The sequence below is a fragment of the Falsigemmobacter intermedius genome (genome assembly GCF_004054105.1).
Taxonomy (GTDB): Bacteria; Pseudomonadota; Alphaproteobacteria; order Rhodobacterales; family Rhodobacteraceae; genus Wagnerdoeblera; species Wagnerdoeblera intermedia.
This window is the reverse complement of the sequence record NZ_SBLC01000004.1, coordinates 556-55,424: the sequence shown is the minus strand read 5'-3', so window position 1 is coordinate 55,424 and position 54,869 is coordinate 556. Positions and strand designations below refer to the sequence as shown.

Below are 54,869 nucleotides of genomic sequence, written 5' to 3'. Positions count from 1 at the left end.
CTGCTGAGGATGTGCGCGCGGCGGCGCAGGTGGTTTTGCTGAACGATGACGCCGTAAATACGTTCTTTCCTGACGGCGGTCAGGTCATCGGTGAAACGGTGATGCTGGACCGGATGCCGGCTGTGGTGATCGGCATCATCGATTCCAGCAGCGCGCGCGGGCCGTCAGGGACGCGTTTCTATGTGCCCTATACGACTGTCACCAAACGGATAAACGGGCAAAAGCACCTTCAGGAGATTCTGGTCCGCTTTCGTGATGACCTGACGGTGACGGAGGCTGAGGCAAAGATCGAAGAGCTTTTGACCCGCCGCCACGGACGAAAAGACTTCTTCCTGACGAATTCGGTGGCGATCCGCGAGAGCATTGATGCCACAACACGCACGATGACCCTGCTGATCTCTTCGATCGCTTTGATTTCGCTGGTGGTGGGCGGCATCGGGGTGATGAACATCATGCTGGCCTCGGTGACCGAACGGACCCGCGAGATCGGCGTGCGGATGGCGGTCGGCGCACGCCGGTCAGACATCATTGCGCAGTTTCTGACCGAAGCGGTGGTGGTCTGTCTGCTTGGCGGTGCGATCGGTGTCTCGCTGGCGCTGGCCGGGGGCTTTGCCATGGGGCAGTTCCAGGACCAGATCAGGCTGACCTTTTCACCGCTGACCATTCTGCTGGCCTTTTTGTCCTCAACGGTGGTGGGAATCACTTTCGGATACCTGCCGGCCCGGTCGGCCTCGCGCCTTGATCCGGTGGTGGCCCTGGCGCGCGAGTGAAGCTGATTCGTTTCGCATCGACGTCATATTTTCGGGAGAATTAAAAATTATATTTAAACTTCAGGTTTAAATATGAGCGAAAGCAGGATTTTGTGAGTGGGGACGAAATCGGGGGCTTCCATCTCCTCAGGTTTTCGCTACCACAATCCCCCGATTGAAATGTTAAAGAGTGGTCAACCGATCGTGCCATCTGCCCGATTTTAACCACAATTCTACACTCCAAATGTCTAAAGATGGATGGAGTGCCCGGCCCTGGCCCCAAGGGTGCGCGGAAGAGCAAGGAGGACTGTCATGGGAGCCTTGATTATTGTCATCGGCGGAGTGGTGGGCTTCTTCATTGCTGCCGTCAGTTACTTCTCGGGTGTCAGCCTGCTGTGGTCGCTGGTTATCTATGCGGCCACGGGCAATGCGATCGCCGGATGGCTGCTGATGCGCTTCCACCGCGACAGCGAACGCGACCGTGCCTATATGCGCCGCGAGATCGACGCCGAAATGGAAGCTCTGAGTGAGCTGCGGGCAGCGGAAGCCGCCGGGGGCACCACGGCAGAGCGCTCTCCGATTCTGTTCCGCGCCCTGCGCCTGCAGGAGCAGCTGAACAATCGCTACGACAGCCGCGGCGCCTGAGACCGGCTCTGTTGAATTGAAAACACCGCTCCTGAGGGCGGTGTTTTTTATTGTCGTGACGGAACGAGAAGAGTTGCCGGACCGCCCTGTCTCAGGTCGCGGGCGGCGCGGGCGGTTGCTGGCTGCGCAGGGCCGAAGTGATGGCGTTAAAGGCAACTTTGACATCCATGGCGAAGGTCACCCGGGTCGCATAGGCAATCGCAACCGCCTTGCGGTCTTTGCCCGAGAGATGCGCATAGGCAGGCAGTTCCGAGGGGCAGAAAATCCCCGGCGCCACACGGCGCAAGGTGGCATTCCGCTCAATCTGCCGATCAACGCGCACCGGCTCAGGCAGCGGGCCGATCAGCGACATCTCTCCCGTCAGTACGTTCCAGACCTGGGGCAGGGCGTTCAGGCGGGTCCGGATCAGGAAATCACCCACCGTGGTCAGCCGCGGATCGCGCCCGTTGGAATCAAGCGCTGCCTCGCCCTGAACGGGGGGCATCTCAAGGGCGCGCATATCGACGCAGCGGAAGCGAAGCTGCCGGAAAATGGCCCCATCGCGCCCCTTGCGGCTGACACGCAGCAGCACCGGACCACTGCTGGTCGCCAGGATGCAGATGGAAATTCCAATCATCGCGGGGGCGATCACCGGCAGTGCGGTCAGGACCATCAGCACATCAAGCGGGCGCTTGAAAAAGCGGGCATAAACCGACTGCCGCCCCCCCCTCGCTTGACGCGCGGTTTCGCCGGAGGCTGACGGGCGTAGATTCATTGTACCTTTGATCATCACGCTACCAGCAAAAACGCCAGGAATTGAAATTGATATAAGTCGGAAACAGTTCCCTAACTACAGTAAAATTTTTAAAAATATAACACTTTCCGCTGTGATTGTTCACAACAGTCGCGCTTTTAAGGAATTTTTGTAACAGCTTATCCGCCCAATCAGAAATCGGTGATCGGACAAGTTATTCTTACGTATAGGGACGCCGGGAGCCTGGCCTGGCCCTCCGGCGTCGCGTGACGCGAAGCGAATCAGCGTGCAGCCATGGAAACCCGGGTCTGCGGCTGCGGCGAATCCCCTTTGCGCAGTTCTGCGAGCAACTCCTCGCGGCGCAGCGCGGCGCGGCGGGCGGCCGCTTCTTTGACCGGGCCAAAACCCCGGATGCTGAGCGGAAGCTCTGCCAGCTCACGTGCGAGGCCGAGTTTGCCGGGGGTGAGATTTTCCAGAACCTCACTCATATCGCGCTCATATTGCGTGATCAGATTGCGCTCCATTTTACGCTCAGCGGTATAGCCAAAGACATCAAAGGCTCCGCCCCGCAGGCCTTTCAGTCCGGCCAGAAGGCGAAAGACCGGCAGGATCCAGGGGCCGAATTCGCGTTTCTTTGGCCGCCCCTGGCTGTCCTTTCCGCCCATCAGGATCGGTGGTGCCAGATGGAATGAGGGCTTCAGATCGCCGTCAAAGCCCGCCCGCACTTTCTCCATGGTCGCAAGATGGAGGCGTGCCACCTCATATTCATCCTTATAGGCCAGAAGCTTGTGATAGCCCTTCGCGATGGACAGCCGCAGGGCAGGGTCTTCGGCGCGGGTCAGGAAGGCGCGGTATTTCTGCGCAAGCCCCTCGTCCTGATAGGCGGCCAGATGGGCGGCACGAAACTCAATCGGGTCGCTCTCGGTTGGTTTGGCAGGGGCGGCGGGCGTCAGGGCAGCGCGGACCTCGCCGGGGAAAGCCATGGCCCAGCGGCCCAGATCAAAGGCCCGCAGATTGGCCTCTACGCCTGCGCCGTTCAGTTCAATCGCGCGGCGGATCGCAGCCAGCGAGACCGGCACCAGGCCCTGCTGCCAGGCGGCGCCAAAGACCATCATATTCGAGAAAATCGAATCCCCCAGCATCACCCGAGCCACTTCTGAGGCGTCAAAGAAGCTGAGTTTTGCGCCAAGACGGGCCTCAAGGGCGACCCGAAGCTGATCGGCGGGCAGGCGGAAATCAGGCAGCCGGGTGAAATCGCCGGTGACGATCTCATGGCTGTTGACCACGGCACCAGAGCGCCCGGTGGTCATCAGCCCAAGGGTTTTCGCCCCCGCAGTCACAACCAGATCGCCGCCGATCACGGCATCTGCCTCGCCGGTTGCGACGCGGACGGCACTGATGTCGCCAGCCTTTTTCGCGATGCGGCAATGGATGTGAACGGCGCCGCCTTTTTGGGCAAGCCCCGCCATTTCCATCATCCCGGTCCCCAGGCCGTCGATATGCGCGGCCATCGAAAGCACCGCGCCGATGGTGACCACGCCGGTCCCGCCCACGCCGGTGATGACGATATTCCAGGTGCCGTTGATCGCCGGCAATTGCGGCTCCGGCAGCGCGGGCAGCGTAAAGCTGCGTGCACCGGCCTTTTTCACCTTCGCGCCCTGAAGGGTCACGAAGGAGGGGCAAAAGCCGTTTACGCAGCTGAAATCCTTGTTGCAGGAGGATTGATCGACCGCGCGTTTGCGGCCCAGTTCGGTCTCAACCGGCACCAGCGAGACGCAGTTGGACTGCACACCGCAATCGCCGCAGCCCTCGCAGACGTCCGTGTTGATAAACACGCGCTTATCGGGGTCCGGAAATTCGCCGCGTTTGCGGCGGCGGCGCTTTTCTGCGGCGCAGGTCTGGATATAGAGGATGGCTGAGGTGCCGGGCTCAGTGGCCATGCGGCGCTGCACTTCCATCAGCTTATCGCGGGTCGCAAATTCAAGACCCGGGGGAAAGCTTTTCAGATCAACATCTTCCTTCGGATCATAAACCACCACGATGGGGCTGACGCCGATGGCCTGGATCTCACGAGCGATCTGCGGCGCGGTCAGATCCCCCTCATTGGGCTGGCCGCCGGTCATGGCGACGGCGTCATTGAAAAGGATTTTATAGGTTATCCGCGTCCCTGCGGCGACCGCGGCACGAATGGCCAGAACGCCTGAGTGGTTATAGGTGCCGTCGCCGATGTTCTGGAAGACATGCTCCCGCGTTGAGAAAAGCGACTCCCCCATCCAGTTTGCGCCTTCCCCACCCATCTGGGTGAAGCCCAGGGTTTCCCGGTCCATCCATTGCGACATGTAATGGCAGCCGATCCCCGCATAGGCGCGGGAGCCTTCGGGCACTTTGGTTGAGGAATTATGTGGACAGCCCGAGCAGAACCAGGGCGTGCGCGCCGCGATATCCGTGGCGTTATCGGCGCGGCGGGTCTCACCCAGGCGCTTGCGGGCAGCGAGGATCTGATCGGTGCCGCAGCCCTCTTCTTCCAGGATCTCGCCCAGGGCTTCTGCGATGATGATGGGATCCAGCGCGAAAGCGGCGGTGAACAGCTCACGCCGCCCCCCCTCGCGGGTGAAATCCGCGCGGGTGCCGCCATAGATGCGGCAGTGGTTTTCCTCATCGAAAAGCGCTTCTTTGATCTGCACTTCCAGAAGCTTGCGCTTTTCTTCCACCACCACGATCAGATCCAGCCCTGCCGCCCATTCCCGGAAGCTGGTCATATCGAGCGGCCAGACCTGGCCCACTTTATAGGTGGTGATGCCTAGTCGTTCCGCCTCTGCCGCATCAATGCCCAGAAGCGACAGCGCATGGCTGAGGTCGAGCCAGTTTTTCCCGGCGGCGACAAAGCCGATCTTTGCGCCCTCACGCCCCATCATGCGTTTGTCGATGCGATTGGCACGGGCAAAGGCTTCGGCGGCGTGGCGTTTGTGGCGGATCATCCGCGCTTCCTGCGCGACCGGGGTATCCTGCAGCCGGATGTTGAGCCCCCCTTCCGGCATCGGGAAGTCGGGGGTGACAAACGCCATCCGCTCAGGGCGGCCATCGACGACGGCCGTGGCCTCGATGGTGTCTTTCATGGTCTTGAGACCCACCCAGACCCCGGCAAAGCGGCTCAGCGCCCAGCCGTAGAGCCCGTAGTCCAGAACCTCCTGGACCCCTGCGGGGCTGACGATGGGCATATAGGCATCCACCAGCGCCCAGTCTGACTGATGCAGAACGGTTGAGCTTTCGCCGGTGTGGTCATCGCCCATGGCCATCAGCACGCCGCCTTTGGGCGAAGTGCCCGCCATATTGGCGTGGCGCATCACATCGCCCGAACGATCAACCCCCGGCCCTTTGCCATACCAAAGCGCAAAGACCCCGTCATAACGACCCTCGCCGCGCAACTCAGCCTGCTGGCTGCCCCAGATGGCGGTCGCGGCCAGATCTTCATTGGTGCCGGGCTGGAATTTGATGTCGCGGGGCGCGAGGATCTTTTCGGCCCGGGTCATCTGCTGATCGACCGCGCCAAGCGGGGATCCGCGATAACCGGTGCAATATCCGGCCGTCTTCAGGCCCGCCGCTTCATCGCGGGCCTTTTGCATCAGCATCAGTCGCACAAGCGCCTGGGTTCCGTTCAATAACACGGTGGACTTGCTGAGATCGAAACGATCATTCAGCGAAACATCCTGCTGGCTCATAGGTCTCCTCCCCCAGGTCGCGTGCAGTCCCGGAAGCGTAGGTCAATTATCCTGACCTACAAAGAGGAATTTCAGTTGATTCATTTGCAAACCCTCGTGATGCTGCCTATCTGAGGCCGATCAAGAAATAGTTATGACAGGGCAACCCCACACCATGGATTGGGATAAGTTACGGATATTCCACGCGGTCGCCGATGCCGGAAGCCTGACCCATGCCGGGGACACTCTGCACCTGTCCCAATCTGCCGTCAGCCGGCAGATCCGCGCGCTTGAGGAGGCCCTGGCGACGACGCTGTTTCACCGCCACGCCCGTGGCCTGATCCTGACCGAGCAGGGGGAGCTTCTGTTTGAGGCGACCTCTTCGATGGTCAAACGGCTTGAGACCGCCTCGGCCCGCATCCGCGACAGCGAGGATGAGGTTTTTGGCGAACTGCGTGTGACCACGACCATGGGCTTTGGCACCATGTGGCTGGCACCGCGTCTGTCGTCGCTTTACCGCAAATACCCCGATGTCCGCATCGATCTGCTGCTCGAAGAGCGGGTGCTCGATCTGCCCATGCGCGAAGCCGATGTCGCCATCCGCATGAAAGAGCCCAGCCAGGCCGATCTGATCCGTCGTCGCCTGATGAACATTCGCATCATGCTCTTTGCGACGAAGGAATATCTCGAAGAATACGGCGTGCCGCAGAAGCCCGAAGATCTGCGCAATCACCGTCTGATCTGCCAGCAGGACGGGGCGCCCCAGGTGGCCGCAGGCGCCCGGCTGGCGCGCGATATGCTGGCTTTTGAGCCGCGCTCAACCTTGAAGGTAAACAACTACTTCGGTGTTCTGCAGGGCGTGCAGAATCATCTCGGGATCGGCGTTCTGCCGGAATATCTCAATGCCGATTTCGGCACGCTTGAGCGGGTTTTGCCGGGGGTGGAATCCGACGAGGTTCCGGTCTTTCTGGCCTATCCTGAAGAGCTGCGCCATTCGCGCCGCGTGGCCGCTTTCCGCGATTTCATCACCGAAGAGATCCAGGAACACCGCCGCATCAGCCGCGATTGACGTTAAGTCATGCGTTGATTGCATATCTGCTTTGCCCAAAGGGCTGTCGCCCGGGGCTTGAATGCCAGGGGGGCGGGGCCTAAATCCTGCCGTAAGGGCGGTGCCTCGCATCGTTCTTACCTCCCTGTTGGACTTCGGCCGAGCTTATGCTCGGCCTTTTTTTTGTCCCTTCGCGGGGTTGCCCGGAAATCGTGCAGAAAATCCTGCCTCTGCCTTTGAAGGCAGCGGGCTTTGCGGCTGGCGAAGGCCGGGGGGCTTCGGCCCCGGCCTCTCGGGCAGGCTTCGCGCTGTCCTGCCTTGCAGCCCTGCTGAATTGCGCCTGCCCCCCTGTTCGGGGCTTTCCTTCGCGCCTGCCCCGGCCTAAAAGCGCGGCAAATTCCTTTGGGGGCCGCCATGACCGATCCGCAGATCACGCCTGACCTCATCGCCTCGCACGGCCTCAAGCCGGAGGAGTATCAGCGCATCCTGGAAATCATCGGCCGTGAGCCCACTTTCACGGAGCTGGGGATCTTCTCGGCGATGTGGAATGAGCATTGCTCGTATAAGTCGTCGAAGAAATGGCTGCGTACCCTGCCGACCACCGGTCCGCAGGTCATCTGCGGCCCCGGCGAAAACGCCGGTGTGGTCGATATCGGCGATGGTCAGGCCGTCATCTTCAAGATGGAAAGCCACAACCACCCCTCCTATATCGAGCCCCATCAGGGCGCGGCGACCGGCGTGGGCGGCATTCTGCGGGACGTCTTCACCATGGGCGCCCGTCCGATTGCTGCGATGAACGCGCTCTCCTTCGGTGAGCCCTCGCACCATAAAACCGCGCAGCTCGTGCAGGGTGTGGTTGAGGGCGTGGGCGCTTACGGCAACGCATTTGGCGTGCCGACCGTCGGCGGTGAAGTGCGCTTCCACAAAAGCTACAACGGCAACTGCCTTGTGAACGCTTTTGCGGCAGGTCTGGCTGACACCGACAGCATCTTCTATTCCGCCGCTTCGGGCGTTGGCATGCCGGTGGTTTACCTCGGTGCCAAGACCGGCCGTGACGGGGTGGGCGGTGCGACCATGGCTTCGGCTGAGTTTGACGACACCATCGAAGAGAAGCGCCCCACCGTTCAGGTTGGCGACCCCTTCACCGAAAAGCGTCTGCTGGAAGCCTGCCTTGAGCTGATGGCTTCGGGCGCGGTGATTTCGATCCAGGACATGGGGGCGGCGGGTCTGACCTGCTCGGCTGTGGAAATGGGCGACAAGGGTGGTCTGGGCATCAAACTGCAGCTCGACAACGTGCCGCAGCGTGAGCGCAATATGACCGCTTACGAGATGATGCTCTCGGAAAGCCAGGAGCGCATGCTCATGGTGCTCAAGCCCGAGATGGAAGAGGAAGCCCGCGCGATCTTCGTGAAATGGGACCTCGACTTCGCCATCGTCGGTGAGACCATCCCGGAAGACCGCTTCCTCATCCTGCACGGCGATGAGGTGAAAGCCGATCTGCCGCTCTCGAAGCTGTCGTCCTCGGCCCCGGAATATGACCGCCCCTGGGTTCCGACCCCGAAAGCGGCTCCGGTTGGTGAGATCCCGGCAGCCGATCCGATCGATGCGCTCAAAGCGCTGATCGGCTCGCCCTCCTATGCCCATAAAGCCTGGGTCTGGGAGCAGTATGACAGCCAGGTTGGTGCTGACACCATGGTCACCCCCGGCCTTCCGGCTGGTGTGGTGCGCGTGCATGGCACGGAAAAGGCTCTGGCTTTCACCTCGGATGTGACGCCGCGCTATGTGAAGGCGAACCCGGTTGAGGGTGGCAAACAGGCTGTGGCCGAAGCCTACCGCAACCTGACCGCCATGGGCGCTCTGCCGCTGGCCACCACCGACAACATGAACTTCGGCAACCCGGAAAAGCCGGAAATCATGGGCCAGTTCGTCGGCGCCATTCAGGGCATCGGTGAAGCCTGCATCGCGCTGGACATGCCGATCGTCTCGGGCAACGTCTCGCTTTACAACGAGACCGACGGCCAGCCGATCCTGCCGACCCCGACCATCGGTGCGGTGGGCATCCTGAAATCGCTCGATGAGCTGATCGCCGGTCGCGCTCAGGATGGCGATCTGGCCGTGGTGATCGGTGAGACCAAAGGCCACCTCGGCCAGTCGGCTGTTCTGGCTGAGCTTTTTGGCCGTGAAGAGGGCGATGCCCCGGCGGTCGATCTGGCAGAAGAGAAGAAAAACGGCGAGTTCCTGCGCGCAAACCGTGCGCTGGTGCGCTGCGCAACCGACCTTTCGGACGGTGGTCTGGCGCTGGCCGCCTTCGAGATGGCCGAAGGCGCGGGCCTTGGTCTGACCCTTGAGGCCGGTGATCTCTCGACCCTCTTTGGCGAAGATCAGGCGCGCTATCTGGTGGCGGTTGATGCGGGCGCACTGGCTGATCTGCAGGCGGCGGCTGCCGCTGCGGGCGTCACACTGACCGTTGCGGGCCGCTTTGGCGGTGAAACCGTGACGCTGGGCAGCGCCACGGCTTCGGCGGCGGAGCTGTCGAAGCTTTACCGCTCGGCCTTTGAGGCTGGCGTCGGCCTGTAATCGGGTTCAAATTCCAAAGGGCCGGCGGTGACGCCGGCCCTTTTTCGTTGCGAAGGTGTCCAATGACCTCGACCCCCGGTCTGAAATTTCTGGAAAAGCAGGGCGTGGCCGTCACGCTGCACCCCTATGACTACGATCCTTCGGCTGATGCCGTGGGGCTTCAGGCGGCCGAAGCGCTTGGGACAGATCCGGCCCTGACGCTGAAAACCCTGATGGTGGAGGTGGACGGCAAACCCGCCTGTGTGGTGCTGCCCTCAGACCGGCAGCTTTCGATGAAGAAAGTCGCGGCGGCCTTTGGCGGCAAATCCGCGGCCATGATGCTGCCTGCGAAGGCCGAGAAGCTGACCGGATACCGTGTGGGCGGCATCTCGCCCTTTGGTCAGAAGAAGCCGGTCCCCACGGTGATGGAGGAAAGCCCGCTCGCCGCGCCGAAGGTCTGGATCAATGCAGGCGCGCGCGGACTTCTGCTGGGCATCGCGCCGGGCGATGCGCTGCGGGTGCTGGGTGCGAAGGCGGCTTCTGTCCTGGCGTAATTTCGGGCAGAATGCCCCCAAGGCCCCGAGAGAAGGAAAGAACAGATGCCAGATACCCGCGCCCCGCGCCTTTGCGTGCTGATCGACGCCGACAACGTCCCGGCGCATTACGCCGATGTTCTTTTTGAAGAAATCGCCTCTCTGGGTGAGGCTTCGGTGCGCCGGATCTATGGCGACTGGTCCGCGCAGCGGCTGAATCGCTGGGCCGAGCGGGTGAATACTCTCGGTCTGGTGGCCGATCAGCAGTTCTCGAACACCAAGGGCAAGAACGCCTCGGACATCGGTCTGGTGATCGCGGCGATGGACTTCCTGCACTCAGGGCTTTTTGACGGCTTTGTACTGGTGTCGTCGGACAGTGATTTCACCCGGCTTGCCGCGCGTATCCGCGAGCAGGGGCTGGACGTCTATGGCATCGGTGAGAAGAAAACGCCCGAAGCCTTCCGCATGGCCTGTAAGCGCTTCATCTATCTGGAAAACCTGACGCCCGAGGATAAGCCCGACACCACCCCCCGCCGTCCTTCGGCGCAGGTCAGATCCGGCGATGAGCCGCGCAGCGCGCAGGAGAAGCTGCCGCCCGCGCAGGCCGTTCCGCTGATCACGGCGGCGATGTGGGCGATTGACCCGGAAGGGGAGTGGTATTCTCTGGGCCAGATCGGGCAGTTCATTACCCAAGCCAATCCGGACTTCGACACCCGCACCTATGGCTCGGCGAAACTCTCGGATCTGATGCGCGGCCTGCCGCGCTTTGAGGTGCGCCCCGGCCCGCAGGGGCAGTTGCAGGCGCGCGACATTACCTGACGCGCGCCCGGCAGGTCTTTAGCGCAACAGCGCCTGCAGCAGGACCAGAGTGGCTTCCATGGTGTTCATGCCGTAGCCGCCGTTGTTGCCGGCCCAGGCATTCATGCCGTTCCAGGTGCCCGGACCCCAGGCCCCGTCAATCGGGCCGCGATAATAGCCCTGGCGCGCCAGCTGGCGCTGAATGCGCAGACGGTCTTCGCGGCTCATGCGGTAGAAAGCCTCGCGCGGATGGGGCTGCTGCCAGCCCGGAGCCCGTGCCGGGACCGGAACGGGCACATAGCGCACTTCCGGACGGCTCGGGCCGCGATGCACATGGCGCGGCGGCGGATCATGGCGGGCATGGCCTTTGCCCTTGCCTTTGTTGTGATGCTTCGCATGGCCCGGCGGGCCGTGGTGGCGCTGTTCCCAGCGGCGGTCATCGCGGGGGCCGGCCTCAGCCATCGGGGCGAGTGCGCCCAGCGAAACGGCGGCGGCCAGCAGGGCCGCGCAGGTTTTATTCAGTAGCGTGACGGACATCGAAAATCCCTCCGTTGCCTGTCCCCGGGCTGGGGACACAGAGATACAACGGAGAAACCCGCCGCTTCCGTCGGAGTTCCTGACAGCGCTGAGAGGGCCAGGCAGGAAGCCGCACAGCGGGTGGCGGCGAACCGGCAAAGAGATGCCGGTTCACGGAAGTTTCAGGCAAAAGCGCCGCTCAGACCGAAAGGCAGATGTATTTCATCTCGAGGAAATCCTCGATCCCGTGGTGAGATCCCTCACGCCCCAGGCCAGACTGCTTCACCCCGCCGAAGGGCGCCACTTCGGTTGAGATGATGCCGGTATTCACCCCGATGATGCCATATTCCAGCGCCTCCTGGACGCGGGTGATGCGGCCGATGTCGCGGGCATAGAAATAAGACGCAAGGCCGTAGATCGTGGCATTGGCGTAAGTCACCGCCTCCTCCTCGGTCTCAAACTTAAAGAGCGGGGCCAGGGGGCCAAAGGTCTCTTCGCTCGCCACAGCCATCTCCTGGGTGACGCCGGTGACGATGGTCGGCTGGAAGAAATTGCCGCCCTTTTCATGGCGTGCGCCGCCGAGAATGACCTCACCGCCTTTGGAGAGGGCGTCTGCGATATGCTCTTCCACCTTTTTGACGGCATCGCCATTGATGAGGGGGCCAAACTCCACCGTCTCAGTCAGCCCGTCTCCGACGCGCATCTTTGCGACCGCCGCTTTCAGCTTTTCGGCGAAGGCGTCATAGACCCCGGCCTGGACGTAGATCCGGTTGGCGCAGACGCAGGTCTGGCCGTTGTTGCGGTATTTCGACATCAGTGCGCCCTGCACGGCGGCATCAAGATCGGCGTCGTCAAAGACGATGAAGGGCGCATTGCCGCCCAGCTCCATCGAGCATTTGAGCACCTGATCAGCCGCCTGACGCAGCAGGATCCGCCCGACCTCGGTCGAGCCGGTAAAGGTGAGTTTGCGCACGCGCGGGTTCTCGCAGAACTCTTTGCCGATCTCGCTGGAGCGTTTGGAGGTGACCACATTGAACAGCCCGCCCGGAATGCCGGCGCGTTCGGCCAGAACCGCGATGGCGAGCGCCGAAAGCGGCGTCTCGGCGGCGGGGCGGACCACAAAGCCGCAGCCCGCAGCGAGAGCGGGGCCGCATTTGCGGGTGATCATCGCATTGGGGAAGTTCCAGGGCGTGATCGCCGCCACCACCCCGATCGGCTGTTTCAGCACGGTGATGCGTTTGTCGGGCTGATGGCCGGGAATGGTCTCGCCATAAATGCGTTTGCCCTCTTCCGCGAACCACTCGATGAAGCTCGCGCCATAAGCGATTTCACCCTTCGCCTCTGCCAGGGGCTTGCCCATTTCGGCGGTCAGAATGGCCCCCAGATCGTCCTGATTTTCCATCATCAGATCAAACCAGCGCCGCAGCACCTGAGCGCGGTCTTTGGCGGTGCGTTTCTGCCAGTCTTTCTGCGCGGCCTCAGCGGCGGCAATGGCCCCGGCCGCTTCTTCGCGGCTCAGGTCCGCCACCTCGCAGATCACATCGCCCCGCGCGGGGTTGAGGACCGGAAAGGTCTTTCCATCCGCCGCCGCCACCCAGCTTCCGCCGACATAGGCGCGGGTCTCCAGCAGGGACGGGTCTTTCAGCAGGGACTTCAGATCAGTTGCAGTATCGAGCATGGCGGGCCTCCCATTTCCTTGAGGGGCATGCAAGCATGTGCGCCTTGCGCCGTCCAGCTAAAGGAGTGGGAAATGGATCTGGATCGAATTTATGCCAATGGTGACGTCATTCCGGGCGGTGCGGACTATCCGGCAAGATGGGCAGCCGAGGCGGCAGCCTTTCGGGCGCAGATGGGCGCGCGGGCGCGGCTCGATCTGCCCTATGGCGCCGGGGAGCGGCAGCGGTTCGACCTCTTTTTACCCGAAGGCACGCCGAAGGGGCTGATGGTCTTTGTCCATGGCGGCTGGTGGCTGGCCTTTGACAAAAGCACCTGGTCGCATCTGGCCGCCGGCGCGGTTGCGCGGGGCTGGGCGGTGGCCATGCCGTCTTACACCCTGGCCCCTGAGGCGCGGATCAGCGCCATCACCCGCGAGATTGCGGCCGCCGTGGTCGCCGCCGCCGCAGAAGTTGCGGGGCCGATCGTGGTGACGGGCCATTCGGCGGGGGGGCATCTGAGCGCGCGGATGGCCTGCGCCGATGTGGCGCTGACGGCGGAGGTGGCCGCCCGCATCACCCGTGTGGTGCCGATCTCACCGCTCGCTGAGCTGGAACTGCTGATGCCGCTGGCTGCCAATCAGAAACTGCAGATCGATGCCGAAGAAGCGCGCCGCGAAAGCCCGACGCGGCATCTCCCCCGCGCAGGGATCGCGCTGCATGTGACGGTCGGCGCGGATGAGCGGGCGGCCTTCATCTTCCACGCCCGCCATCTGTCTGAGGAATGGTCCTGCGACTGGAGCCTGGTGCCCGATACCCACCATTTTAACGTGCTCGACGGTCTGTGCCGGGCCGATGATCCGCTCACCAGGCTGGTGCTGGGGGAATAACCCCCGGCCTATCCGTGATGGCTGCGGTAGCAGGGCTGGCGATCCCCGGGCGCGGGGGCGGCCTCATAGACCGCGCGGGCGATGGCGCGGGCCAGCACCGTGGCTGCGGCATGGCCTAAGGTGAAGGGATCGGCAATCGGGTCAGGCAGGGGCTTCGCCCCGGTCGAAACTGCAAAGACCAGATCGCCGTCAAAGGGGGTGTGGCTGGGCACGATGGCGCGGGCCATGCCGTCATGGGCGGCGGTGGCGAGGCGCTGGCACTGACCTTTGGTCAGGTTTGCATCGGTGGCGATGATGGCGATGGTCGTGGCCTCACCCTGCTGTTTGCCGGGGCGGGGTTCTTCGTCGCCGTAGCGGGTGGCAACGCCTTTGCCGCCAAATTCCCCCGCCTGCTCAAAAGGTGCGGCCCAGAAATGCGGCCCGCCCTCCACAGTGACCGAGCCGAGGGGGTTCACCACCACCAGAGCGCCCACGGTGATCCCGTTGGAAAGCACCAGCGATGCCGAGCCGAGCCCCCCTTTCCAGTTCTTCGTCGTGGCACCCGTTCCCGCTCCGGCCGTGCCGATGGCGAAGTCTTCCCGGGCCGCGGCCACTGCCGCCTTGCCAAGCGCGAAATAGGGCGAGGTTTTCCACGCCTTATCGCCGCCATTGGCCAGATCAAAGATGATGGCACCGGGCACGATCGGCACCCGCAGCCCCGCGACTTCAAAGCCGCGCCCCATCTCGCGAAGCGCCTCCATCACGCCGCCCGCGGCATCCAGACCAAAGGCCGAGCCGCCGGAGAGGCAGATCGCTTCGACCTGCTGCACCAGTTTGTCGGGGGCCAGAAGTTCCGTCTCCCGGGTGCCGGGCGCACCGCCCATAACATGAACGGCCGCCGTCATCGGAGCCTCGCCCAGAAGCACCGTGGTGCCGGTTTTGATCTGGTGATCTTCGGTATTGCCGACCCGCAGGCCGGGAACATCGGTGATCAGATTGCGTGGTCCCGGTTTCATGATGGCCCCCCTGACTTTGCGCCAGTGAACCCCGCAGGCGCTGATTTCGCAACGAAAAAGGGCGGCCCCCGCCCGGGGCCGCCCGCATGCCGGGGAGGCAGGCTTTATTTGCCCGGATGCGCCGCGCGGCTGGCTTCCAGGGTGTCTTCAAAGGTGCGCAGACCGGTGTGCGGGGCCTGGACCAGCACCGCCATATTGCCGGGCTTGTGCTTATTGGCGCGCATCAGGGCATGGGCCTCGGGGATCTGATCCCAGGGGAAAACCTCTGACATGCAGGGGTCGATGCGGCGCTCGACCATCAGCTTATTGGCGGCTGCGGCCTGCTTCAGGTGGGCGAAGTGACTGCCCTGCAGACGCTTCTGGTGCATCCACATGTAGCGGACGTCAAAGGTGCAGTTGAAGCCGGAGGTGCCTGCACAGATCACCACCATGCCGCCCTTTTTGCACACGAGTGATGAGACCGGGAAGGTCGCTTCGCCCGGATGTTCAAAGACCATATCAACGCTGACGCCCTTGCCGGTGATGTCCCAGATCGCCTTGCCGAACTTCCGGGCCTCTTTCAGCCAGTCGTTATATTCGGGGCTGTTGACGGTGGGCAGCTGCCCCCAGCATTTGAATTCATTGCGGTTAATCACGCCCTTGGCGCCCAGACCCATGACAAACTCACGTTTGCTCTCGTCTGAGATCACGCCGATCGCATTGGCGCCGGCGGTATTGATCAGCTGGATCGCAAAAGAGCCAAGCCCGCCCGAGGCGCCCCAGACCAGAACGTTCTGACCAGGCTTCAGGTCATGGGGCTCATGGCCAAAGAGCATCCGGTAGGCGGTGGCCAGCGTCAGCGTGTAGCAGGCCGATTCCTCCCAGGTCAGATGCTTCGGGCGCGGCATCAGCTGCTGGGCCTGAACGCGGGTGAACTGCGCAAATGAGCCGTCCGGCGTCTCATAGCCCCAGATCCGCTGGCTGGGCGAGAACATCGGATCGCCGCCGTTGCATTCTTCATCATCGCCGTCGTCCTGGTTGCAATGCACCACGACTTCGTCGCCGACCTTCCAGCGTTTCACCTTATCGCCGACAGCCCAGACGATGCCCGCCGCATCCGAGCCTGCGACGTGGAAGGGCTGCTTGTGACCATCAAAGGGCGAGACCGGCACGCCAAGCGCGGCCCAGACGCCGTTGTAGTTCACACCCGCCGCCATCACGAGGACCAGCACCTCGTTGCTGTCGAGCTTCCAGGTATCGACCACTTCGACCTGCATGGCCGTTTCCGGCTCGCCGTGGCGTTCTTTGCGGATCGACCAGGCGTACATCTTTGCCGGAACATGGCCGAGAGGCGGCATTTCACCGACCTCATAGAGGTCTTTGACGGGGGCGTCATAGGGGACGATTGCGGTATTCGTATCCAGGGCCACGGCGCTCTCCTCAGGTCCGTTCAGCGATGCAATGCCGCACCGCAGAATCGGGTGCGCCTCCTTGGGATACAAATGGCCACGCAACAAAGCAACAAGATTTATACCGCTCACGAAATAATCTGACGCGACGAAATTTTGTTACCCGGAAATCGCCTGCGACTACCGGGGGTCCCCAAGGATCTGCCAGACCGATGCGGCGTAATAGTCCAGAAGGCCGGCTTTGACTGCCAGGAAACCTTCCGGCCGCTCTTCCAGAATTCTGCGCTGCAGCAGATGCGTCAATCCCTGTTCCAGGATCACCTCGGCAGAGGCCTCAGGCAGAACAAGGCGGGTTCCCCGCGCCTCAAGGCGGGCGCGCAGCCCGGCAAAGGCGGCGGGAAGGGCGGCCCTTGTCATCGCCCCGCTGCTCAGCGCTGCGGCAATCAGGGGCAGGGGGGTAACCGGAAGCGCCTCGCCCACACGCGCCATCAGCAGATGGCCCATGGCCTCAGCGCTCAGATCCGGCTCATCCTTCAGCAGGGCGGACAGATCCACCGGCTCGCCATAACGCACGGCGGCCTGACCAAAGCCGTCCCATTTGCCCCAGAGCCTGCGCCAGAACATCCGCGCCACATAGATCATGATACCGCCGAGACCCGCGCGGAACCGCCGCTCTCCGGTTTCCCCGGCTTTGACCAGCAGACGGTCCTCAAGCACGCGGTCGTAGTTCAGACCCACGGGCACAAAGACCACCGGCCGCCCGCCGGATTTTGCCGCCGACAGGATATAGCTCAACAACCCCAGGCGCGCCGGGGCGATGCGGCCATCAAGGCTCAGGCGGCCTTCGGGGAAAATCGCCTGGGCCACCCCCTCCTGCGTGGCGGTCTGGACATAACGCTCCAGCACCTTGCGATAGAGCGGGTTCAGGTTTCTGCGCCGGATGAAATAGGCCCCCATCGCCCGGATCAGCCCCGAAAGCGGCCAGACCCGCGCCCATTCCCCCACTGCATAAGAGAGCGTCATCTGGCTGGAGGCGACCCAGGTCAGCAGCACATAGTCCATATTCGAGCGGTGGTTCATCACGAAGATCACCGTCGCATCCTGCGGGATATGCTGCAGGGCCGATTCGTCACGCGCCGAAACATCGACGCGGTACATCAGCAGCGACAGCCATTTCGCCACACGCCCCGCCACGTTGAAATAGGTCCGGGCCGAGAAGGCCGGCACGATTTCGCGGGCATAGCGGCGCGCCCGCTCAAAGGCGACGTTGCGCGGCAGCCCATCTTCGCGGGCATGGTACAGCACCGCATCCAGCACCTGGGGGTCATAGGAGAGCTGCTGAATCAGATCCTGCCGCTCCAGCAGCTTGAAAGGCTCAATCGGGCGCTTCAGCCGCTGGTTCATGCGCAGAACCAGCCGCTCCATGCGGCGCCGCACGAACCATCGCACGGAGGGGAAAAGGAAATGCGAGGCAAAGGTCACCGAGGCAAATCCTAAGATCAGCACCAGCAGCCAGACCGGCAGTTCAACAGTTCCCATAAGGCCTCCGCTCGGGCGATCGCTGCGAAAGCTGTCAGATAAGGGCCGGCCCCGGCTTTGACCACGGCAAAGCCTGCGATTTTGCCGCGACAAAGCGGGCAGCGGGGTGCATTTGTGACGTAACGGGAAATTGCCGCAGCGCAGAAAAATCACCCTTGCCGAATGTTTCCCGACCTGCAATCAATGCGAAAGATTCTTGCGCGTCGGATTTCGGAGGGGATGATGACCCGGACAGAGAAACCCTGGCTGTTCCGCACCTATGCCGGGCATTCCACGGCCATGGCCTCAAATGAGCTTTACCGGACCAATCTGTCGAAGGGGCAGACAGGGCTTTCGGTGGCTTTCGATCTGCCGACCCAGACCGGCTATGACAGCGATCACGTGCTCTCGCGCGGCGAGGTCGGGAAGGTGGGGGTTCCGGTCTGTCACTTAGGCGACATGCGGATGCTCTTTGACCAGATCCCGCTGGAGCAGATGAACACCTCGATGACCATCAATGCCACCGCGCCCTGGCTGCTGGCGCTTTATGTGGCGGTGGCGGAAGAGCAGGGGGCGGATATCTCGCGCCTCCAGGGCACGGTTCAGAACGATTTGGTGAAGGAATATCTCTCGCGCGGCACCTATATCTGCCCGCCGAAGCCCAGCCTTCGGATGATCACGGATGTCGCGGCCTGGACGCGGGAGCATCTGCCGAAGTGGAACCCGATGAACGTCTGCTCCTACCATCTGCAGGAAGCCGGCGCGACGCCGGAGCAGGAGCTGGCCTTCGCGCTGGCGACCGCGATTGCGGTGCTCGATGATCTGAAAGCCAAGGTTCCGGCGGAGAACTTCCCCGAGATGGTGGGGCGGATTTCCTTCTTCGTGAACGCAGGCATCCGGTTTGTGACCGAGATGTGCAAGATGCGGGCCTTTGTGGCGCTCTGGGATGAGATCTGTGAGATGCGCTATGGCGTGACGGACCCGAAGTTCCGCCGCTTCCGCTATGGCGTGCAGGTCAACTCGTTGGGGCTGACTGAGCCGCAGCCGGAAAATAACGTCTATCGTATCCTGCTGGAAATGCTGGCGGTCACGCTGTCGAAAGACGCCCGCGCCCGCGCCGTGCAGCTTCCGGCCTGGAATGAGGCACTTGGCCTGCCGCGTCCCTGGGATCAGCAATGGTCCCTCCGGATGCAGCAGATCCTGGCCTATGAAACCGACCTTCTGGAGTATGATGACCTCTTTGAGGGCAACCCCGCTGTGGAGCGCAAGGTTGCCGCCCTGATGGAAGGCGCACGGGCCGAGCTTGCGCAGATCGACGCCATGGGCGGCGCGATTGAGGCGATTCCTTACATGAAGGGCCGCCTGGTTGAGGCCAATGCCGAGCGCATCGCCCGGATCGAGCGGGGGGAGACGGTTGTGGTGGGCGTGAACCGCTTTACCACCACCGAGCCTTCGCCCCTGACCACCGGCGAAGGCGCGATCATGGTGGTTGACCCTGAAGCAGAGGCCGACCAGCTTGCGCGGCTGAAAGCCTGGCGCGCGGCCCGCGATGAGGGCGCGGTGCGTGCCGCCCTTGAGCGTCTGCGCGCGGATGCGGCTTCGGGCGTCAATATCATGCCCGCCTCGATCGCCGCTGCCAAGGCCGGGGCGACGACGGGCGAATGGGGCGAAGCCGTCCGCGCGGTCTTTGGCCTTTATCGCGGCCCGACCGGGGTGTCGAAAGCGATCTCGAACCGCACCGAGGGGCTGGAGCCGATCCGGGAGGCGGTGGATGCCGTCTCTGCCCGTCTGGGGCGGCGGCTGAAGTTCCTGGTCGGCAAGCCCGGCCTTGATGGCCATTCCAACGGGGCCGAGCAGATCGCCGCCCGTGCCCGCGACTGCGGTATGGATATCACCTATGAGGGCATACGCCTGACCCCGGCTGAGATCGTGGCCGCGGCTGAGGCCGAGGGCGCCCATGTGGTGGGCCTCTCGATCCTCTCAGGCAGCCATCTCCCGCTGATCGGCGAGGTGGTCGAGCGGATGAAGGCGGCAGGGCTTTCTGATGTTCCGCTGGTCGTGGGCGGTATCATTCCCGAAGAGGATGCAAAGGCGCTGCGCGCCATGGGCGTCTCCCGGGTCTATACGCCCAAGGATTTTGAGTTGAACCGCATCATGATGGATATCGTCGGTCTGCTCGAAGCGGCCTGAGCGAGAGTCTGACAGAGGACAGGGGGGCGTGTCCGCTGCGGGCGCGCCCCTTTTGCGTGCTCAGCCCTGTACGTCCGCAAGGGGGAGCAGGCAGGCCCCGCTCAGATCAAAAACCACCAGATGCCACAGATGCGGGGCATTGCGCACGGTCCAGATCAGCCCGTCACAACCCGCCGCCCGCGCCGCATCCGAGGCGCGCCAGGAGCTTGCGGGGCGACCCGCAATCCGCTCGCTTCGCCAGGGGCGGCTGGCCTCGTGGCCGGTAAGGCCCAGGGCTTCACAAACCTCTGCCCGGCGCAGATCGGCCAGGTGGTGCAGGGTCACACTGTAGCTCTGCAGGAGCAGGTCCGCGCCCCCGGCTTTGCGGGCCGTCGCGCGTCGGGCGGCCTGAGGCGAGGGCGAGAGATAAATCGCCCTCTGGCCGGAGTGGTGAAAGCGCCCCTCCGGAGAGGGCGCGGGGCTGAGCGGGTCGGCCCCTTTGGGCAGCGCGCGCCACAGACGCGCGCTGAAAGGTATAAAGGGCTCAGTGCCCGGCAAGGAAACGCTCAGCATCGAGCGCGGCCATGCAGCCCATACCGGCCGAGGTGATCGCCTGACGGTAAACGTGATCGGTCAGATCGCCCGCGGCAAAGACGCCCGGGATCGAGGTGCGGGTCGAACCCGGCTCAACCTTCACATAGCCGCCGTTGTGCAGTTCCAGCTGGTCTTTCACCAGTTCCGACGCGGGGCTGTGGCCGATGGCCACGAAGAAGCCGTCGCAGGCAATCTCAGAGGTCTCACCGCTTTGCACATTTTTCACGCGCAGCCCGGTGACGCCCAGCGGCGCTTCCGTGCCCAGAACCTCATCCACCTCATGGTTCCAGAGCACTTCAACTTTGGGGTGGCTGAACAGACGCTCCTGCAGGATCTTTTCCGCCCGCAGGCTGTCACGGCGGTGGATCAGCGTCACCTTAGAGGCGAAATTCGTCAGGAAGAGCGCCTCTTCCACAGCGGTATTGCCTCCGCCGATCACTGCCACCGGCTTGTCGCGATAGAAGAAGCCGTCGCAGGTCGCACAGGCCGAGACGCCGAAGCCCTTGAACTTCTCTTCCGAGGGCAGGCCAAGCCAGCGGGCCTGAGCGCCGGTCGCAAGGATCACGGCATCGGCGGTATAGGTCGTGCCGCTGTCCCCCACGGCGGTAAAGGGGCGGCTGCCGAGTTTCAGCTCGGTGATGGTGTCGAACTGAATATCCGCACCCATCTCGCGGGCATGCTCTTCCATACGGACCATCAGATCCGGGCCCTGAACGGTTTTGTCACCCGGCCAGTTTTCCACCTCGGTGGTGATGGTCAGTTGACCGCCAGGCTGAATGCCCTGCACCAGAATCGGCGAGAGCATGGCGCGGCTGGCATAAACGGCAGCCGTATAACCTGCCGGACCGGAACCGATAATCAGAACTTTGGTATGCCGTGTCTCGCTCATGGACAGAGTGCCTCTTTGACTGTGCTTTGGCTTTGATATAGGCGGGTCGCTTCTTCGCCGCCAGAGGGAGGGGCGGCGTTCCGATTGTGAGACACCCGTATCAAAACCGGGCGGTTTTACGAAACAATATTGCGCGGAGCGGGGCGAATGAATAAGTTCCCGTCCAGTTCCCAGGAGGCTGATGAATGGCAGGCGCGAAACTCGACCCGATTGACCGGCATATTCTGGCCGAGCTGCAGGCGGACGGGCGGATGACGAACGTAGAGCTGGCAAAGCGGGTGGGTATTTCGGCCCCTCCCTGCCTGCGGCGTGTGCGCACACTGGAAGAACAGGGCTATATCCGCGGCTATCATGCCGAGATTGACAGCCGTGAACTGGGCTTCGAGGTGCAGGTTTTCGCCATGGTCCGGCTCAACAGCCAGGCTGAAAGCGATCTGACCGCCTTTGAAGAGCGCTGCCGCTCCTGGCCGCTGGTGCGCGAGTGCCACATGCTCAACGGTGAGATCGACTTCATTCTGAAATGCGTGGCGCCCGATCTGTCCTCCTTCCAGAGCTTCCTGACCGGAGATCTGCTGAAGGCCCCCAATGTGGCCAATGTCAAAACCAGCTTGGTGATCCGCGGCTCAAAAGATGAGCCGGGCGTGCCCTTTGAGGTCTTGGAAGAGCGGATCGCGCGTCAGGCCTGAGGCCCGCACGCAAAAGTGAAGAAGCCCGGGCGCGACCCCCGGGCTTTTCTTTTGTCACAACCGGATAACGGAAATCAGCCGACCGTAATCGGCCTCTTTGCGCTGTGTGGTGCGGCGGTAGGAATAGAACCGCTCCTCATCCGACCAGGTGCACCAGCCGCCCCAGAGCGCCTCACCCACACCCGCCTCGCGCAGTTTCATCAGACCAAAGCCCGGCAGGTCAAAGAGATAACGGTCGCCGTTGCCTTGCGTGAAAAACCGCGACCAGGCCGGATCTTCGTCATAAAAGCGGGTGAAAAACTCCGGACCCACCTCATAGGCGCGCTGGCTGATGCAGGGGCCGATCACCGCGGTGATGTCCTCGCGCCGCGCGCCCAGGCCCTCCATGGCCTCGACGGTCCGCTCAAGCACCCCGTCGATCGCGCCTTTCCATCCGGCATGGGCCGCGCCGATCACGCCCGCCCTGCGATCGGCAAGAAGCACCGGCTGGCAATCGGCGGTCAGAATGCCAAGCGCCAGGCCCGGCGTTGCCGTCACCATGGCATCGGCGCGGGGCTTTTCCGCCAGCGGTCCGGTGATCACCGCGACATCGGGCGAATGCACCTGATGCACCGTGATCAGATGCCCCGGCGTCACCCCCATGGCCTCCGCCACGCGGGCGCGGTTGATCTCGACCATCTCCGCCATATCGGTTGAGCCAGGGCCACAGTTCAGCCCGGAAAACACCCCCGATGAGGCCCCGCCCTTGCGGGTGAAAAAGCCATGCTGCACGGGACGCAGATCGGGTGAGGTCAGAATCTCAAGCGTTGCTGTAGGGGTCACGGTGTAAATCCGGCAGGGCAGGGGGCAGTTGTCGGCAAAAGGGCGAGCGCTTTAAAGAGCGTCCCCATTTCCGCCGCATCGGTCAAGCGGCGCGTGGCCGCGAGATGGTTTTGCAGCTTGTCGCCGCTCAGCCTTTCAGCCAGACGCGCGGCGCGGGCCTCAATCCCAAGCGCGCGCAGAAGATCGCCCTGGGGTATCGGGCCATAGGCCCGCAGCCCTGCCGCTTCGGCCTCCAACGCCAGGGGTTCAAAATCCACATGGGCCGTCAGATCGGCCTCACCAGGGCTGTCAAACAGGCCGGCGTAGCCATGCGCCTTCATCGCCTGCAGCGTATCCCCGCGCGAGCGCCAGTCGCCGTAATCCACAATCAGCGCCGCCCCGCCATGGCGCGCAATCCGCCCGGCAACGGCTTCGGTCAAAGGCCGTGCCGCGGGGCAAAGCTCAACCACATCACCCGCCCGGGTATCACCCAGCCGGTGGGCAAGCGCGGGAACCCCGCGCGGGGCGCTGCGGCTATGGGCCAGACGGTCGCCCTCAAGGACCACCATGGCCTCTGACCAGCCCGATGGCTCGCGAATGAACTGCCGCACCGGCAGCGCGTCGAAGAACTCATTGGCGACAAACCACAAAGGCGCTTGCGGCAGATCCGCAAGGCTCTCCGCCCAGATGACGTCATAGCCCCGCAGCGCCTCTCTTTGCACCTGCCGCAGCCGGGGAGAGGCCTCCACCAGATGCACCGCCATCGCCTGATGAAACCCCGGCACCCCGCGTGTGGCGCGTAATATATCCGCCATCAGCGTCCCGCGCCCAGGCCCTGCCTCTGCCAGGGTAAACCGCCCGGGCGCCCCCTGATCGAGCCAGCACTGCGCCAGCCACAGCCCCAGAAGCTCGCCAAACATCTGGCTGATTTCCGGGGCGGTGATGAAATCGCCGCCCCGCCCGAAGGGCTCAGTCCGGGTGTAATAGCCATATTCCGGATGGAGCAGACATTCGGCCATATAGTCCGACAACCGCATGGGCCCCGAGGCGGCGATACGCGCCTTCAGCAGCGCAGCCAGCGGCGTGCTCATGCCGCGCGGCTCCGGGCGCGCAGAATGAAATAAAGCCCCGCAAAGATCATCGGCAGCGACAAAAGCTGCCCCATCGACATCCCGGCAAGGACCGCCCCGCGCAGGTTCTCAGCGGTGATGAACTGCGCATCGGCCTCGCGGAAAAACTCCACAAAGAAACGCGCCGCGCCATAACCCGCAAGGAAGACGCCAAGCGAACGCCCCGGAAGCTGCAGCCAGCCGCGACGGTAGATTCCCCACAAAAGCACCGCGCCCAGCAAAAGCCCTTCCAGCACCGCCTCATAAAGCTGCGACGGATGCCGCGCACAGATGCCGGTCACCCCAAAGCAGTCCTGACCTGCGCCCGGAAAGGCCACACCCCAGGGCAGATCCGTCGGTCGCCCCCAAAGCTCGGCATTGATGAAATTGGCGATCCGCCCGAAGAACAGCCCCACCGGCGCCGCCAGCGCCAGGGCATCGGCAATCTTCAAAGGCGCCACCCCCTGACGCGCCGCCCAGGCCCAGGCACCCGCGACCACGCCAAGAAAACCGCCGTGGAAGGACATCCCGCCCTCCCAGATCTTCAAAATCTCGCCGGGGTTCGAGAGATAAAACCCCGGCTGGTAAAACAGCACAAAACCAAGCCGCCCGCCGAGGATCACCCCCAGAATGATCCAGCTCAGCAGATCTTCAATTTTGCCCGGCGCCACCGGCGCTTCGCCGCCCCAAAGCGCGGGCCGCTTCATCAGCCCCATGACCATCCGCCAGCCGATCAGCAGCCCGGCAATATAGGCCAGCGCATACCAGCGCAGCGAAAAGCTGAAGTCGCCCAGCGTCAGTGTGAAAATTTCAGGCGAAATCTGCGGAAAGGGAATATAATCCATGGCACCTCGCTGTGTCACAGGCCTTGTCCGCGCAGCCCAGGGGCTTGTCAACCTTGCACCCGGCCCCTCCCCGCGCCATATCCTTCACAAGATCGCAACGGAGGCGCTTCCATGCAGACCCAGAATAAATTCTTCGACGACCTGTCGCGACTGGCCACCAATGCCATGGGCGTCGCCCATGGCGCGCGCACAGAGGCAGAAAACGCCGTGAAATCGCTTCTCGACCGCTGGCTTGCCGACCGTGACCTCGTCACCCGCGAGGAATTTGATGCCGTCCGCGCCATGGCCGCCAAAGCCCGCGAAGAAAACATCGCCCTCAAAGCCCGCCTCGACGCGCTGGAAGCAAAACAAAATGGCGCTGAGTGAGCCTGCCTGCGACTACGCGGACCTGCGCAAAACGCTCGCGGCCCTGACCCATGGCGAGACGGATACCGTCTCGCTCATGGCGACCCTGGCCTGTGAGCTGCATCACAGCCATAAGCTCTCGGACTGGACCGGTTTTTACCGCGTCACCGCGCCGGAGCTGCTGAAGATCGGCCCCTACCAGGGCGGCCACGGCTGCCTCGTGATCCCCTTCTCCCGCGGCGTCTGCGGCGCGGCGGCCCGCAGCGGCGAAGTCCAGCTCGTGCCGGATGTCGAGCTCTTCCCCGGCCATATCGCCTGCGCCTCCTCCACCCGCTCGGAACTGGTGCTGCCGGTCCGGAACGGCCAGGGGGCGCTTCTCGGCGTGCTCGATCTCGACAGCAACACGGAAGCCGCCTTCACCGAAGAGGATGTCCGCGAACTCACCGCGATCCTTGCGGAAACCTTCCGCGACTGCGCCGACCCGCTCGCCTGAACCGCCCGCGGCTTTGGCTTTTTCCAAATACTCCGGGGTCCGGGGCCGCGCCCCGGGGCCTGCCCCGCTCATCCCGCTCTCACTTCACGCGCAAAAGAAAACGCCCGCAGATCACTCTGCGGGCGCTTCTCATCTTAATTCACCTGAAATCAGGCAGCAGCTTTAGCCTGGCCAACGATGGCAGCGAAAGCTTCCGGTTCTGCGACAGCGAGGTCTGCCAGAACTTTACGGTCAACCGTGATGCCGGCTTTCGCCAGCAGGTTGATGAATTTCGAATACGTCAGTTCAGCATCAACCAGACGCACAGCGGCGTTGATACGCTGGATCCACAGAGCGCGGAAGCTGCGCTTACGTGCTTTGCGGTCGCGGGTTGCGTATTGGTTGGCTTTATCAACAGCCTGAGTCGCGGTGCGGAAGTTACGCGAACGGGCCGAGTAATAGCCTTTCGCGGCCTTCAGCACTTTTTTGTGCGAAGCGTGAGTTACCTTGCCGGATTTAACGCGGGTCATATCTGGCTCTCCTTAGCGGTTATACGGCATGTATTTCTTGACGATTTTCTCGTCCGCTGCGCACAGGATCATGGTCCCGGTCACATCGCGGATGAACTTCGTCGAGCGTTTGATCATGCCGTGGCGCTTGCCAGCCGGACCTGCTTTGACTTTGCCGGTCGCGGTGAACGTAAACCGCTTTTTGGCTGCGGATTTCGTTTTCATCTTGGGCATTTCCATCTCCTCTTTCGAGTGGTGAACGCGCGACTCGGCATGCCACACCGGCCGGCCGCGCAACGAGAGTGGACCCGATAGACCGGATCCGGTAATTTGACAAGCAGATAAGCACCCCATCAGCCGCCCCCGGCGCGGCATTTCGCACCAGAGGCGGGGCGGGGGCTGAAATCACGCCTCCGAGCGGGTGATCAGACGCTCATCGCAGGGGGCAACGCGCAGAATATTGGTGGTGCCCTGGACGTTAAAAGGCACCCCTGCCGTCACCACAATCTGATCCGAGGTGGCGGCAAAACCGTCGTCCCGCGCTGCTTTGGCGGCTGCAAGGACGGCGCCCTTAAAGCGCTCCTGCGGATCGACGATCACGCAATGCGCCCCCCAGGTCAGGCAAAGCTGTCGTGCGGTCCGCGTCAGCGGCGTCAGCGCCAGGATCGGCACCCGCGGCCGCTCGCGCGCCACCAGCGCCGCCGTGGTGCCGCTTTGGGTAAAGCAGCAGATCGCGCGGATCTCGGTCGTCTCAGCAATCTCGCGCGCGGCGGATACGATGCCATCCGCCACCGTGCGGCGCTGCACTTTGCGGCTGGCTTCGATGATCTCCCGATAGGTGGGATCGCCCTCAACCTCGATGGCCACATTGTTCATCGTGCGCACCGCTTCGACCGGATATTGCCCGGCGGCAGATTCGGCCGAGAGCATCACTGCATCCGCGCCCTCATAGATCGCGGTCGCCACATCCGAGACTTCGGCCCGGGTGGGCATCGGGCTTTCGATCATCGATTCGAGCATCTGCGTGGCGACGATTACCGGTTTGGCCGCAGCCCGCGCCCCGCGCACCAGGCGCTTTTGCACCGGGGGGACCGCCTGAACCGGGCATTCCACGCCCAGATCGCCGCGCGCCACCATGATCCCGTCCGAGACGGCAAGGATGCTGTCATAGGCTTTCACGGCAGCGGGCTTTTCGATCTTCGACAGAATTGCCGCACGCCCCTGCGCAAGCTCGCGCGCCTCAAGCACATCTTCGGGGCGCTGCACGAAAGACAGCGCCAGCCAGTCGACGCCCAGGCGACAGGCAAATTCCAGATCGCGGCGGTCTTTTTCGGACAATGCCGCCAGCGGCAGCACCACATCAGGGACATTCACGCCCTTGCGGTTGGAGATGGTGCCGCCCACGGTCACGGTGCAATCGGCGAAATCTGCGCCACAGGCCTCTACCCGCAGGCGGATCTTGCCGTCATTGACCAGAAGGGTGGTGCCGGCCTCAAGGGCTGCGAAAATTTCCGGATGGGGCAGCTGCACCCGGGTGCCGTCACCCGGCTCTGCCGAGAGATCGAGGCGGAAGGCCTGCCCCTCTTCGAGATCAACGGCCGTATTGGCGAAAACACCCACGCGCAGTTTCGGCCCCTGAAGATCCGCAAGGATCGCAATGGGGCGGCCGATTTCGGCCTCAACATCGCGGATATGGCCATGGAGCGCGGCAATGGTCTCATGGGTGCCATGGCTCATGTTCAGGCGGAAGACATCGGCCCCCGCTTCCCAGAGTGCGCGGATCGTCGCTTTATCGGAAGATGCCGGGCCCAGGGTGGCGACGATTTTGATTTTGCGGTGCCGTCTCATCGGTCATTCCTTGCCAGTGCCTTTGCGACAGTTATGCCCTGCTCCGGGCAGGCTCACAACTCCGCGCCCGCTGTCTATGACACTTATGAAACAGGGATATGACAGTGGCAGGGAGATGATCTTTCGCTATAGATCATCCGGGTTACTGCGGGGTTTCCGGGCATGAATGACGACGCTCCCTTTCACATCCTTGGCGCTGAGCGCCCCGGGCGCTGGCTGATCACCTGCGATCACGCCTCAAACCGGGTGCCGGAGTTTATCAATGGCGGCGATCTGGGCATCGCGCCGGAGGATATGAACCGCCATATCGCCTGGGATCCCGGCGCGGCCGGAGTGGCTGTGGCCCTGGCGGAGGCACTCGACAGCCCCTGCATCTTAAGCAATTTTTCGCGGCTGGTGATTGATCCCAACCGCGGGGCCGATGATCCGACCCTGGTGATGAAGTTTTACGACGGCACTGTCATTCCCGCGAACCGCCATGCGGACAGCGCCGAGGTGGAGCGGCGGATGGCGGCGCTTTATCGCCCCTATCATGCGGCTTATGCGCGGCTGGCGGCAGAGCGGCGCGACCGGGTGATCTGCGCGGTTCACAGTTTTACCCCGCAGTTACGTGGGCGCCCGAAACGGCCCTGGCATATCGGGGTGCTGCACAGTCATCTCGACAGCCGCCTGTCGCTGGCGCTTCTGGATCTCCTGCGCCGGGAAGCCGATCTGGTGAGCGGGGATAATGAGCCCTATGATGGCCATCTGCCGGGCGATGCGATTGATCAGCATGCTCTGCGGCAGGGCCGGCACAACACGCTGATTGAGCTGCGCAACGATCTGATCGCAGATGATGCGGCGCAGCGGGCCTGGGGCCGACGGCTGGCACCCCTTTTGTCGGCGGCGCTGGCAGATTGTGAAAAGACTGAGTGAGAGGAGGGCCCGATGGCCGATCATGAGAGCCTGAAAACCGAACTGGAGGCCGCAACCTTCCGTCGTCTGCTGCATCATCTGATGGACGCGCGCCCGGATGTGCAGAACATCGATATGATGAATCTGGCGGGGTTCTGCCGCAACTGCCTGTCGCGCTGGTATCAGGAAGAGGCCAATGCACGCGGGCTGGATCTGAGCAAAGACGGCGCGCGTGAGATCGTCTACGGCATGCCGTTTGAGGACTGGCGCGCGCAGCATCAGACCGAGGCCAGCGCGGAGCAGAAGGCGGCCTTTGAGGTCTCTTTTGCCGAGAATGTCGGTAAGGCGGAAGGCTGAGGCAGAGATGAAAGCCCCGGCCCCGCTGTGAGGGCGGGGCCGGGTCTGAGTGGTGAGCGCCGGGGGCCTGTGCAGCCCCCGGACCCCCGCAGAGTATTTGGAAAAAGCCAAAATCTGCGGGAGCGTGGCGTGATCAGACGCCGGCTTTGATCGATTCTTCGATATAGACTTCGCGCAGGCGGGTGGCGATCGGGCCGGCTTTGCCGGTGCCGACCGGCTTGCCGTCGACTTCGATCACCGGGGTGACGAAGGCGCCGGCGGAGGTTGAGAAGGCCTCATCGGCGGATTGCGCTTCTTCGATGGTGAAGGGGCGTTCTTCGACTTCCATCTGCAGATCGGCGGCAAGGCGCAGCACCGAGGCGCGGGTGATGCCGTGCAGCAGGTCGGTGCTGAGGTTGCGGGTGATGATTTTGCCGTTTTTGACGATATAGACGTTGTTCGAGGTGCCCTCGGTGACAAAGCCGTCTTCGACGAACCAGGCATCATCGACGCCGGCGTCTTTGGCGGCCATTTTCGACAGCGAAGGCCAGAGCAGCTGCACGGTTTTGATGTCGCGGCGGTGCCAGCGCATTTCCGGGACCGAGATCACCTTCCAGCCGGCCCAGGCGGCGGGGTTTTCGGCCTGGCCGGGTTTGGACTGGGTAAACATCACCACCGTCGGGGCAAGGCCCTCGCGGGCGAAGGCGAAGTCACGATCGCCGGGATTGCCGCGGGTGACCTGGAGGTAGATGCCGCCGTCGGTCAGGTTGTTTTTCGCGGCGATGTCGCGGTGCAGTTGCAGCCATTCTTCGTCGCTGTGCGGGTTTGCCATGCCAAGCTCGGCCGTGGAGCGGGCGAGGCGGCGGCAGTGGCCCTCAAAATCAATGAGCTTGCCCTGCATGACCGTGGTCACTTCATAGACAGCGTCACCCATCAGGAAGCCGCGGTCAAAGACCGAGACCTTCGCCTCCGCTTCCGGCAGCCATTCACCGTTGACATAGACGATACGGGACATTCGGATTTCCTCCGGCAAAGTCTCAGCCCCAGAGCGCGGGGGCTGCGGGATAAAGGATCGCGCCTTCGGTTTTCATGGGCGCAGCGCGGTCTTCTGCCAAGAGAAGCGGCGCGTCAAGATCAACGTAAGGGGCGTTCTGCGCGATGAGCATGGCCGGGGCCATGGCAAGCGAGGAGCCGACCATGCAGCCGACCATGATGCCGAAGCCCGCGGCTTCGGCTTCGCGGCGCAGCGCAATGGCCTCGGTCAGCCCGCCGGTCTTATCAAGTTTGATGTTCACGAGGTCGTATTTGCCTTTGAGACGGGCCAGACTTGCGCGGTCGTGGACGGATTCATCGGCGCAGACCGGCAGCGGGCGGGCGATTTCTGCGAGCATTCCATCGTCGGCGGCGGGGAGCGGCTGTTCGACCAGGGCCACGCCGAGGCGGAGGAGATGGGGGGCGAGATCGCTATAGACCGCGGCGGTCCAGCCCTCATTGGCGTCGACGATGATGCGGGAGTTCGGCGCGCCGCGGCGGACGGCTTCGAGGCGGGGCATATCGTCGGGGGTGCCGAGTTTGATTTTCAAAAGCGGCCGCCAGGCGTGTTTGCGGGCCTCTTCCTCCATCCGCTCAGGGGTGTCGAGCGAGAGGGTATAGGTGATTTCAGTGGGACCGGGCTCGGGCAGGCCCGCCAGTTTCCAGACCGGGGTGCCGGTGAATTTCGCTTCCCAGTCCCAGAGTGCGCAGTCGACCGCATTGCGGGCCGCGCCGGGTTTGAGGAGATCCTGGAGCGCTTCGCGGGTGATGCCTGCGGGCAGGGTGCGGATCTGTTCTGCAACCGATTCAAGGCTTTCGCCGTAGCGGGCATAGGGGACGCATTCGCCAAAGCCCGTGGCGCCGTTGCGGTTCACCTCAACGCTCAGCACATGGGCATGGGTGCGCGAGCCGCGCGAAATCGTAAAAGCCTGAGCCAGGCGGAAGCTGTCCTGGTGGAGCGTAAGGGTCATGGCGGGGGTCCCCGAGGCAGAAAAAGTGCCTGCATCCTGTCACGCTGCGTCATGCGGCGGAAGAGGGGCGGGGCGATGCTGCAGGTGCAAAGTCGTTCTTGCCAGAGCCTGCGCAAGTTACTAACAATTTAGGCAGCAAATTCGGAATATCATTGCGAGGCCCTATGTCATTCCGCCTTCAGCCTGCCCCTGTTGCCCGTCCCAACCGCTGCCAGCTTTTTGGCCCCGGCTCGCGTCCGGCGCTTTTTGAGAAGATGGCAGCCTCGGCTGCGGATGTGATCAACCTCGATCTGGAGGACTCGGTCGCGCCCTCGGACAAAGATGCCGCGCGCGCCAATATCATCCGGGCGACCCATGAGATCGACTGGGGCAATAAAACGCTTTCGGTGCGGATTAACGGGCTGGATACGCCTTTCTGGTATCGCGATGTCGTCGATCTGCTGGAGCAGGCCTCGGACCGGCTGGATATGATCATGATCCCGAAGGTGGGCTGCGCGGCGGATGTCTATGCGGTGGATGCTCTGGTCACGGCCATTGAGGCGGCGAAGGGGCGCAAAAAGCGCATCGCTTTTGAGGTGATCATCGAATCCGCCGCCGGGATTGCCCATGTCGAAGAGATCGCGGCCTCATCTCCGCGGCTGGAAGCGATGAGCCTGGGGGCTGCGGATTTCGCAGCCTCAATGGGGATGCAGACGACGGGGATCGGCGGCACCCAGGAGAATTATTATATGCTGCGTGAGGGCGTGAAGCATTGGTCGGACCCCTGGCACTGGGCGCAGGCGGCGATTGTTGCGGCCTGCCGGACCCATGGGGTGCTGCCGGTGGACGGTCCGTTCGGCGATTTCTCGGATGATGAGGGCTTCCGCGCCCAGGCGCGCCGCTCGGCCACGCTTGGGATGGTGGGCAAATGGGCGATCCATCCCAAACAGGTGGCTCTGGCCAATGAGGTCTTTACGCCCTCTGAGGCAGCGGTGTCGGAAGCGCGGGAGATTCTCGCCGCGATGGAGGCTGCAAAAGCCGCAGGGCAGGGCGCGACCGTCTATAAGGGGCGTCTGGTCGATATCGCCTCGATCAAACAGGCTGAGGTGATCGTGCGTCAGTCGGAAATGATCGCCGGCTCCTGAGCGGGCGCTTGACCAAAGCCGCTTCAGGCCCGACATCCGGGTCTGAAGGAGACCATTATGACCCGAAACGCCGTTCTTGATTTTCTGCTCACCCGCCGCTCGCGTCCGGCAAAGCTTTTGTCAGGACCGGTGCCGGACCGCGCCGGGCTGGAAGAGCTGCTGACGGCCGCAGCGCGGGTTCCGGACCATGGCAAGCTGGCGCCCTGGCGCTTCATCGTGCTGGAGCGTGCGGCGCTGGCGCGGCTGGCCGGAGAGGCGGCGGCTTTCGCCGAAAAGACCGGCCTTGCGCCGGAGAAGGCGGAGAAGGGGATCGGGCAGTTTGACCGCAGCCCGCTTTGTGTTGCGGTGGTCGCAAGCCCCGTGGCGCATGATAAAATCCCGCAGATTGAGCAGGTTCTCTCAGCCGGCGGGGTCTGTCTGTCGCTGGTGAATGCGGCGCTGGCTTCGGGTTGGGGGGCCAGCTGGCTGACCGGCTGGGTCGCGCTGGATCAGGCCTTTGCTGCGCCTGCTTTCGGTCTGGCTGAGGGTGAGTTTATCGCCGGTCTGATCCATATCGGCAGCTATGCAGGTGAGGTGCCTGACCGTCCGCGCCCGGATCTGGCCGCTCTGACAACATGGATCAGCGCATGATCTTCAGGGATTTCCTGCGGGCGCTGGCGCAATTGCCTGAGCGGCGCTTTCGCCGGGTGCTGATGTTGGGAATCGGTCTTACCCTGCTGCTGCTGGCTGCGATCTCTGTGCTCTTTCTGATCGGCGTTCAGACGCTGGTTCCGGATGAGCTGGACCTGCCGCTGATCGGCACGGTTGAGGGGATCACGGCGCTGGCCTCCTGGGGGGCGGTGGGGGGGATGTTTGTCCTCTCCATCTTTCTCATGGTGCCGGTTGCTTCGGTGTTCACCGGCTTTTTCCTTGAGCAGGTGGCCAGTGCGGTTGAGGCCAAACACTATCCCTATCTTCCCGCAGCGCCGGGGCTCGGCACCTATGAATCTATCAAGGACGCGGTGAATTTTCTCTGTGTTCTCATGGTGGTGAACGGTGCGGCCCTGGTGATCGGCCTGGTTTTTCCGCCGTCGCTGCCCTTCATCTTCTGGCTGGTGAACGGCTGGCTGCTGGGGCGGGAGTATTTCACCATGGCGGCGGGGCGCCGCATCGGCCTGTCTGCGGCGCGAGCACTGCGCAGGAAACATCGCGGGCAGATCTTTGCGGCCGGGGTGCTGATGGCGATTCCGCTCTCGGTGCCTTTCGTGAGCCTGGTGATCCCGGTTCTGGGGGCTGCCACCTTCACGCATCTCTACCACCGCGTCACCGGAACCAGGCCGCGGGATTGAAACGAAAAAGGGCCCCTGAGGGGCCCTTTTCAGTTCTCAGCGCTGATCGGGGGCAGGCGTCCCATGACGTCGAAATCGCGGATGCTGATGGCCCCCGACATCACCGTCAGGCAGATCGCCGCCCAGGCCAGCGTGGCCGCAATCGTCGTCACGATCAGCTTTTTACGCCCGACCGGCCCTGCGGGGGCACCTGCGGGGGTTCCCGGCACGATCGATCCGGCCTCTGCCTGGGTCTGCATGCGCAGCGGCAGCACGATCAGCAGCACCAGAAACCAGCAGACAGCGAAGACAACGATAACGGCAGTGATCGACATCAGACCTGCTCCAGTTCCACGAGGCAGCCGTTAAAGTCTTTCGGATGCAGGAAAAGCACCGGCTTGCCATGGGCCCCGATCTTCGGCTCCCCGGAGCCCAGAACACGCGCGCCCGAGGCTTTCAGCCGGTCGCGGGCAGCAAGGATATCCTCAACCTCATAGCAGATGTGATGGATGCCGCCGGCGGGGTTCTTTTCCAGAAAGCCTGCAATGGGGGAATTCTCTCCCAAGGGATAAAGCAGCTCAATTTTGGTATTGGGCAGCTCGATAAAGACCACGGTCACACCATGGTCCGGCTCATCCTGGGGCGGGCGCACCACTGCGCCCAGCGTGTCGCGGTACTGCGCCGAAGCGGCCTCAAGATCGGGCACCGCAATGGCTACGTGGTTCAGGCGACCGATCATAGAAACTCCTCCGATAGCTATGTCCTGCCGTGTCGCAGGCTTTATGCGGGCATGGGGCAGGGCTGGCAAGCGGCGATCGCGGCGACGGCGGGGTTAATCCTCCGGCAACCTCTTTGTTGCCAGATGGAAGAGCACAGGAGAGGAGCGCCGCGATGCCCGTGAATGAGTCTCTGACAAGGCCGGATCAGCTGCCACGCCCCGCAGTGGGGCTGCCGCTCTGGGGGCTGACGATTCTGCTGGTTGAGGACAGCCGCTTCGCCGCCGACGGGCTGCGGCTGATGGCACTGCGCGGCGGGGCACGTCTGCGGCGGGCCGACAGCCTGGCCCAGGCGCGGCGTCACCTGGGCCTTTATCTGCCGGACATTGTTCTGGTGGACCCTGGTCTGCCTGACGGCGAGGGAGAGGCGCTGATCGCCGATCTGGCCCCGGCCTTCGCGCGGACGCAGCGCCCGGTCGTTCTGGCGATCAGCGGGGATCCGGGGAAAGAAAGCGCCTGCCTTGCGGCGGGGGCTGCGGGTTTTCTGAGCAAGCCTGTGGCAGGGTTTTCTGAGTTTGTGGCCTTTTTGCGGGCGCATCGGCCCGATCCGCGCGACGGTGGCGGTGATCTGCCTGCGGTGCGGCTGCCACTTCCTGATGATCTGGCGCTGCGCGAGGATCTGATCTTCGCGCAGCGGCGTCTGGCGCAAAGTGGAAGCGAGCAGGAACGGGTCTATCTCTCGGGCTTTCTTGAGGGGCTGGCCCGCACCACGGCGGACCCGGCCCTTGCCGAAGCTGCGGGGGCGCTGGCAACCCGGGGCAGCGATCGGGCGCGTGACCTCTCGCATCTGATCCGACAGCGGATCGCCGATCTGCCGCAGCCCTTTCTGCGCGCCGCTATCTGATGCGCCCCTGGCGGATCGCGGCCATGGTGGCCAATACGGTCTGAATCCGGGCGGCATTCGGGGGGTGAGAGCCGAGGAAACGGTTGCCCGGATCGGGCAGGCGGGTAAAGAAGGCGGCCCCGCGTTCAGGGTCAAAGCCCGCACGCCAGGCGATTAACGTGCCGATGGCATCGGCTTCCAGTTCATAGTCTTTGGAATAACTGCGCGCACCCACTGTCGCCCCGATCCGTGTTGGCTGCTCCAGGGCTTCGGTCCCCGCCCCGCTCAGGGCGGCCAGGGTGCCCGCCAATACGGCCCCGGCAACAGCTGAGCGTTGCTGACGCGGCAGATGCCCGGCCAGATGGTGCCCGGCCTCGTGCCCAAGCACAAAGGCCAGCTCATCCGCAGAGCGGGCTTCAGCGATCAGCGTGGCGGTAAAGCCGATCACCGGGCGGCCGGTCTGCGAGTCCAGCCGGTGGAAGGCATTGGGCGCTTTGCCGGGGTCAGTGTCGACCAGGATCAGGAAATCGCAGTTCAGATCAGGCCGCTTCTCGCGGCAGACGGCTTCGGCCACCGGCTCGACACTGGCCAGTACCGCAGAAAAACTCTGCGCCGGAGAGGCCATGACGGCGGTGTTGATCGGTGCCCCGCGTTGCGGCAGCGCGCGCGGGCCTGCTGTCGGCGGCAGTGGCGCGGCGCAGGCGGCCAGAAGCAGAGCGGCGGCGGTCAGGGCCGGAAGAAGGCGAAGCACGAGGGGTCCTGCACTAAGGAAAGCGGCTGAAAAATTAGCCGCCCCCGCGCCCTGGAAAAAGGCCCCCCAGGTGGGAGTCGCGCGGATGTGAGCAGGGTTGCGCTCTTCGCCGTTCTGCCGCAGCCTGCGCCCCATCAGGGAGGTGCCCATGACCCATGTTCCGCCATCCGCCGGTGTCATCCTTCGTGCCGTGCAGCCGCCGGCGGTCCCCCTTGGAAATGCGCTTTGCGTGCTTGAGCCGCTGAAGCCTGCGCATATTCCCGCGCTCTGGCAGGCCTTTCGCGGCCATAATGCGCTTTGGGACTATATGTTCACCGGCCCCTTCGCCAATGAAGCGGACTTCACCGCCTGGGCCGAAAGCCGCTGCGGATTGCGCGATCCTCTCTTCTACGCGATCCGCGCGCCTGAGGGGGATTGGTCCGGCCTTGCGAGCTTCATGCGCATTGATGTGGCGCATGGGGTGATTGAGGTTGGCTCACTGACCTTTTCACCTGCTTTGCAGGGGACTTCGGCTGCGACAGGGGCGATGTTTGCCATGATGGAGCAGGCCTTTGCGCTGGGCTATCGCCGCTATGAGTGGAAGTGCAACAGTCTGAATCTGCCCTCGCGCCGTGCCGCAGAGCGGCTGGGCTTCAGCTATGAGGGCATTTTTCGTCAACATATGGTGGTCAAAGGGCGTAACAGAGACACCGTCTGGTATGCGATCACCGACGCCGACTGGCCCCGCCTGCGAGAGGCCTTCATAACCTGGTGCGACCGCGACAATTTCGACGCGGCGGGGCGACAAAAGCGCCGGCTCTCTGAACTGACCGCACCTCTGCTTCACGCCCGCGATCCGGGGCTGAGATGAGCCAGGGCCGTCTGATTGAGACGCCGGACTGCGTGGCGGAAGGGGCGGCCTGGCTGGCCGCGCGGGAGCCGCGTTTCGCTTATGCGCTTGACCTCACAGGCCCTTTGCCGCTGCGTCGGCGCGAAGGCGGCTTTGCGGCACTCCTTGGGGCGATCACCTCTCAGCAGGTCAGCGTGGCCTCGGCCCGGGCGATCTGGGCGCGGCTTGAAGCGGCGGGGATGATCTCGCCTGAGGCCGTTGCGGCGATGACCGAGGAGGATCTGCGCGGCTTAGGGCTTTCGCGGCAGAAGGCGCGTTATGCCCTTGCTCTGGCGGCGGCCGGGATCGACTACGACGCGCTGCCGGGGCTGAGTGATGAAGAGATCATCGGGCAGCTGGTGGCTGTGCCGGGAATCGGCCGCTGGACGGCTGAGATTTACGCGATGTTTTCCCTTGGTCGTGCGGATGTTTTTGCCCCCGCTGATCTCGCCCTGCAGGAAGCTGCACGGATTTTATTCGGTCTGGAGGCGCGGCCTTCGGAAAAGGCGTTGCGCCGGATGGCGGAGGCCTGGTCGCCCTGGCGCGCCGTTGCGGCACGGCTGCTCTGGGCCTATTACCATGTTGAGAAAAACCGGGAAGGAATCCGATGACGCGTCCGCTGAACTTTAAATCCAGGCCCGCGCAGTCGGGTAAAACGAAATCGGTGGTGATCTTTGTGCATGGCTATGGCGCGGATGGGGCGGATCTGATCGGCCTGGCGGACCCGCTGGCCGAGCATCTGCCCGACACCGCGTTTTACTCGCCTGACGCGCCGACCCGGGTGCCGGGTGCACCTTTTGGCTATCAGTGGTTCCCGATCCCCTGGCTCGACGGCTCCTCTGAGGAAGAGGCTGCAAAGGGCATGGAAGCGGCGGTGGCCGATCTGAACGCCTTTATCGACATCGTTCTGGCGCGTGAAGAGATCGGGATCGATCGCCTGGCGCTCTTTGGCTTCTCGCAGGGCAGCATGATGAGCCTTCACGTCGCCCCGCGCCGCGAAGAAGAGATGGCCGGTGTGGTCGCCTTCTCGGGCCGTCTGCTGCGCCCCGAGAAACTCGGCTCCGAATCCCAGGTGCGTCCGCCCGTGATGCTGGTGCATGGTGATGCCGATCAGGTCGTGCCCTTCGATGATATGCGCAAGGCCGCAGAGGCTTTGATGGAGGCCGGGTTTGAAACCTATGGCCACGTCATGAAAGGCACCGGCCACGGCATCGCACCGGATGGCCTGGGCGTCGCGCTGAACTTCCTGAAAGATCGTCTCGAGTAAGCACTGCCGTCACGGTGACGTCACAAAAATCTGTCAATCAGATCAGGCCCGCACCACAGGTGCGGGCTTGTTTCGGATCGACCGCCAGATATAGTGGTGCCACGGGCGCTTTGCGCCGCCAGAGGAGAAGGAGGCACGGGTCATGCTGAGCACTTCCCCGCAACCGGGCCGGAAAGGGCCGCCGGGCTGCGTCTTTGGTGTTGTCTGCCGTCACCTTCTCTTCGGACAAAGGTGATCGGCGATGCAGGGGCTTTCCGGACTTCGGACTTTGGTTCTGAACATGGATATGCAGCCCCTGTCCTGGGCGCCTCTGTCGGTCTGGTCCTGGGAAGATGCTTTCGTGGCCGTGCACCAGGAGCGCGTCATTCAGGTGCGCAGTTATGACGGGGTGCGGATCCGCTCAGCCAGCCGTGAGTATGAAGTTCCCGCCGTGGTTGCGCTCAAAAGCTATCGCAAGCGCCGCCATGTTGCCTTCACCCGCTATCATCTGTTTCTGCGCGACGGCTTCACCTGCCAGTATTGCGGAAATGCCTTTGCGGCCAAAGACCTGACCTTTGATCACGTGATCCCGCGCAGCCGGGGCGGCAGGACAAGCTGGACCAATATCGTGGCCTGCTGCGGGCGGGACAACCTGCGCAAAGGCTCCCGCACCCTGGCGCAGGCGGGCATGCGGCTTCTGCGTCAACCCTTTGAGCCGACGGCTTTCCAGCTTGATGCGGCGGCCCGGGCGCTGCCGCGTGCCAAGGGCGAGCTGCATCAGACCTGGATGGACTTTTTGTATTGGGGCGCCGAACTCGAGCGCTGAATACAACCGTTGCGAGTATGCAACTTTCTTAATCATTTCGGTGATAACTCTGTCGGCATGTGGACCGAAACGGTTTCGATCTCCTAGGTTCGGATTCGTTAACAGGAGCAGTACAACCATGAAAAAAATCAGTTTTGCAGTTATCGCGGCTTTCGGGCTGATGTCAGGTGCTGTGTCGGCACAGGGCCTGAGCGGTGCTGTCACCTTCTCGGGCGGCTCCAGCAAATTGAGCGACGTGCCCGGTTCTGCGAACAGCCTTGGCCTGTCGGGTGAGATCTCGACGGTCAGCCCGAGCGGCTTCACCTTCGATGCGATGCTGGATGCCGGACGCCTGAAAGAGGGTGGTATCAGCCTGAACCATACCGCGCTTGGCGTCGGTTTCGGCTGGACCGATGGCATGACCCGTGGCGGTGTTTACGCCGATCACCACGACCTTGAGCTTGGTCTCCTTGGCGACACCCTGCCGGTGGGCAACCTGCAGCAGTTTGGCCTTGAGGGCGGCTATCGCTCCGGCGATCTGGACCTCAGCGGCTTCCTGGGCACCGGCGATGATTTCACCTCTTACGGTGCAGCCCTGCAATATGCCGTGGCGCCGGGGGCGGTCATCGGCGGCCATCTGACCCAGTCGAAGCTGAGCTCGGGTGGTATGCGTGGTCATCTGACTTCGGCAGGTATTGCGGGTGGTTATTCCTTCAACAACAACTTCGGCGTTTTTGCCGGTCTGTCGCGCACCAGCTCGCCGGAACTGGAAAGCCATGTGAACTTCAGCGGCCTGGGCGCGCATTATGTGCTGCCGACTCAGCAGCCGGTGGCTCTGTCGCTGGAACTGCGCAGCGCTTCTGCCGGAGCTCTCGGCCTCCGCGGGGATAAGCTGACTTCGACGCGCCTTGGCGTCACGATCCCCTTCGGCGAGCGCAGCTCGGTTATGCCGCGCAACAGCCTTGCGCATAACATCCTGAACCCGAAGCGGAACACCCTCGGTCAGACGCTGCAGAACCTTTATTGATCTGTCAAAGCGCGCCCCGGATCGGGCGCGCTTTTTTCGCTCAGCGCGGCAACGGCGGAGTGGTCAGGCCGCGAATCTCGCGGCTGAGGTAATCCTGGCCAAAATGCAGCGCCACGGCGTCATGCATCTCGCGGGCAATGGCGCTCATCTCGCCGGTGATGCGGTTCAGCGGGCCCGCAACGGTGACCGAATAGATCCGCCCGGCGATTGCCACCGGCAAAGCTACGCCGCCAAGATCGACGCTGTAGTTTGACGCGCTGCGAAACCAGCCGCGCGCAAGCCCTGCGCTCATCTGCCCTTCCACCGCCTCGACGCTCATCGGTGTGCCTGAGCCGTAGCGTTCAAAGGTGGTGCGGCGCAGAAAGGCCTCACGCTGGCTCTGGCTCCACTGGCTCAGAATGGCATGACCTGAGGCCGTGGCATGCAGCGGCACCTGCTGGCCCACCTCGGCCGCATAACGCACCCTCTGGGGCGAGGGGATAACCTCAAGAAATACCACTTTCTGCCCGGAGGCCGACCCGAGGCACAGGGTCTCTCCCGTGCGCATGGCAAGGTCGCGCGCCAAGCGCAGCAACTGCTCGGGCAGAGGCTCAGCGGCAGTGATCGCCTGGGCCATGCTCAGCCAGCGCGGAGTGGGATAGAAGCGGCCCTTCGCCTCCGGCTCATAGAGATAGCCCCGCGCGGTCAGGGTGGTCAGCAGATTAAAGGTCGAAGACCGCGGCCAGTTCAGCGCGCCACTGACCTCTGCCAGCGAAGCGGCTTTGCCGCGTTCGGCAAAGAACTCCAGCAGGTCCAGCATATTGAGGACTTGTTTCACCGCCATGACCTGCCCTCCGCGAAGCGTTCTGAGAGTTGTGCCTCTTCAGCTGTGATTTGTCCATATTTGAGAACTTTTTACCGCAATTTATGGACCGGCTCGAAGCTTTCCGCCCGTCATCATCTAATTCAGGCGTTTAAAAATTGCAGGATTGACAGCCTGGCCTGTGCTGCTTTCTATTCACTATCAGGAATAAAATGTCCGCATATCTGAACTAAGCGCTTTCAGGGAGGCCCTGTCAAAGGGGTTGGAGGTGCCGTTCGCCCCGGGGAGGGGGATGGAATGCAGCGTGACGTTCGATCGCCGGACAAAGCTCCGGCTTTGCGCCTTATGGCGCATATTGAGACTGCCCTCGTCGCTGTTTCGGCTGCAGCGCTCGCAGCCATCATGCTGATTGTCGTGGCCGATGTGGCCGGGCGCTACTTTCTGGATGCACCGTTCAGCTGGTCCTACAATGTCATCGGGCTCTGGCTGATGACGGCGGTGTTTTTCCTGGCGCTGCCTGACACCCTCACCCATCACGGTCATATCGCGGTGGATGTCTTTCAGCATGCGCTGCCCAGGCCCCTCATGCATCTGGGGCTGGCGCTTGGCTATGCGGCTTCGGTCTGGGTGGTGGCGCTGATCTGCAAAGGCGGCTGGACCCGCTTTGTGAAGGCCTGGGTGAATGATGAGCATATTCAGGCGCTTGTCCCGATTTCGACCTGGGTGCCCTATGCGCTTCTGGTGATCGGCACGGCGGCGCTGATGCTGCGCTGTGTGGTCCGGGCCATGGGGCATCTCGCCTCTCTGGTGACCGGGCGGGATCTGGCGGATCTGCCGCCGCCGCCGGAGACCGGCTCTGTGCGCGAGGATATGATCTGATGCTCGTCTCGCTGGTTCTGGGGCTGTTGGTCGTGCTGCTGATCGTGGGTCTGCCGGTGGCGCTGGCCATGGCGGTGTCGGGCGCGATCGGGCTTTATCTTTATGGCGGCATGGGGGTGCTGATGGGCATCCTGTCCACCACCTCACTCTCAAGCGCCAATTCTTATGAGCTGATCACCATCCCGATGTTCGTTCTGATGGCGGAATTTGTCATCATTTCCGGCATTGCGACCGATCTTTTCCGCTCAGCCACGGTCTGGGTGGGGCGGCTGCGCGGCGGGGTGGCCATGGCCACGGCGCTGGCGGGCGCGGGTTTCGGGGCGATCTGCGGCTCGAGCACGGCCTCGGCGGCGACCCTGGCCTCCACCTCGCTGCCCGAGATGATGCGCCAGGGTTATGAGCCGAAGCTTGCGGGCGGTGTGGTGGCGATTTCCGGCACGCTGGCCATGCTGATCCCGCCCTCGGTGGCGCTGATCCTTTACGGCATTCTCGCGGATATCTCGATCTCGCGGCTGATGATTGCGGGGGTGGTCCCGGGCATCATCGTCACCATTGCGATCATCCTGACGGTGGTCCTTCTGGTCTGGCTCTGGCCGCATTCGGCGCCGATCGGGCAGGCCTATACGATGCGCGAGAAGCTGCGCTCGATGAAGCGTATCTGGCCGATGATGGTGCTGTTTCTGGCGGTGACCGGCACGATTTATTCGGGGATCGCCACGCCCACGGAAGCCGCAGGTCTGGCGGCCTTTGTCGCCATGCTGCTGGCGATCCGGGAGCGGAAGCTGACAAAGGCCAGCCTTTGGCATGCGCTTCGCAGCTCGGCTCAGACCACCTGTATGATCCTCTTCATCATCCTTGGCGCGCATATCTTTGGTTATTTTTTCACGCTCACGCGGGTGACCAATGATCTGGCGACCTGGGTCGGCGGGCTGCCCTATCCGCCGCTGGCGATTATGACGCTGATCCTGATCGGTTATATCATCCTTGGTTTCTTTATGGATCAGATCGCCATTCTGATCCTGACCGTCCCGGTCACGCTGCCGGTGGTGCTGCAGCTGGGCTATGATCCGATCTGGTTCGGCGTGATCGTGGTGGTCACAGCGGAGTTGGGGATGGTGACGCCGCCCCTGGGGATGAATGTCTTTGTTGTCGCGCGTTACACCCGCCGCCCGATGGGCGAGCTGTTCCGGGGCGTGCTGCCGCATGTCTGGGCGCATCTTCTGGTGATCGCGCTGATGACCCTCTTTCCGCAGCTGGTGCTGTGGCTGCCTTCGACCATGTCTGCACACTAACCACTGTCTTCAGGGAGGAGACCGGAATGCGCATGACCTCTGCTGCGGGCCTTATGGCCGCTTTGCTTGCCACCGCTGCGCCCGCCACGGCGGCTGAGACCCTTCGGGTCGGCGACAGCTTCCCGGTGGGCCATTACATCGCTGAAAACCTTGCCAAAGTCTGGATGGATCGGGTGACCGAGAAATCCGGTGGCGAGATTAAGTTTGAGTATTTCCCCGCCGAGCAGATGGGCAAAGCCAAGGATCTTCTGGCACTGACGCAAAGCGCGGCGCTGGACGTGGGCTATGTCGGGGCCTCTTACGTCTCGGACAAGCTGCCGCTGTCGTCGGTGGGCGAACTGCCCGAGGCTTTCACCACCTCCTGTCAGGGCACCAAGGCGTTCTGGAAGATCGCGCAGCCCGGCGGCGCGCTCGATCAGGCGGAATTTGCACCCAATGGCGTGCGGGTTCTGATGGTCATGGTGCTGCCCGCCTATCAGATTTTTACCAAGGACCGCGAAATCACCGGTGCCGACAGCTTTAAAGGGCTGAAGATCCGCACCACGGGCGGGGCGAAAGAGATCGCATCGAAGCTGCTGGAGGCGATCCCGGTTCAGATCCCCGCACCGGAATCGCGCGAGGCTTTGTCGCGCGGCACGCTGGATGCGCTTTTGTTCCCCAATGGCTCGATCCTGCCCTATGAGATGCAGCCCTTCCTGAAATATGCCACCACCGGACAGAATTTCGGCTCCTTTGTTGTGACCTATACGATCAGCCAGCAAAAATGGGACAGCCTGTCGCCGGAGGTGCAGAAGGTTCTGGCCGAGACCGGCGAGGAGACGACCCTGTCAGCCTGCGAGGTGGCGGATCAGCTTGATGTCTCGGACCGCGAAAAGATCGCCGCTGCCGGTGTGAAATATGTCGAACTGCCTGAGGCTGACGCCAAAAAGGTCGGCGATCTGATGGCCACCGTCGGCGATCAGTGGGCGGCGGATCTGGAGGCCCGGGGCCGTCCTGCCAAAGCCATCCTGCAGGCCTTCCGCGACGCGATTGAGTGACATGCGCTCCGGCAGCCCCGGCTGCCGGAGCCCTTTTGCAGGAGAGAGCCATGCAACTTGTGGGCCAGGGCCGCTATTGGACCGAACTGCCGGCCGGCACCGCCTTTCGCACCTTCGGGCGCACGATCACTGAGACCGATATCGTGAATTTCGTCTCGGTGGCCGGGATGCTGGAATCGCTGTTCCTCGATGCCGAATATCGCGCGGCGCATTCTGCCATTCCGGGCCGCCCGGCACCCGCAGCCCTGGTCTATGCGATTTCGGAGGGGCTGGTTCTCAATGCCACGGGGCAGGGGACGGGGCTGGCTTTCCTGGGCATGGAGATGGATGTCAAAGCCCCCGTCGTGCAGGGCGATACCATCCATGTCGAAGCGGTTGTCACCGAATGCCGTGCCGCCTCAAAGGCAGGTCGCGGCCTGGTGCGCACGAAAAATTCCGTTGTTAATCAGCGCGGTGAGGTGGTGATGATCTATACCCCGCTGCGCCTTATGGCCGGGCCTGAGGCCGGGACGGAGTAGGGAGAGATCATGGGTCCGCTTGAAGGGATCAAAGTCATTGACCTGACATCTGTGGTCATGGGCCCCTATGCCACGCAGGTTCTGGCCGAATTCGGCGCAGATGTCATCAAGATCGAAGCACCCGCAGGCGATCTGGTGCGCGCCATCGGCCCCGCCCGGCACAGCGGTATGGGGCCGATGTTTCTCAACTCCAACCGCGGCAAACGCTCGATCACGCTGGATCTCAAGACGCCGGAGGGGCGTGAGGTCGTGCTGGAGTTGTGCCGCAGCGCCGATGTGCTTGCCTATAACGTGCGCCCGGCGGCCATGGCCCGGCTGGGGCTGTCCTTTGAGGCGCTGGCTGAGGTGAATCCGCGGCTGATCTATGCCGGGCTTTACGGCTTTGGCCAGAACGGCCCCTATGCCGCGCGCCCGGCCTATGATGACCTGATCCAGGGCGGCGCGACCCTGGCGCATCTGTTCCGCCTCTCCGGGAATGAGGAGCCGCGCTATGTGCCCACGGCGATCAGTGACCGGGTGGTGGGGCTGACGGGGGTGGCGGGCATCCTGGCCGCTCTGGTGGCGCGGGGGCGCACGGGGCGGGGGCAACGCGTTGATATCCCGATGTTTGAGACCATGGTGCAGTTCGTGCTCTCTGACCACCTTGGCGGGCTCAGCTATGATCCGCCGCTGGATGGCGGCGGCTATGCGCGGCAGCTTTCCGTCAACCGCAGGCCGCTGAAGACGGCGGACGGCTATATCTGTGCGCTGGTCTATACCGATGAGCACTGGAAGCGGTTTCTGACTGCGCTGGGCGAAGAGGAGAAGCTCAGCGATCCGCGCTTTGCCGATTACGTCGGACGCTCGGTCAATATCGATCACGTCTATGGCTGGATGACCGGGGTTTTTCTGACCCGCAGCACGGCAGAGTGGCAGGCCCTCTTTGAAGAGATCGATGTGCCGGCCATGCCGCTTCATGATTTCGACAGCGTGCTGCGCGATCCGCATCTGACGGCGGTGGATTTCTTCGTAAGGGTTGAGCACCCCTCGGAAGGGGCGCTGCGCGTGATGCGCAATCCCGTGGCTTTGTCGGATACGCCCGTCACGCTGCCGGGGCCTGCGCCGCGTCAGGGAGAGCACAGCCGGGACATTCTGCGCGGGGCCGGACTGTCGGAGGCGCAGATCGACAGCCTTTTTGAAAAACAGGTGGTGCGCGGCCTGTGAGGCGCGACCGGGGAGGAACAGATGGATTTCGCTTTTACCGCTGAACAGGAGGCCATCCGTGAGGCTGTCGGGAAGATCTGCGAAGGCTTTGATGATGCCTATTGGCTCAAGCGCGACCGCGAGGGCGGTTTTCCGCAGGATTTCTACGATGCTCTGGCGAAAGACGGCTGGCTGGGCATCTGCACGCCCGAGGCCTTTGGCGGTGCGGGTCTGGGGATCACTGAGGCCGCGATCATGATGCGCACCATTGCCGAAAGCGGTGCGGGGATGTCGGGGGCCTCGGCGGTGCATATCAATATCTTCGGGCTGAAACCCGTCGATATCTACGGCACTCAGGTGCAGAAGGAGCGGATGATCCGCCCCATGGCGGAGGGGCGCGAAAAAGCCTGTTTTGCGGTCACCGAGCCGAACACCGGGCTGAACACCACGCAGCTGAAGCTTTTTGCAAAGCGCGACGGCGAGGTCTACCGCGTGACCGGGCAGAAGGTCTGGATCTCGACCGCTCAGGTCGCGGACCGCATTCTGCTGCTGGCGCGCACGACGCCGCTCGATCAGGTGAAAAAGCCGACCCATGGGCTGAGCCTGTTCTATACCCGGTTTGACCGCGACCGCATCAAGGTCCGTGAGATTGAGAAGATGGGCCGCAAATGCGTGGATTCAAACGAGCTTTTCTTTGAAGATCTGCAGATCCCCGCCGAGGATCTGATCGGCGAAGAGGGGCGCGGCTTTGAATATATCCTCCACGGCATGAACCCCGAGCGCATTCTGATCGCGGCAGAGGCCGTGGGTCTGGGCATGGCGGCTTTGCGCAAGGCCACCCAATACGCCAAAGAGCGCGTGGTCTTTAACCGCCCCATTGGCCGCAACCAGGGCATCCAGCACCCCCTCGCGCAGAACTGGTGTGAGCTGGAGGCCGCCTGGCTGATGGTGATGAAAGCGGCCTGGGCCTATGATCGGGGCCTGCCCTGCGGCGCAGAGGCCAATGGCGCGAAATATCTCGCCGGTGAGGCCGGGTTTAACGCCTGCCAGCAGGCTGTGATGACCCATGGCGGCTTTGGCTATGCCAAAGAATATCATGTCGAGCGCTATCTGCGGGAGGTGATGGTGCCGCGTATCGCCCCGGTCAGCCCGCAGCTTGCCCTGTCTTTCATCGCCGAGCGGGTTCTGGGTCTTGAGAAATCCTATTGATTTCCGTGCAGCAGGGGCGATGCCATGACGGGCGGACCGCTGGCGGGGCTGCGGGTGGTCGAAATGGCGGGCATCGGCCCCGGGCCTTTTGCGGCCATGATGCTGGCCGATCTGGGGGCCGAAGTGATCCGCATCGACCGGATCACCCCCGGCGATGCCGGGATCGCCCGGCCTGAGGGCCTGGATTTCACGCTGCGCGGCCGTGCCTCGATCGCGCTGGATCTGAAGCAGCCCGAGGGGGTGGCGCTGGCGCTCGATCTGATTTCGGGCGCAGAGGCTTTGATTGAGGGGTTTCGCCCCGGCGTGATGGAGCGTCTGGGCCTTGGGCCGGACCTCTGCCTGAGCCGCAATCCGCGTCTGAGTTACGGTCGGCTGACCGGATGGGGGCAGGAGGGGCCTTTGGCGAAAACCGCCGGGCATGATCTGACCTATCTGGCGCAAAGCGGGCTCCTGTCGATGCTGGGACGCAGCGGCGCGCCCCCCGTGGCACCGCTTAATCTGCTTGGGGATTATGCCGGTGGCGGTATGCTGATGGTGGCGGGGCTGCTGGCCTCGGTGCTGAGGGCGCGGGCAGAGGGAACGGGGCAGGTGGTCGATGCGGCGATGCTCGATGGGGTCAGTCTCATGATGGTGCCGCTCTGCGGGCTGATCGCCGCCGGCCTGCATGATCCGCAGGCGCGGGGGGGCAGCCTGCTCGACAGCGGTGCGCCGCAGTATGACAGCTACATCTGTGCCTGCGGCGGCTATCTGGCCATCGCGCCGATCGAGGCGCGGTTTCGTGAGGAGCTGCTGCGCGGCCTCGGCTTTGAGCCGCAGGAGTTCCCCGATGTCAGCCGCCCCGAGAACTGGCCTGCGGCAAGGGCGGCTCTGGCGGCGCGGATCGCGAGCCGGAGTCGCGCCCATTGGGAGGCGGTCTTTGAGGGCACGGATGCCTGCGCCACCCCGGTCCTGAGCCTGAAAGAAGCTCAGGCCCATCCGGCGAACCTTGCGCGCCGTGTCTGGGTGGAGGTGGCAGGCCATCTGCAACCCGCCCCCGCTCCGCGCTTTTCGCAGACCCCGGCCGCTGTGCCGCGCCCGCCCGCCCCGCGCGGCTCAGGTGCTGAGGCACTGGCGGGCTGGGGCATCTGTGAGACCCGTATCCGCGCGCTGCGCGACCGACAGATTTTGCTTTGAGGAGAGCTGAGAATGGCCGGACTTTATTACGAAGACTTTGAGGTGGGCCGGGTCTTTGAGCATCCGCTCAGCCGCACGGTCACCGAGCATGACAATATCTCCTTCTCGCTGATGACGCTGAATCCGCAGCCTTTGCATATCGACAATCACTTCTCGGCCGGGACCGAATGGGGCAGACCGCTGTTTAACAGCCTTTATACCCTCGCCATTATGATCGGCATGACCGTGGCCGATACCACGCTTGGCACCACAATTGGCAACCTGGGCATGACGGAGGTGAAATTCCCCAAACCCGTTTTCGCCGGAGACACCCTGCGGGCCCGCACCACGATCATCGGCAAGCGTGAAAGCGCCTCGCGCCCGAATGCCGGGATCGTCGAATTTGAGCATATCTGTCTGAACCAGAACGGTGATGTGGTGGCGACCTGTCGCCGGACCGGCCTGATGCGGAAAAAGGATGTGGCCTGATGCGCTCTATCCTCTTTGTGCCGGGGGATTCCGCCCGGAAGTTTGAGAAAGCCTGCGGGACGGCGGCGGATGCGCTGGTTCTGGATCTGGAGGATTCGGTTTCGCTGGCCAATAAGGCTCTGGCGCGCAGCGAGACGGCGGGCTTTCTGCAGCAGTCACCGCGCGCCAAATATCTGATGGTGCGGGTCAATGCTTTCGACACCGGCGAGACGCTCGTGGATCTGGCGGCGGTGATGCCGCATCGCCCGGATGGCATCCTTTTGCCGAAATGCCGGGGCGGGGCGGATGTGCGGGAGCTTGCGCATTACCTGGCCGCCTTTGAAGCGGCTTTCGGGCTGACGCAGGGCAGCACCGATATTTACGTCGTCGCCACCGAGACGGCTGAGGCCATGCAGGGGCTCTCCACCTATGCGCCCGCGCATCCGCGGCTGAAGGGGATGCTCTGGGGGGCGGAGGATCTGGCGGCCTCGCTCGGGGCGCTGTCGAACCGGGACGGGGCGGATTACTCCGGCCCCTTTATCCTTGCGCGCAATATGTGCCTGATGGCGGCGGCGGCGGCAGGGGTGACGGCGATCGATACGGTCTGCACCGCGATCGGCGATCTGGAATATGTCGCCGATGAATCCCGTGCGGCGCGGCGCGACGGCTTTGGCGCGAAAATGGTGATCCATCCCAGCCATATTGAGCCGGTCAATGCCGCCTTCACCCCCTCAGAGCCTGAAATCGCCTGGGCGGAAGAGGTGCTGCGCCATTTCGCACAGAACCCGAATTCCGGCGTGGTTCAGATCGGCGGGAAGATGATCGACAGGCCCCATGCCCGCGCGGCTGAGAAGATCCTGATTGCGGCGGGGCGCGACCTGCCATGATCCGCAGCCCCTCTGCCGTGCGGCGGCCGGGGGGCATTGCCCTGCTGGTGGTGGCCATCGCCTTTCTGTGCAATTTCATCGTTCGGGGTGTGGTGGATACCTTCATGGTCTTCATGGCACCTCTGGAGGCGGCGTTTCACTGGGACCATACGGCGCTGACCGGCGTCTATTCGGCCTATCTGATCACCCTTGGGCTGATGTCGCCGCTGACGGGGCAGATCCTCGACAGTTGGGGGCCGCGGATTTCCTATCTGGCGGGGGCGGGATGCCTTGCGCTGGCACTGCTGACGGCGGGACGGACGGGGGCGCTTTGGCATCTCTACCTGGGGCCGGGGGTGCTGTGCGGTATGGCCTCTTCGCTGATGGGCATGGTGCCGGCCTCTGCGCTGCTGGGGCGGTGGTTTGACCGCCAGCTGAGCCTGATGGTGGCTCTGGCCTATGCGGGCTTCGGCTCGGGTATGCTGGTTCTGGTCCCCCTGGCGCAGGTGGGCGTGGAGAGCCTTGGCTGGCGCGACACTTATTTTGTGATGTTCTGGGCGGCGCTGGCCCTTTTGCCTGTGCTGGCGCTGTTGCCCTGGGGGCGGATCGCTGCCGGGGCCGAGGGCAACCCGAGAGCCGAGGCCGCGCAGCGCAAGGGGCGGGCGGCCCTGCGCGGGCCGGAGTGGACGGTGCGCAGCGCTCTGCGCACCCCTGAGCTCTGGCTGCTCATCCAGTCCTTCTTCTTCACCGCCGTGGCGGCCTATCTGATGAGCGTTCAGATCATCGCTTTTCTGCTGTCGCGCGGCATGCCCGCGATGGAGGCGGCGCTGGCCTTCGGTGTGGCCGGAATGCTGTCGATCCTCGGCGTGATCGCCTCGGGCTGGGGCAGCCAGTGCTTCGGGGTCAAAGGCGCTACGCTGATCTCCTTCGGGGGGACTTTGGGGGGCATTCTTGCCCTCTGGCTTTATGCGCGCTGGCAGCATCCGACGCTGGTCTGGATTTTCGTGCTGACCTTCGGGACGAGTCAGGGCGCGCGCGGGCCGGTGATCTCGGCGGTCAACGCGCGGATCTTTGCGCGGGGGCGGGTCAGTTCGATCTACGGGCTGATCTTTCTGATGATGTCACTCGGGGCGGCACTCGGCTCCTGGGGATCGGGCCAGCTTTATGCCTGGACAGGGGATTATGAGGCGGCCTGCCCGGCGGCTGCCCTTGCCGTTCTGCTGGCGGCGGCCCCCTTTTTCCTGACCAGAAGGCTGACTGAGGCAAGGGAACTGCCGCCGCCTGAAGGTGGTCGGTCAGCGTCCTGCGCGTCATAGGGTCGGATAGTGACTACACTTAGCTGCGTCTCTTGCGCAATAAGTCAGTATTCAGCGGCAGAAATCGTCGCTTTGTGAATAGATATGTGGATAATTCCGGGAGGAAATCTGCCCTGCCAAAGGATGCTTCGCGGTCGGATACAGGGCAGGGGGCTACGCGCCGCCTAACAAAACATGGCTTGCGGCAGTCGGGCGGCGCAGCTTCCGGGTGGCGTCAACGGTCGCACCGCGTCCGGTCAAAATGACGAAACCCGCCGTTGATTCGCCGGTTGGTCCGGGAAGCCGGGTTGCCGGACCTGAGAGCAGCGGCGCCGGTCTTCCTAGATCCAGGGGGCGGATTTAAGGGGCCTACCATATCTGCACATAACCGTCTCGCCTGCTTTGATCTGCAGGGCAGGGCGCATCCCATCGTGCCGGCGTGTGGGGGGTGGCAATCCGGCCCGTTCACTTGACGGTGCGGCGCGGCTGTGCTGGATTGCCGCAGTTCGCCCGGAGAGGGGGGATTCGCCCCTCGGCGACCGCCGAAAGTCCTTGGGTGAACCCAGAGTTGCGCAGGAGTCGCGACTTCCCGCCGACCCCAGGAAATCTTGGGAAAAATAAGCGATTTCGACCTCAATTCAGGGGGTCGAAATGCCCGTGCTGCTGTTGACATCGCTGGCGACTCTCCGTATATCACGCCCATCTGCATCAGAAGCCCCTGGCCCGCGATGCGGATCTGAAATCGAAGTGGTCAAGATCCGAACTCCTGGTTCCGATCCTCTGAGATTCCACCGCGTCGAGTCCCGCCTTGGGATTCGCATGCGGTTTTGGTGTTTTGTGGACGCGCAAGGCACGTATTTACGGACTGCCCCCGGAAACCCCCGCGGACGCGTGGAGGCCGAACGGGTTGCAAGAGAAGGCGAGCATATTATGCCGACGATCCAACAGCTGATCCGCAAACCGCGGCAGCCCAAGGTGACGCGCTCGAAGTCGCAGCACCTCCAGCAGTGCCCGCAGAAGCGCGGCGTTTGCACCCGCGTTTACACCACCACCCCGAAGAAGCCGAACTCGGCTATGCGTAAAGTCGCCAAAGTGCGTCTGACGAATGGCTTCGAGGTCATCAGCTACATTCCCGGTGAAAAGCACAACCTTCAGGAACACTCCGTGGTTCTGATCCGTGGCGGCCGGGTAAAAGACCTTCCGGGCGTTCGTTACCACATCCTGCGCGGCGTGCTCGACACGCAGGGCGTCAAAGATCGTCGTCAGCGCCGGTCGAAATACGGCGCGAAGCGTCCGAAGTGAGGAACTGAGATATGTCACGTCGTCACGCTGCTGAGAAGCGCCAGGTCCTGCCGGACGCCAAATACGGCGATACCGTTCTGACCAAATTCATGAACAACCTGATGATCGACGGCAAAAAGTCGATCGCAGAAACCATCGTTTACAACGCTCTCGACCGCGTCGAGAAGCGCCTGAAACGCGCTCCGGTTGAGGCTTTCCATGAAGCCCTCGACAACGTGAAGCCGGCTGTTGAAGTGCGCTCGCGTCGTGTGGGTGGTGCTACCTACCAGGTTCCGGTCGAAGTGCGTCCCGCACGTCGCGAAGCTCTGGCAATCCGCTGGCTGATCACCGCTGCGCGCAAGCGTAACGAGAACACCATGGAAGAGCGTCTTGCTGCTGAACTGTCGGATGCGGTCAACAACCGCGGCACCGCAGTGAAGAAGCGCGAAGACACCCACAAGATGGCCGACGCTAACAAAGCGTTCAGCCACTACCGCTGGTAAGAGGGTCGGATGGCACGCGAGTTCCCGCTTAACCTCTATCGTAACTTCGGCATCATGGCGCACATCGACGCGGGTAAAACCACGACGACTGAGCGTATTCTGTTTTACACCGGCAAAAACCACAAGATGGGTGAAACCCACGACGGCGCCTCGACCATGGACTTCATGGAACAGGAAGCTGAGCGCGGCATCACCATCTCGTCGGCAGCGACCTCGACCACCTGGGAGCGTCACGTCGATCCGACGTACACCCCGGATCCGTCGAAGAAGCACCGCTTCAACATCATCGACACCCCCGGCCACGTTGACTTCACCATTGAAGTTGAGCGTTCGCTGGCCGTGCTCGACGGCGCGATCTGCCTTCTCGATGGCAACGCCGGTGTTGAGCCGCAGACCGAGACCGTCTGGCGTCAGGCTGACCGCTACAAAGTTCCGCGTATCGTTTTTGTCAACAAAATGGACAAAATCGGCGCTGACTTCTTCAAGTGCGTCGAGATGATCAAAGACCGTACCGGTGGTCAACCTCTGCCGGTCGCTCTGCCGATCGGTGCGGAAGACACGCTGGAAGGCGCGATCGACCTGGTCACGATGGAAGAGTGGGTCTGGAAGGGCGACGACGTCGGCGCTTCCTGGATCCGTCAGCCGATCCGTGAAGAGCTGCAGGATCTTGCAGACAAATGGCGCGCCAACATGATCGAGCTTGCCGTCGAGCAGGACGATGCCGCCATGGAAGCCTACCTTGAAGGCAACGAGCCCGACGAAGACACCCTTCGCAAGCTGATCCGTAAGGGCACCTTGTCGATGGCCTTCTTCCCGGTTCTCGCTGGTTCCGCCTTCAAGAACAAAGGCGTTCAGATGGTCCTCAACGCTGTTGTGGATTACCTGCCTGCACCGACCGACGTTCCGGCTTATGTCGGCTTCGCACCGGGCGACGAGACCGAGACCCGTAACATCGAGCGCAACGCGCGCGATGAGGATCCTTTCTCGGCGCTGGCGTTCAAAATCATGAACGACCCCTTCGTGGGTTCGCTGACCTTCACGCGCATCTATTCGGGTTCGCTGAAGAAAGGCGAAACGATGCTCAATGCCACCAAAGGCAAAAAAGAGCGCGTTGGTCGTATGATGGTGATGCACGCCATTCAGCGTGAAGAGATCGAAGAAGCCTTCGCAGGCGACATCATCGCGCTGGCGGGTCTGAAAGAGACCACCACCGGTGACACCCTCTGCGATCCGGCGAAGCCTGTGGTTCTCGAAACCATGACCTTCCCGCAGCCGGTTATCGAGATCGCTGTTGAGCCGAAAACCAAAGCTGACCAGGAGAAAATGGGCCTCGCCCTCGCTCGCCTGGCTGCTGAGGACCCGTCCTTCCGCGTCGAAACCGATTTCGAGTCGGGTCAGACCATCATGAAGGGCATGGGCGAACTTCACCTCGACATTCTCGTCGACCGTATGCGTCGTGAGTTCAAGGTTGAGGCGAACATCGGCGCTCCGCAGGTGGCTTATCGCGAAACCATCTCGACCTCGGCTGAGATCGACTACACGCACAAGAAACAGACCGGTGGTACCGGCCAGTTCGCACGCGTGAAGCTGGTGATCGAGCCGACCCAACCGGGCGAAGGCTATTCGTTCGAGTCGAAAATCGTCGGCGGGACCGTTCCGAAGGAATACATCCCGGGCGTCGAAAAAGGCATCAAGTCGGTCATGGACTCCGGTCCGCTGGCAGGCTTCCCGGTGATCGACTTCAAAGTCGCTCTGATCGATGGTGCTTTCCACGATGTCGACTCGTCGGTTCTCGCCTTCGAAATCGCGTCGCGTGCGGCAATGCGTGAGGGTCTGCGTAAAGCAGGCGCGAAACTGCTTGAGCCGATCATGAAAGTCGAAGTTGTCACCCCGGAAGAATACACCGGCGGCATCATCGGCGACCTGACCTCGCGTCGGGGCATGGTTCAGGGTCAGGACACGCGCGGCAACGCCAACGTCATCGACGCTATGGTCCCGCTCGCGAATATGTTCGGCTACATCAACAACCTGCGCTCGATGTCCTCGGGTCGTGCAGTGTTCACGATGCAGTTCGACCACTACGACGCTGTGCCTGAGAACCTCTCGCAAGAGATTCAGAAGAAATACGCATAAGGGCGGTGCGTGCTCCGGCACGCACCCCTACCCCCCCGGGCAGGGCGTGATCCCACGCACCGCCACCGAATTAAGGAGAGGCCTCCATGGCTAAGTCTAAGTTTGAACGGAACAAACCGCACGTCAACATCGGCACCATCGGCCACGTTGACCACGGCAAAACCACGCTGACCGCAGCAATCACCAAATACTTCGGTGACTTCAAAGCCTACGACCAGATCGACGGCGCACCGGAAGAGCGTGCACGCGGCATCACCATCTCGACCGCACACGTCGAGTATGAGACCGAAGCACGTCACTATGCTC

The 54,869-nt window shown here is 63.1% G+C and carries 57 protein-coding genes (1 of these 57 running past the window's edge); 36 read left to right on the top strand and 21 right to left on the bottom strand.

From position 1 onward, the window contains the following. A protein-coding gene (locus EP867_RS03655; RefSeq protein WP_128486853.1) for a MacB family efflux pump subunit crosses the window boundary here: on the top strand, positions 1–770 show its final stretch. Its footprint begins 1,171 nt before the window's first position; the window shows 770 of its 1,941 coding nt (coding positions 1,172–1,941); its start codon lies beyond the left edge, outside the window; the stop codon is at positions 768–770. 291 nt (positions 771–1,061) lie between these two features. Beyond that, on the top strand, positions 1,062–1,394 hold the full coding sequence (locus EP867_RS03650; protein ID WP_128486852.1) for a hypothetical protein: 333 nt from the start codon (positions 1,062–1,064) through the stop codon (positions 1,392–1,394). Positions 1,395–1,485: 91 nt separating this feature from the next. On the opposite strand, the gene EP867_RS03645 is transcribed toward EP867_RS03650, so the two are convergent. Both EP867_RS03645 and EP867_RS03640 read right to left on the bottom strand, forming a co-directional pair. Then, on the bottom strand, positions 1,486–2,148 hold the full coding sequence (locus EP867_RS03645; RefSeq protein ID WP_164888752.1) for a sugar transferase: 663 nt from the start codon (positions 2,146–2,148) through the stop codon (positions 1,486–1,488). A gap of 260 nt (positions 2,149–2,408) precedes the next feature. Further along, positions 2,409–5,846 carry an indolepyruvate ferredoxin oxidoreductase family protein gene (locus tag EP867_RS03640; protein WP_128486850.1) on the bottom strand — a complete coding sequence of 1,146 codons (3,438 nt, stop codon included), beginning with the start codon at positions 5,844–5,846 and terminating at the stop codon, positions 2,409–2,411. 154 nt (positions 5,847–6,000) lie between these two features. On the opposite strand from EP867_RS03640, the gene EP867_RS03635 reads away from it, so the two are divergent. The 4 genes from EP867_RS03635 (at position 6,001) to EP867_RS03620 (ending at position 10,781) form a co-directional block, all read left to right on the top strand. Beyond that, positions 6,001–6,894, top strand: coding sequence for a LysR family transcriptional regulator (locus EP867_RS03635; RefSeq protein WP_128486991.1), 894 nt, complete (start codon positions 6,001–6,003; stop codon positions 6,892–6,894). 393 nt (positions 6,895–7,287) lie between these two features. Beyond that, entirely contained in the window at positions 7,288–9,450 is a 2,163-nt protein-coding gene (purL, locus tag EP867_RS03630; RefSeq protein WP_128486849.1) for a phosphoribosylformylglycinamidine synthase subunit PurL, read from the top strand. A 62-nt stretch (positions 9,451–9,512) separates the two neighbouring features. Next, positions 9,513–9,983 (top strand): Cys-tRNA(Pro) deacylase, encoded by a 471-nt coding sequence (ybaK, locus tag EP867_RS03625; protein WP_128486848.1) that lies wholly within the window; start codon positions 9,513–9,515, stop codon positions 9,981–9,983. A gap of 45 nt (positions 9,984–10,028) precedes the next feature. Beyond that, positions 10,029–10,781 carry an NYN domain-containing protein gene (locus EP867_RS03620; protein WP_128486847.1) on the top strand — a complete coding sequence of 251 codons (753 nt, stop codon included), beginning with the start codon at positions 10,029–10,031 and terminating at the stop codon, positions 10,779–10,781. Positions 10,782–10,799: 18 nt separating this feature from the next. On the opposite strand, the gene EP867_RS03615 is transcribed toward EP867_RS03620, so the two are convergent. Together EP867_RS03615 and EP867_RS03610 are read right to left on the bottom strand one after the other, a co-directional pair. Beyond that, positions 10,800–11,297, bottom strand: a complete 498-nt coding sequence (locus EP867_RS03615) for a peptidoglycan-binding protein (protein WP_128486846.1) — start codon at positions 11,295–11,297, stop codon at positions 10,800–10,802. Positions 11,298–11,475: 178 nt separating this feature from the next. Further along, positions 11,476–12,954: an NAD-dependent succinate-semialdehyde dehydrogenase gene (locus tag EP867_RS03610; RefSeq protein ID WP_128486845.1), complete on the bottom strand. Its 1,479-nt coding sequence runs from the start codon at positions 12,952–12,954 to the stop codon at positions 11,476–11,478. Positions 12,955–13,026: 72 nt separating this feature from the next. On the opposite strand from EP867_RS03610, the gene EP867_RS03605 reads away from it, so the two are divergent. Further along, positions 13,027–13,818 (top strand): alpha/beta hydrolase, encoded by a 792-nt coding sequence (locus tag EP867_RS03605; RefSeq protein WP_128486844.1) that lies wholly within the window; start codon positions 13,027–13,029, stop codon positions 13,816–13,818. An 8-nt stretch (positions 13,819–13,826) separates the two neighbouring features. On the opposite strand, the gene EP867_RS03600 is transcribed toward EP867_RS03605, so the two are convergent. From EP867_RS03600 to EP867_RS03590, 3 genes are all read right to left on the bottom strand, one after another. Further along, positions 13,827–14,813 (bottom strand): P1 family peptidase, encoded by a 987-nt coding sequence (locus EP867_RS03600; protein ID WP_128486843.1) that lies wholly within the window; start codon positions 14,811–14,813, stop codon positions 13,827–13,829. Positions 14,814–14,917: 104 nt separating this feature from the next. Then, positions 14,918–16,222, bottom strand: a complete 1,305-nt coding sequence (gene ccrA, locus EP867_RS03595; RefSeq protein WP_128486842.1) for a crotonyl-CoA carboxylase/reductase — start codon at positions 16,220–16,222, stop codon at positions 14,918–14,920. 159 nt (positions 16,223–16,381) lie between these two features. Further along, positions 16,382–17,740, bottom strand: coding sequence for a 1-acyl-sn-glycerol-3-phosphate acyltransferase (locus EP867_RS03590; RefSeq protein WP_128486841.1), 1,359 nt, complete (start codon positions 17,738–17,740; stop codon positions 16,382–16,384). A 222-nt stretch (positions 17,741–17,962) separates the two neighbouring features. Between EP867_RS03590 and EP867_RS03585 the strand changes: the two genes are divergently transcribed. Continuing rightward, positions 17,963–19,909, top strand: coding sequence for a methylmalonyl-CoA mutase family protein (locus tag EP867_RS03585; protein ID WP_128486840.1), 1,947 nt, complete (start codon positions 17,963–17,965; stop codon positions 19,907–19,909). Positions 19,910–19,969: 60 nt separating this feature from the next. On the opposite strand, the gene EP867_RS03580 is transcribed toward EP867_RS03585, so the two are convergent. Further along, complete coding sequence (locus EP867_RS03580; RefSeq protein ID WP_164888751.1) at positions 19,970–20,446, bottom strand: RES family NAD+ phosphorylase; 477 nt, start codon at positions 20,444–20,446, stop codon at positions 19,970–19,972. Next, positions 20,433–21,371: a thioredoxin-disulfide reductase gene (trxB, locus tag EP867_RS03575; protein ID WP_128486838.1), complete on the bottom strand. Its 939-nt coding sequence runs from the start codon at positions 21,369–21,371 to the stop codon at positions 20,433–20,435. The genes EP867_RS03580 and trxB overlap by 14 nt, the downstream gene beginning before the upstream one ends. Positions 21,372–21,556: 185 nt before the next feature. On the opposite strand from trxB, the gene EP867_RS03570 reads away from it, so the two are divergent. Continuing rightward, positions 21,557–22,057, top strand: a complete 501-nt coding sequence (locus EP867_RS03570; protein WP_128486837.1) for an Lrp/AsnC family transcriptional regulator — start codon at positions 21,557–21,559, stop codon at positions 22,055–22,057. 54 nt (positions 22,058–22,111) lie between these two features. Here the strand turns inward: EP867_RS03570 and pgeF are convergent, their stop codons facing one another. The 3 genes from pgeF to lgt are packed head-to-tail and all read right to left on the bottom strand — an operon-like array spanning position 22,112 to position 24,812. After that, positions 22,112–22,879, bottom strand: a complete 768-nt coding sequence (gene pgeF, locus EP867_RS03565; protein WP_128486836.1) for a peptidoglycan editing factor PgeF — start codon at positions 22,877–22,879, stop codon at positions 22,112–22,114. Beyond that, positions 22,876–23,949, bottom strand: a complete 1,074-nt coding sequence (locus tag EP867_RS03560; RefSeq protein ID WP_128486835.1) for a class I SAM-dependent methyltransferase — start codon at positions 23,947–23,949, stop codon at positions 22,876–22,878. The genes pgeF and EP867_RS03560 overlap by 4 nt, the downstream gene beginning before the upstream one ends. Then, the gene (gene lgt / locus EP867_RS03555; protein WP_128486834.1) at positions 23,946–24,812 is read right to left on the bottom strand and encodes a prolipoprotein diacylglyceryl transferase; all 867 of its coding nucleotides are present in this window, start codon (positions 24,810–24,812) and stop codon (positions 23,946–23,948) included. The genes EP867_RS03560 and lgt overlap by 4 nt, the downstream gene beginning before the upstream one ends. Before the next feature lie 111 nt (positions 24,813–24,923). On the opposite strand from lgt, the gene EP867_RS03550 reads away from it, so the two are divergent. Together EP867_RS03550 and EP867_RS03545 are read left to right on the top strand one after the other, a co-directional pair. Then, positions 24,924–25,178, top strand: a complete 255-nt coding sequence (locus EP867_RS03550; protein WP_128486833.1) for an accessory factor UbiK family protein — start codon at positions 24,924–24,926, stop codon at positions 25,176–25,178. After that, positions 25,165–25,650, top strand: a complete 486-nt coding sequence (locus EP867_RS03545; protein WP_128486832.1) for a GAF domain-containing protein — start codon at positions 25,165–25,167, stop codon at positions 25,648–25,650. Before EP867_RS03550 ends, EP867_RS03545 begins: the two co-directional genes overlap by 14 nt. Before the next feature lie 149 nt (positions 25,651–25,799). On the opposite strand, the gene rplT is transcribed toward EP867_RS03545, so the two are convergent. The 3 genes from rplT to pyk all read right to left on the bottom strand — a co-directional run bounded on the left by rplT (position 25,800) and on the right by pyk (position 27,986). Next, positions 25,800–26,159, bottom strand: coding sequence for a 50S ribosomal protein L20 (gene rplT, locus EP867_RS03540; protein ID WP_124965019.1), 360 nt, complete (start codon positions 26,157–26,159; stop codon positions 25,800–25,802). Between the two features lie 12 nt (positions 26,160–26,171). After that, positions 26,172–26,372, bottom strand: coding sequence for a 50S ribosomal protein L35 (rpmI, locus tag EP867_RS03535; RefSeq protein WP_124965018.1), 201 nt, complete (start codon positions 26,370–26,372; stop codon positions 26,172–26,174). A gap of 171 nt (positions 26,373–26,543) precedes the next feature. Further along, positions 26,544–27,986: a pyruvate kinase gene (gene pyk / locus EP867_RS03530; RefSeq protein WP_128486831.1), complete on the bottom strand. Its 1,443-nt coding sequence runs from the start codon at positions 27,984–27,986 to the stop codon at positions 26,544–26,546. 162 nt (positions 27,987–28,148) lie between these two features. Here pyk and EP867_RS03525 point away from each other — a divergent pair, with 162 nt between their 5' ends. Together EP867_RS03525 and EP867_RS03520 are read left to right on the top strand one after the other, a co-directional pair. Beyond that, positions 28,149–28,901, top strand: a complete 753-nt coding sequence (locus EP867_RS03525) for an N-formylglutamate amidohydrolase (RefSeq protein WP_128486830.1) — start codon at positions 28,149–28,151, stop codon at positions 28,899–28,901. 12 nt (positions 28,902–28,913) lie between these two features. Then, the gene (locus tag EP867_RS03520) at positions 28,914–29,237 is read left to right on the top strand and encodes a DUF1244 domain-containing protein (RefSeq protein ID WP_128486829.1); all 324 of its coding nucleotides are present in this window, start codon (positions 28,914–28,916) and stop codon (positions 29,235–29,237) included. 133 nt (positions 29,238–29,370) lie between these two features. Here EP867_RS03520 and EP867_RS03515 read toward each other — a convergent pair whose 3' ends face one another. Then, entirely contained in the window at positions 29,371–30,231 is an 861-nt protein-coding gene (locus EP867_RS03515) for a D-amino-acid transaminase (protein ID WP_128486828.1), read from the bottom strand. A 22-nt stretch (positions 30,232–30,253) separates the two neighbouring features. After that, positions 30,254–31,219 carry an N-acetyl-D-Glu racemase DgcA gene (dgcA, locus tag EP867_RS03510; RefSeq protein WP_128486827.1) on the bottom strand — a complete coding sequence of 322 codons (966 nt, stop codon included), beginning with the start codon at positions 31,217–31,219 and terminating at the stop codon, positions 30,254–30,256. 164 nt (positions 31,220–31,383) lie between these two features. Between dgcA and EP867_RS03505 the strand changes: the two genes are divergently transcribed. Genes EP867_RS03505 through EP867_RS03495 form a run of 3 tightly spaced genes read left to right on the top strand, consistent with a single transcriptional unit; the run spans position 31,384 to position 33,671 of the window. Then, on the top strand, positions 31,384–32,343 hold the full coding sequence (locus tag EP867_RS03505; RefSeq protein ID WP_128486826.1) for an L-malyl-CoA/beta-methylmalyl-CoA lyase: 960 nt from the start codon (positions 31,384–31,386) through the stop codon (positions 32,341–32,343). Between the two features lie 57 nt (positions 32,344–32,400). Next, entirely contained in the window at positions 32,401–32,973 is a 573-nt protein-coding gene (locus EP867_RS03500; protein WP_128486825.1) for a nitroreductase family protein, read from the top strand. Beyond that, positions 32,970–33,671: an EI24 domain-containing protein gene (locus EP867_RS03495; RefSeq protein WP_128486824.1), complete on the top strand. Its 702-nt coding sequence runs from the start codon at positions 32,970–32,972 to the stop codon at positions 33,669–33,671. Before EP867_RS03500 ends, EP867_RS03495 begins: the two co-directional genes overlap by 4 nt. 29 nt (positions 33,672–33,700) lie before the next feature. Here the strand turns inward: EP867_RS03495 and EP867_RS03490 are convergent, their stop codons facing one another. Together EP867_RS03490 and mce are read right to left on the bottom strand one after the other, a co-directional pair. Next, positions 33,701–33,985: a DUF1467 family protein gene (locus EP867_RS03490; protein ID WP_128486823.1), complete on the bottom strand. Its 285-nt coding sequence runs from the start codon at positions 33,983–33,985 to the stop codon at positions 33,701–33,703. Continuing rightward, positions 33,985–34,389 carry a methylmalonyl-CoA epimerase gene (gene mce, locus EP867_RS03485; protein WP_128486822.1) on the bottom strand — a complete coding sequence of 135 codons (405 nt, stop codon included), beginning with the start codon at positions 34,387–34,389 and terminating at the stop codon, positions 33,985–33,987. Before mce ends, EP867_RS03490 begins: the two co-directional genes overlap by 1 nt. A 152-nt stretch (positions 34,390–34,541) precedes the next feature. On the opposite strand from mce, the gene EP867_RS03480 reads away from it, so the two are divergent. Further along, positions 34,542–35,270 carry a response regulator gene (locus tag EP867_RS03480; protein WP_128486821.1) on the top strand — a complete coding sequence of 243 codons (729 nt, stop codon included), beginning with the start codon at positions 34,542–34,544 and terminating at the stop codon, positions 35,268–35,270. Here EP867_RS03480 and EP867_RS03475 read toward each other — a convergent pair. Then, positions 35,263–36,150: a M48 family metallopeptidase gene (locus tag EP867_RS03475; protein ID WP_241656805.1), complete on the bottom strand. Its 888-nt coding sequence runs from the start codon at positions 36,148–36,150 to the stop codon at positions 35,263–35,265. The two genes, EP867_RS03480 and EP867_RS03475, sit on opposite strands and share 8 nt — an antisense overlap. Between EP867_RS03475 and EP867_RS03470 the strand changes: the two genes are divergently transcribed. The 5 genes from EP867_RS03470 to EP867_RS03450 all read left to right on the top strand — a co-directional run bounded on the left by EP867_RS03470 (position 36,149) and on the right by EP867_RS03450 (position 39,946). Then, on the top strand, positions 36,149–36,850 hold the full coding sequence (locus tag EP867_RS03470) for a GNAT family N-acetyltransferase (protein WP_128486820.1): 702 nt from the start codon (positions 36,149–36,151) through the stop codon (positions 36,848–36,850). The two genes, EP867_RS03475 and EP867_RS03470, sit on opposite strands and share 2 nt — an antisense overlap. Further along, on the top strand, positions 36,847–37,479 hold the full coding sequence (locus EP867_RS03465; RefSeq protein ID WP_128486819.1) for a DNA-3-methyladenine glycosylase family protein: 633 nt from the start codon (positions 36,847–36,849) through the stop codon (positions 37,477–37,479). The genes EP867_RS03470 and EP867_RS03465 overlap by 4 nt, the downstream gene beginning before the upstream one ends. Continuing rightward, a complete protein-coding gene (locus tag EP867_RS03460; protein ID WP_128486818.1) occupies positions 37,476–38,135 on the top strand; it encodes an alpha/beta hydrolase in 660 nt (219 codons plus the stop codon). Before EP867_RS03465 ends, EP867_RS03460 begins: the two co-directional genes overlap by 4 nt. Positions 38,136–38,376: 241 nt before the next feature. Next, positions 38,377–38,940, top strand: a complete 564-nt coding sequence (locus tag EP867_RS03455; protein WP_128486817.1) for an HNH endonuclease — start codon at positions 38,377–38,379, stop codon at positions 38,938–38,940. A gap of 118 nt (positions 38,941–39,058) precedes the next feature. After that, positions 39,059–39,946, top strand: coding sequence for a hypothetical protein (locus EP867_RS03450; RefSeq protein ID WP_128486816.1), 888 nt, complete (start codon positions 39,059–39,061; stop codon positions 39,944–39,946). 40 nt (positions 39,947–39,986) lie between these two features. Here EP867_RS03450 and EP867_RS03445 read toward each other — a convergent pair whose 3' ends face one another. Further along, positions 39,987–40,769: an IclR family transcriptional regulator gene (locus EP867_RS03445; protein WP_128486815.1), complete on the bottom strand. Its 783-nt coding sequence runs from the start codon at positions 40,767–40,769 to the stop codon at positions 39,987–39,989. A gap of 276 nt (positions 40,770–41,045) precedes the next feature. Here EP867_RS03445 and EP867_RS03440 point away from each other — a divergent pair, with 276 nt between their 5' ends. The 14 genes from EP867_RS03440 to EP867_RS20185 form a co-directional block, all read left to right on the top strand. Further along, positions 41,046–41,627 (top strand): TRAP transporter small permease, encoded by a 582-nt coding sequence (locus EP867_RS03440; protein WP_128486814.1) that lies wholly within the window; start codon positions 41,046–41,048, stop codon positions 41,625–41,627. Continuing rightward, positions 41,627–42,919 (top strand): TRAP transporter large permease, encoded by a 1,293-nt coding sequence (locus EP867_RS03435; protein ID WP_128486813.1) that lies wholly within the window; start codon positions 41,627–41,629, stop codon positions 42,917–42,919. Before EP867_RS03440 ends, EP867_RS03435 begins: the two co-directional genes overlap by 1 nt. Positions 42,920–42,945: 26 nt before the next feature. Continuing rightward, complete coding sequence (locus EP867_RS03430) at positions 42,946–43,956, top strand: TRAP transporter substrate-binding protein (protein ID WP_128486812.1); 1,011 nt, start codon at positions 42,946–42,948, stop codon at positions 43,954–43,956. 50 nt (positions 43,957–44,006) lie between these two features. After that, entirely contained in the window at positions 44,007–44,474 is a 468-nt protein-coding gene (locus tag EP867_RS03425; protein WP_128486811.1) for a MaoC family dehydratase, read from the top strand. Positions 44,475–44,483: 9 nt separating this feature from the next. Beyond that, positions 44,484–45,677: a CaiB/BaiF CoA transferase family protein gene (locus tag EP867_RS03420; protein WP_128486810.1), complete on the top strand. Its 1,194-nt coding sequence runs from the start codon at positions 44,484–44,486 to the stop codon at positions 45,675–45,677. A gap of 21 nt (positions 45,678–45,698) precedes the next feature. Next, complete coding sequence (locus tag EP867_RS03415; protein ID WP_128486809.1) at positions 45,699–46,865, top strand: acyl-CoA dehydrogenase family protein; 1,167 nt, start codon at positions 45,699–45,701, stop codon at positions 46,863–46,865. A gap of 24 nt (positions 46,866–46,889) precedes the next feature. Continuing rightward, the gene (locus EP867_RS03410; RefSeq protein WP_128486808.1) at positions 46,890–48,038 is read left to right on the top strand and encodes a CaiB/BaiF CoA transferase family protein; all 1,149 of its coding nucleotides are present in this window, start codon (positions 46,890–46,892) and stop codon (positions 48,036–48,038) included. A 12-nt stretch (positions 48,039–48,050) separates the two neighbouring features. After that, on the top strand, positions 48,051–48,506 hold the full coding sequence (locus EP867_RS03405; protein ID WP_128486807.1) for a MaoC family dehydratase: 456 nt from the start codon (positions 48,051–48,053) through the stop codon (positions 48,504–48,506). After that, positions 48,506–49,372: an HpcH/HpaI aldolase/citrate lyase family protein gene (locus tag EP867_RS03400; protein ID WP_128486806.1), complete on the top strand. Its 867-nt coding sequence runs from the start codon at positions 48,506–48,508 to the stop codon at positions 49,370–49,372. Before EP867_RS03405 ends, EP867_RS03400 begins: the two co-directional genes overlap by 1 nt. Further along, positions 49,369–50,667 carry an MFS transporter gene (locus EP867_RS03395; protein ID WP_128486805.1) on the top strand — a complete coding sequence of 433 codons (1,299 nt, stop codon included), beginning with the start codon at positions 49,369–49,371 and terminating at the stop codon, positions 50,665–50,667. The genes EP867_RS03400 and EP867_RS03395 overlap by 4 nt, the downstream gene beginning before the upstream one ends. A 909-nt stretch (positions 50,668–51,576) precedes the next feature. Continuing rightward, positions 51,577–51,948 (top strand): 30S ribosomal protein S12, encoded by a 372-nt coding sequence (gene rpsL / locus EP867_RS03390; protein ID WP_028030315.1) that lies wholly within the window; start codon positions 51,577–51,579, stop codon positions 51,946–51,948. A gap of 11 nt (positions 51,949–51,959) precedes the next feature. Beyond that, positions 51,960–52,430, top strand: coding sequence for a 30S ribosomal protein S7 (gene rpsG, locus EP867_RS03385; RefSeq protein ID WP_128486804.1), 471 nt, complete (start codon positions 51,960–51,962; stop codon positions 52,428–52,430). Between the two features lie 9 nt (positions 52,431–52,439). Continuing rightward, positions 52,440–54,563, top strand: a complete 2,124-nt coding sequence (fusA, locus tag EP867_RS03380) for an elongation factor G (RefSeq protein ID WP_128486803.1) — start codon at positions 52,440–52,442, stop codon at positions 54,561–54,563. 86 nt (positions 54,564–54,649) lie between these two features. Continuing rightward, positions 54,650–54,869 (top strand): GTP-binding protein (locus tag EP867_RS20185; protein ID WP_241656804.1); only part of this gene is annotated, 220 nt, incomplete at its 3' end.

Excerpts from the sequence above, each read along its gene's own strand:
- EP867_RS03475 (WP_241656805.1), bottom strand. The coding sequence starts at position 36,150 with ATGGGCACCTCCCTGATGGGGCGCAGGCTGCGGCAGAACGGCGAAGAG.
- EP867_RS03605 (WP_128486844.1), top strand. The coding sequence starts at position 13,027 with ATGGATCTGGATCGAATTTATGCCAATGGTGACGTCATTCCGGGCGGT.
- EP867_RS03480 (WP_128486821.1), top strand. The coding sequence starts at position 34,542 with ATGCCCGTGAATGAGTCTCTGACAAGGCCGGATCAGCTGCCACGCCCC.
- trxB (WP_128486838.1), bottom strand. The coding sequence starts at position 21,371 with ATGAGCGAGACACGGCATACCAAAGTTCTGATTATCGGTTCCGGTCCG.
- EP867_RS03515 (WP_128486828.1), bottom strand. The coding sequence starts at position 30,231 with ATGTCCCGTATCGTCTATGTCAACGGTGAATGGCTGCCGGAAGCGGAG.
- EP867_RS03590 (WP_128486841.1), bottom strand. The coding sequence starts at position 17,740 with ATGGGAACTGTTGAACTGCCGGTCTGGCTGCTGGTGCTGATCTTAGGA.
- EP867_RS03495 (WP_128486824.1), top strand. The coding sequence starts at position 32,970 with ATGATCTTCAGGGATTTCCTGCGGGCGCTGGCGCAATTGCCTGAGCGG.
- lgt (WP_128486834.1), bottom strand. The coding sequence starts at position 24,812 with ATGGATTATATTCCCTTTCCGCAGATTTCGCCTGAAATTTTCACACTG.
- EP867_RS03600 (WP_128486843.1), bottom strand. The coding sequence starts at position 14,813 with ATGAAACCGGGACCACGCAATCTGATCACCGATGTTCCCGGCCTGCGG.
- EP867_RS03455 (WP_128486817.1), top strand. The coding sequence starts at position 38,377 with ATGCAGGGGCTTTCCGGACTTCGGACTTTGGTTCTGAACATGGATATG.
- EP867_RS03610 (WP_128486845.1), bottom strand. The coding sequence starts at position 12,954 with ATGCTCGATACTGCAACTGATCTGAAGTCCCTGCTGAAAGACCCGTCC.
- ybaK (WP_128486848.1), top strand. The coding sequence starts at position 9,513 with ATGACCTCGACCCCCGGTCTGAAATTTCTGGAAAAGCAGGGCGTGGCC.
- EP867_RS03545 (WP_128486832.1), top strand. The coding sequence starts at position 25,165 with ATGGCGCTGAGTGAGCCTGCCTGCGACTACGCGGACCTGCGCAAAACG.
- EP867_RS03445 (WP_128486815.1), bottom strand. The coding sequence starts at position 40,769 with ATGGCGGTGAAACAAGTCCTCAATATGCTGGACCTGCTGGAGTTCTTT.
- EP867_RS03490 (WP_128486823.1), bottom strand. The coding sequence starts at position 33,985 with ATGTCGATCACTGCCGTTATCGTTGTCTTCGCTGTCTGCTGGTTTCTG.
- EP867_RS03645 (WP_164888752.1), bottom strand. The coding sequence starts at position 2,148 with ATGAATCTACGCCCGTCAGCCTCCGGCGAAACCGCGCGTCAAGCGAGG.
- EP867_RS03470 (WP_128486820.1), top strand. The coding sequence starts at position 36,149 with ATGACCCATGTTCCGCCATCCGCCGGTGTCATCCTTCGTGCCGTGCAG.
- EP867_RS03425 (WP_128486811.1), top strand. The coding sequence starts at position 44,007 with ATGCAACTTGTGGGCCAGGGCCGCTATTGGACCGAACTGCCGGCCGGC.
- rplT (WP_124965019.1), bottom strand. The coding sequence starts at position 26,159 with ATGACCCGCGTTAAATCCGGCAAGGTAACTCACGCTTCGCACAAAAAA.
- EP867_RS03415 (WP_128486809.1), top strand. The coding sequence starts at position 45,699 with ATGGATTTCGCTTTTACCGCTGAACAGGAGGCCATCCGTGAGGCTGTC.
- EP867_RS03465 (WP_128486819.1), top strand. The coding sequence starts at position 36,847 with ATGAGCCAGGGCCGTCTGATTGAGACGCCGGACTGCGTGGCGGAAGGG.
- EP867_RS03395 (WP_128486805.1), top strand. The coding sequence starts at position 49,369 with ATGATCCGCAGCCCCTCTGCCGTGCGGCGGCCGGGGGGCATTGCCCTG.
- EP867_RS03435 (WP_128486813.1), top strand. The coding sequence starts at position 41,627 with ATGCTCGTCTCGCTGGTTCTGGGGCTGTTGGTCGTGCTGCTGATCGTG.
- EP867_RS03585 (WP_128486840.1), top strand. The coding sequence starts at position 17,963 with ATGACCCGGACAGAGAAACCCTGGCTGTTCCGCACCTATGCCGGGCAT.
- EP867_RS03560 (WP_128486835.1), bottom strand. The coding sequence starts at position 23,949 with ATGAGCACGCCGCTGGCTGCGCTGCTGAAGGCGCGTATCGCCGCCTCG.
- EP867_RS03400 (WP_128486806.1), top strand. The coding sequence starts at position 48,506 with ATGCGCTCTATCCTCTTTGTGCCGGGGGATTCCGCCCGGAAGTTTGAG.
- EP867_RS03520 (WP_128486829.1), top strand. The coding sequence starts at position 28,914 with ATGGCCGATCATGAGAGCCTGAAAACCGAACTGGAGGCCGCAACCTTC.
- EP867_RS03640 (WP_128486850.1), bottom strand. The coding sequence starts at position 5,846 with ATGAGCCAGCAGGATGTTTCGCTGAATGATCGTTTCGATCTCAGCAAG.
- EP867_RS03450 (WP_128486816.1), top strand. The coding sequence starts at position 39,059 with ATGAAAAAAATCAGTTTTGCAGTTATCGCGGCTTTCGGGCTGATGTCA.
- dgcA (WP_128486827.1), bottom strand. The coding sequence starts at position 31,219 with ATGACCCTTACGCTCCACCAGGACAGCTTCCGCCTGGCTCAGGCTTTT.
- EP867_RS03460 (WP_128486818.1), top strand. The coding sequence starts at position 37,476 with ATGACGCGTCCGCTGAACTTTAAATCCAGGCCCGCGCAGTCGGGTAAA.
- EP867_RS03525 (WP_128486830.1), top strand. The coding sequence starts at position 28,149 with ATGAATGACGACGCTCCCTTTCACATCCTTGGCGCTGAGCGCCCCGGG.
- EP867_RS03410 (WP_128486808.1), top strand. The coding sequence starts at position 46,890 with ATGACGGGCGGACCGCTGGCGGGGCTGCGGGTGGTCGAAATGGCGGGC.
- EP867_RS03420 (WP_128486810.1), top strand. The coding sequence starts at position 44,484 with ATGGGTCCGCTTGAAGGGATCAAAGTCATTGACCTGACATCTGTGGTC.
- pyk (WP_128486831.1), bottom strand. The coding sequence starts at position 27,986 with ATGAGACGGCACCGCAAAATCAAAATCGTCGCCACCCTGGGCCCGGCA.
- EP867_RS03430 (WP_128486812.1), top strand. The coding sequence starts at position 42,946 with ATGCGCATGACCTCTGCTGCGGGCCTTATGGCCGCTTTGCTTGCCACC.
- EP867_RS03550 (WP_128486833.1), top strand. The coding sequence starts at position 24,924 with ATGCAGACCCAGAATAAATTCTTCGACGACCTGTCGCGACTGGCCACC.
- EP867_RS03650 (WP_128486852.1), top strand. The coding sequence starts at position 1,062 with ATGGGAGCCTTGATTATTGTCATCGGCGGAGTGGTGGGCTTCTTCATT.
- purL (WP_128486849.1), top strand. The coding sequence starts at position 7,288 with ATGACCGATCCGCAGATCACGCCTGACCTCATCGCCTCGCACGGCCTC.
- EP867_RS03635 (WP_128486991.1), top strand. The coding sequence starts at position 6,001 with ATGGATTGGGATAAGTTACGGATATTCCACGCGGTCGCCGATGCCGGA.
- EP867_RS03405 (WP_128486807.1), top strand. The coding sequence starts at position 48,051 with ATGGCCGGACTTTATTACGAAGACTTTGAGGTGGGCCGGGTCTTTGAG.
- mce (WP_128486822.1), bottom strand. The coding sequence starts at position 34,389 with ATGATCGGTCGCCTGAACCACGTAGCCATTGCGGTGCCCGATCTTGAG.
- EP867_RS03440 (WP_128486814.1), top strand. The coding sequence starts at position 41,046 with ATGCAGCGTGACGTTCGATCGCCGGACAAAGCTCCGGCTTTGCGCCTT.
- rpmI (WP_124965018.1), bottom strand. The coding sequence starts at position 26,372 with ATGCCCAAGATGAAAACGAAATCCGCAGCCAAAAAGCGGTTTACGTTC.
- EP867_RS03500 (WP_128486825.1), top strand. The coding sequence starts at position 32,401 with ATGACCCGAAACGCCGTTCTTGATTTTCTGCTCACCCGCCGCTCGCGT.
- rpsL (WP_028030315.1), top strand. The coding sequence starts at position 51,577 with ATGCCGACGATCCAACAGCTGATCCGCAAACCGCGGCAGCCCAAGGTG.
- EP867_RS03620 (WP_128486847.1), top strand. The coding sequence starts at position 10,029 with ATGCCAGATACCCGCGCCCCGCGCCTTTGCGTGCTGATCGACGCCGAC.
- EP867_RS03570 (WP_128486837.1), top strand. The coding sequence starts at position 21,557 with ATGGCAGGCGCGAAACTCGACCCGATTGACCGGCATATTCTGGCCGAG.
- EP867_RS03505 (WP_128486826.1), top strand. The coding sequence starts at position 31,384 with ATGTCATTCCGCCTTCAGCCTGCCCCTGTTGCCCGTCCCAACCGCTGC.
- rpsG (WP_128486804.1), top strand. The coding sequence starts at position 51,960 with ATGTCACGTCGTCACGCTGCTGAGAAGCGCCAGGTCCTGCCGGACGCC.
- EP867_RS03615 (WP_128486846.1), bottom strand. The coding sequence starts at position 11,297 with ATGTCCGTCACGCTACTGAATAAAACCTGCGCGGCCCTGCTGGCCGCC.
- fusA (WP_128486803.1), top strand. The coding sequence starts at position 52,440 with ATGGCACGCGAGTTCCCGCTTAACCTCTATCGTAACTTCGGCATCATG.